We start from the raw sequence: 57,671 nt of genomic DNA, 5'->3' as shown, positions 1-57,671 counted from the left end.
CCGCCGAATATTTGCAAGGCCTGATCCACCACTTCCATGGCCGCTTCGCTGGCGTACATTTTGGCTATGGAAGCCGAGATGCCGGGATCCAACCCCTGGTCCGCCTCCCAGGCGGCTTTCCAGGCAAGCAGCCGGGAGGTTTCCACCTTTTGAAACATTTCCGCAAATTTAAACTGAATGGACTGGAACCCGGCCAGCTTCCCGCCAAAGGCCTTGCGCCTTTTCGCAAAATCGAGCGCATACTCCATGGCGGACCGCGCCGCGCCCACCGCAAAGGCTGCAATGGCCGGGCGAGTGCGGGAAAAAGTCTGCATGGCAAGGACGAATCCCTTGCCCGGAGGCGCCAGCATGTTCTTTTTGGGGACGCGCACATCCTCAAAATGAATCCCTACGGTGTCGGAGCAGCGTTGGCCGATTTTGGGAATGCGGGCGCCTCTGGAGACTCCTTTTTGATCCAGATCCACAAAAAAGGCGCAAACGCCTTTATGAGCGGAATCCGGGTCCGTGGTGGCGAATACGCTCATATAATCGGCGATCCCTCCGTTGGTGATCCAATATTTGGTTCCGTTCAGCACATAGTCGTCTCCGTCCTCCTCGGCCCTGCAGCGCAGGGAGGATACATCAGACCCCATGGTGGGTTCGGACGTTCCAAAACAGACCAGTTTGTTCTCCTCGGTGATTTTAGGGAGAACTTCCTTTTTCAGATTGTCGTTTTCCGACAAGAGCAACGGGGCGAGGCCCAAGGAACTGTCAAAAATGGAGGTCGCGATGCCCGGGCAGGCGGCCGCGATCTCTTCGATGGCCAGGATCCCTTCTAATAAGGATCGTCCTTTCCCGCCGTACTCCGCGGGTATGTCTCCGCCGGATAGCCCCGCTTCCATGGCTTTTTTGATCAAATCGACCGGCGTGTCGTCCTTGGAGTCATACAGCCAGGCGACAGGCGCCACTTCCTTTAAGGCGAATTCACGGGCTTGTTCTCTCACCTGTTCTTGTTCCTGAGACAATGAAAAATTTAACATACCTTCTCCTTGTCCGGCCCTGGAAGACATAAGCAGCCGGGCTTATAAGCAAAGAAAAATGCTTGTTTTTGCATGAAATCCATCATCACCCATCAAGGCTCTTTTAAAAATGCCGCTCCTCCCCATGCTCCCAGGATTGGACGGCCAAATGGTAATAGCCGGCGGGCGCTTCGCTGTGGAGGTATCGCCGCTTTAAAACGCCCAGGGAGCGGTCAGGCTTGTTTTTCAACAAGGAGCGCAACTCCTTGTTATTTCCAAGTCTCAGAACGCTGTATGCAATAATCCCGGCCAACAGGATTAACAGAATCGTATTCATGAACGCCTCCTTGTGATTTTTGTTTTCCTGGTCAGAATATGGGAAGGCCTGCTCTCAAACAATAGGGTCAATCCCCCATCTTCTCCCCGCCTCCCTGGTATTCGGCGCAGGATACGGCGTTTTTTCTCCCCGAATGGGGGGATTGCCCCATGGAGAAGAAAAAACGCCTGATCTACACTCCTCCCAAGACCATTTACAGGCGCCTCTGTTCATGTTTGCGGTTTCTGCAGAGACAGCCGCCCGGCAAAAAATATAAAAATGGAGAAATACAATGATCTACATGCATCCGTTCTTCCAGGCTTTGATGTTCGTCTTGGCCCTCTACGCTTTGTTTCTGGCTGTTCCTCGTTTTCTCGCTTTGCATACGGGCAGGGTGAAAGCCTTTTCGCGCAAACGTCATGCATTGGCAGGGGGGGCGGCTTTCGCCGGCGCCCTTTCCGGGATGTTGGGCGGAGGAGTCATGACGCGGCTTTTGGACCTGGAACCATACGTAGGCGGCAACCATGAAAATCTGGCCGGGATAATGGCGGCGCTCATGATCCTGGGCATGGCTTCCGGGCTGTACCTGTACTTCAAACCCCGAAAGCGAAAAGCGCTGCCGGCCGCGCACGGACTGATTAACCTTTTTATATTATTCCTGTTTTTGTTCCAGGCATACACCGGGTTGGGGATTCTTAACCGGATATCGCAGGGCGGCTGATATGCCGTTTTATTCAAGCCTGATTCTAACAGATACATGCCTGAGAAAGCGGGATTGGGGGTTTGCCCCTATAGCCGGGACTTGGAAAGCAAGATACACTTTGCTGCAAATAACGGAGAGGTAAAGGGCATGCAAACTCTTTTGATTGTAGAAGACAACGCTGCATTTAGACAGATTATTCGGGAGGCCATGGAAGCCGCCATCCCCGAAGCCAGGATTATTGAGGCCCAAGACGGAAAGACGGCCCAAGACGCTTTTGCAAGGGAAAAGCCTAAAGCCGTCTTTGTGGACTTGAACATCCCCTCTCCCTCCGGCTTCATGGTTATAAACTGGATCAAGGCCAAGGACCCAAACTGCCTGGTGGTGGTCCTTTCGAATCACGACGGGGAGGAGTATCGGGAAGCTTCGGAGTCTTATGGAGCCGACCATTTTATATCAAAGGACGACATTGTCCTTAAAGAGTTGAAGGAATTGGTAATTAACCAATTTAAGGAGACGGGAAAATGAATTCAATGACCGCATTGTCCGTGGATGGAGACGACTTCTTCTTTAGCCAGGACGGCAAAATCGACGTCGAGAACGCCATCCTCACCCTGACCGGGCGAGAGGATGTCGGACATTTAATGGATGACATCAAAAGAGACCCGGCAATCATGGACAAGTGTGAGCAGGCGGCTATGGACGGGGGAGCGCGCATCCTTGCCGATTCCTCGGCCTGGGAGGAAATTTTTCACCAGGTTTTTATTAAACTGACTGACGCCGCCTGAAAGGGCTTTGCAATCAAGGATCGCCGGTTTTTGGATCCCCAATGCAAGGAGTTTAAAAAATCTTGCAGGAAATCAAAATCCGGCGGGAAAGGAGTATCTCATGGAAAAAAAAGACGCCTATGTGGTTAAAATGCAGGCAAAATTGGATGAATGGAGCGCGGATATCGATCGGTTGGAGGCCAAGGCTAAAAACGCCAAGGCTGACGCTCAGATCAACTATCGCGAACAAATCGAAGAACTCCAGGCGCGTCGCAAACTAGCTCGTGAGCGGCTTATGAAAATGCGGGAATCAGGAACCGACGCCTGGGCGGATTTGAAAACCGGGTTTGAGCAGGCCGTTGACTCCCTGGGCGACGCCATCAAGGCGGCAAAGTCCCGGTTTTAGCACTGCAAACGCCCCTTGATGATCATGCGCCGCATTTTTTATAAACAGGAGGTTGCTGTGAAAAATTATAGACTCATTACGGCTTTGACGGCGGTAATGCTCCTTTGCTTCGGAGGGCTTATGCAAGCCTCTGCCGAGGACGTCTCCGCCAAAGACGTTAAGCAAGAGACCAAGGAACTGCTTGAAACCTTGAAGGGGTATAGCGCGGAACAAAAGGACGAGGCTGTCAAGAAAACCCAAAAAGCGCTCAAGGCGTTTGACGAACGTATGGAGCGCCTGGAGAACAGGATCGACGAAGAATGGGAATCCATGGACCAGTCCGCCCGTAAAAACGCCAGGGCCGTCCAACGAGAGTTAAGGCGGCAACGCCTCAAGGTTGCGGAGTGGTACGGAAGCCTTAAAAACAGCTCCGTTCTCGCCTGGGATCACATGAAAGAGGGATTTTCCAAATCCTACCAGTCTCTTTCGGACGCCTGGGAGGATGCCTCGAACGAGTTTGATTAGGCTTATTTCAGGCCCGTAAAAATGTAATTGCTAACACGTAAAGGGCGGCCCTTGTGGGCCGCCCTTTGTTTCAGGTTTACATCATCCAAAGACACCGTTCGCCAATCCTTTCGGTTCATGGCGCCATAGGCAATGAACGCCGACCGGATTTTGCTCCGATCAAGCCCTTCCTTTTCAAAAAGATTATAACAATCAAAAAGGTCCCTGGCCTGACGTCGCGCAAATAAGGCCGCCAGTTTGCCAGCGAGTATTTCATGTATGTCCAAAAGCGGAATATCATGGGCGGCCCATGCCCCTATATTTTTGGATTCACTGCTGACCACCGGCCAAAGAGGGACGCAAAACATAAAATTCAGGTCCACTTCAATATTGCCGGGTTGTCCTAATGCCCCCTGGCGCCCCAATATCCACTTGCCCCGGGCATGATCCTCGGGCATTCGTTTAACTGTATAACCAACCCTGGCGAATACTATGGAATGGTATTGCGATGAATTAATTCAATGTGTTGATTTTATGATATATTTGGCGTGAAAATTTTTGGGGCGCCATCTGCTGCGGCGTCCAATCCGCACCCAAGCAGCGCCCTGAAAACACAAAACCCCTGCAAGATGCTGACCTTACAAGGGATTTTGATTTTGTGGCGCCGAAGGGGAGAGACGTTGAATCCCTTATGAAAACGGTATGTTACTAATTTATTTGCGTTTTTTCTTACCCATTTGAAACTTTTTGTACATTTTTGGCCGCACAATCGCAATCTGTTTAAGATTTTAAAATTTTGTTTCGCCTCCGGCTTTGGATAGCGCTGTAGCGATTTCTGCACGATTTTATAGTTTGCAAGGACCGTTGAATGCCGCGCATTGTTTTCTACAAGTTAAGCCCATCATTCTTCTTCGATTTCATAACCGATAGCAAGATAACCACGACGGCGCCTTTCATACATTTTTGCCATCATTGGGACATCCAAATCTGCGTAATCATAAATCACCACCTCCTTTTTCATATCATTGAGCCTATGAAGTCGTCCCGCATATTGAGCCACAGTTCCTCGCCATGAGACAGGGAGCGTGAGAAACAGCGTGTCAAGGCGGGAATCGTCAAAACCCTCGCCCAGGTATTTTCCCGTAGCTATGATAACCCGCTCCCCTTCTTCTCCAATCGAGGCTATTCTATCTGATATGGCAACCCGCTGCTTTTTTCCCATACCGCCTTTTAAAGCAATAACATGCTGTACCTGGTTTTCAATCAGGTCCATAAAAATTTGCAGATGTTCTTTTCGTTCGGTCAAAACAACAGGTGATCTGCCTTCTTTAATTGCGTCCAACAGGTCTTTCAAGATCAGCATATTGCGCTGTTCATCCTTCATCAATGCAGTATAGTAGTCGTGAATGGTCGGGTCTGCATCCCCGTGAAGCGGCGATTTCATTTGGAAGCCGGTTGGGCGCATAACCACCTTGTGTCCAAACGGCCGTTTTTCAGCTTGTTTGCGGTCATCGACACGGTATCGAACTGGACCGCATTGCATAAAAATGATGGGATGATGTCCATCCTTTCGGGTGACAGTCGCTGACAATCCGGTAACAAACTTAGCCTTGGCCTGCTTGGTAACGTTTTCAAAACTTCTGGCTGAAATGTGGTGGCATTCATCAACAATGAGGTGTCCATATTCGCCCACAATATCGTCGACAACATCCTTTTTACTCAGACTTTGTACAAGGGCAACGTCGATTTTACCGGTGGGCTTTCGTTTGCCGCCTCCAATCTGACCTATGTCTCCTGCATCGACATTGAGAAATCCGCCTAAGCGGGCCACCCACTGGTCAAGAATTTGTCGGCGATGAACAAGAATAAGCGTATTCACATTTCTTACGGCAATCATGTAAATTGCAATAACGGTTTTTCCAAATGCGGTTGAGGCTGAAAGGACCCCGGTATCATGCTCCAGCATGGATTGTGCAGCCATTTTCTGCTCCGGACGCAGGACCCCGGAAAACTCTATGTTTAGCGGGCTTCCCTCATTCCGCTCTTCTTTAATCTCAACTTCAATTTTCAAGGATTCCAAAAGACCCATAACGTCTTCTATCGAACCTCTTGGGATGCCTATATGTTTGGAAAAATTCTCAGCGCAACCTATTATTCTTGGTTTGTCAAAGGTTGGAAACCGCATCGCCTGAGCCTTATAAAACTCCGGGTTCTGGAAAGCCGGTATTCTTATCAAGGCGTTTTGCAAGGAAGGGGACAGGTCCTCTTTGGGCACGAAAAGCTGGTTTCCCATCACCAATGTGATTTTTTTAGGAAAGGGGCCTTTTATCTGCGCCTTTTTTCGTTTGCGGGAAGGGGGCGCCGTCCAGGGTTTGTCATCATCTTCATCCGTAAGAACCATTCGCACTCCAACAATTGATCCCTTGCGAACCGCCTCATCAACCACAGCCTCAACTTCGGCTTTGTTCATTCGACGAATTGAAGATAGGTACGCCCATTGATCAATATGCGGAATGAAATTGGCATCAAGAAATACACTATTTCCCATTTCTCGGGGCTTTTTTTGAAGAGGAAGGGCAATCAGGTTCCCAAAACCGCCTTTGGGCATGGTGTCCTGATTAGGAAAGAAACGGTCATAAGAGTCAAAGCCAATTTCAGGCCGATTCTCCATCGTTTCCGTTAGGATAAAAGAGCCCATTTTGCGGGCTATAGTCGCTGGCGTCGGCTCTGAAAAGAAAATCCAAACATGGCCGCCATTGCCTGATCTGGAACGCTCAAGATAGGCTGGAATGCTGTGGGTTTTGCACGTGTCAAGAAAAGCAGCGGCGTCTTCAAGCCAAATGGCTTTATCGAAATCAGCAGCAAGAAAGTAGCATGTTTCATCCTGCAGAAGAGGGTAAATGCCTATTGTAAAATCACGATTCGACCTCGTGTTCGGATTATTTCCCAGGAGATGGTTGCGAATGACCAAGTCTGTAACTGGAAAAAATTCTCGTGCATTGCAGTTGGCGCAGTTGATTTTTGGCTTGCCGCATTTTCCTTTTACCCATTCATTGCCACTGCTGTCCAAAATAATTCAAAAGCCGGGTTAGCAGGGGTGTGATTTCAAAGGGTTAGATCCCGATTTTAGATCTTTCCCTGGCAAGGTTGTCTTTTTCAGCCCTTGCTGCTGTCCAATACCTCAAAACGGAAGTCCATATTGGACAGGCGGAGGCGGAGGAGGCGGCGTGTCAAATGGCTCATCTATCCATGTCCATAAGTCTCTGTAAGTAAAAAGGTTCCAACGCATAAAGGCCACCAGATTCGATAAGGACCAGTTCATACGCGATTTAAATTGCAGGAACTTGATCAAAAGCATAGCTGTCAATGCTGTCCAAATCTGGATTTTCATGGCGTTTTCGCTGGTTCCCACAAAAGTCTTGATCCTGAGGTTCTGTTTCAGGGCCTTGAAAAAAAGTTCGATTTGCCACCGGTCTTTGTAAATTGCGGCAATGGTCGTAGCTCCAAAATCCAGATGGTTGGTCAGAAGCACGATTTCACGGTCATGCTCCGGGTCCCAAACCACCACCCTTCGCAGCAGGCAGTCGCATTGGCTTTGGGCGGAGCCGCCGGTCAGAAAAATGCGCTGGTCCGATAGGATGTTCCTGTTTTTGGGAACCTCAACCTCCCGTAAAACCGAATACTTTGCATTGTTTTTAAGGCGCGTAACAAAAAAGATATCCTGTTCGCTCCAGTGATCGTATAGCTTGTAGTCTGTATAGCCCTTGTCCATCGCAATGATCGATCCGGGGGAGAGAACCAGTCGCCGGGCCACCGTGATGTCCGCGGTTTTACCGTCTGAAATATGCACGAAGCAGGGAAGATACCCGTCGTGGTCCAGAAGCATGTGGATTTTGACCGCTCCTTTGGTCTGCCGGTATTTGGCCCAGGGAAACAGGCTCAAACAAAGAGAGACAGTCGTGGAGTCCAGGCTCAGCAGCTTGTTTTTGAAACGGAATTTATGTTTGCCCAGCCCCATTTGTCGGCACAGGCCAAGAGTTTCATAAAAAATGTCCTGAAACAGCTCCCAACTCCTATGGTTGTTGGCGTAGGAAAGGGTGGATTTGTTCGGGGCGCTTTTCATGCCTAAGTGGCGGAGTTTTCCAAGGCAGCAGGCCAGACCGCCGCTGATCTCCCGGAGGCTTTTCGCTTGGGCCATCTGGCTAAACAACATAGCCACAAAATGATCCCAGGACTTGAAACCCTTGGAGTACTTTTCGGTTCCATGGCGGTTTACCAGAGCTTGAAAACGGGACTTATCAAAGAACGAAGTGAGTTGACTGAATAGGCTTGCGTGGCGTACTGTCATGATGTCCTCCTTGGTTTTTGCGATGTTTTTTTCTTGGTCGTTAAAAACATCAAACCAACCATGGAGGACAATTTCAAGCCTTTCTATTCTATGGGAGCCTCAACTCGTCATTCGCCATTATTCAAAAATCCGATTTTGGACAGATGTGATTCATTGCGACATGCCGGCTGATAACCGCTTTTTCCGGTTCTGGAGCTTTCAAATCTTCGGGGATAGACATCTGTCCTTCCTCTAAAAAGAGATAGAAAAAGAGCAATTTTATCCGCCTCAGGAGAATGTTTGGTGATTTCAAGAACGGCGCTGGCGGGAAATATTTCAGAAGCACTCGGCTTGCATGAATCTTTTAACAAATTTAATTGATTGAGTTTTTCGAGTACTTTATTGCGCTTGGCCTCCAGTTTCGCTAATTCAGATTCTGCTTTAGCGATCGCTTTGTCTATGTCAAAAATTTCCATGTTCAGGGATTTTTCACCCTCCGTCTTATTGGGCATCAAGACCAACTGGTTAAGTCTGACTATTTACAATACTCCCTGTTAGTTCTGCGCTATCACCGCAGGGCTTCACTCCAACTTTTTGTATTTTCGAACATTCAACGCCTTCCATGCCAGCAGGGGATGCTCCTGTATTCTGTACCGGAGGGCTGGGTCATCCGTGATCAAGGCTGGTAGGAGTTCTCCGCTGTCTAATAGTCTGTCCAGAAACTCTTTTTCTGAATCTGAAAATGGAAAAAGAAAGCCCAAGGCTGTTTTGGTTTCTGAGACCAGCCGCTCCCCGAGGTTGTTCGGGTTCCCAACGCCCTGCATAGGATTTGTCCGCAGGGTGGGCGTCAGGTGCTGGGCCAATTCCCTGGCGTCAAAATTTACATCATCCAATGACACAGTTCGCCAATCCTTACGATTCATGGCGCCATAGGCTATAAATGCTGACCGGATTTTGTTCTGATCCAGCCCTTCCTTTTCAAACAGTTCGTAACAGTCAAAAAGGTCCCTGGCCTGGCGTCGTGCAAATAAGGCCGCCAGTTTGCCAGCGGCTATTTCATGTATGTCTAAAAGCGGAATGTCGTGAGCAACCCATGACCCTACGCTTTTGGATTCTCCGTTGACCACGGGCCAAAGAGGGAGGCGAAACATAAAATTCAGGTCCACCTCAAGATTTCCGTGTTGTCCGAAAGCTCCTTGGTACCCCAATATCCACTTGCCCCCGGCATGGTCCTCCGGCATGCGTTTGACCGTAAAACCCTCCCTGGCGAATACTGCGGTTAACGCCTGTTCCACTTTGGGCCTGTCTTTGATCATTTCATCCCGGTTAGCCTGGGCCACGTAATTCAGGTCTATATCAATGGACAACCGCGGTACATCCAGAAAAAACAGATTCAGTGCGGTTCCGCCTTTGAGAGCCAGCTTGCCTTTCAGAAACGGATGATTCTGAAACGACGATAAAAGGTGCAGGAGATGGGCGACCTTTTCAAGGAGATCAGGTCGAAATCCTGTGCGCTCAGACTCGAGCATTAGTTTTTCAGGAGATAGTTTCATATTATTTCATCCCAAACTTGGTGAATGATTTCCTTGGGAACCATTATGTTCCAATTTTTAACGAGGACTCCGTTTTTTCTGTTTTTCCGATCAAGATAATGGGGCTGCACAGGTTGTTCTTTTTTTAAAGATTGGAGATGTTTTTCTTCAACCATCAGAGCGTCGCGGTGTTGCTCCAGAAAGAAGCCAACCTTGGCAGCGGTGGTTGCATTTTTCAACAGAAGAGCATACTCGACTACGGTATCCAAGTTGAAATATTCAACCAGTTCCAAAGACCGCCATATTTCCTCCCAGGAGCCGCCAAGATTGGGGCGATCAAGGATATCCACCAAGGTGCGCTCCAGGCTTGTAACATGCAGGGAGACCCCCATTCGTTCTGCGGTTTCCACCCCGAATGACTCCTGGGCCTTGTCGATTAAAGCCTTCGGCGCAGGTGTACACCTGAACTCGTAACCGCGAAAATGCAGCGGGACGGATTGTTTTTCCGAAAGATACACAAACCGGTTTGTTGCGGAATAAGCGCTTCCATGAAACTCAAGGGCGGTGTGATAAGCCAAAACCGCATCATTGGTCATCTTACCTGCAAGAAGGAAGGGATCAACGGGAGCGGAATCCGGAGTCATCCCAAGGGGGATGACGGCGTGCAATCCCCGGCGAACTGCGATCAGCCGCCCCTGTTTCCGGTAATACGCCAAGATAGCGTTGCGATTTTTGGGGTTGAAAGAACTGGAGGAGGCAAGGTAGTCATCAAATTCCTCAAGGGTGAAAACAGGATGTCTGGCAAAAAAATTATTGTATTTCATGATGCCGCCTCTATTTGACAAAGTATAAATATATCACATATAAATTTATATATATCTATTGATTATGTCAAGTATAAAATTTGTGTAATATGTCATATTTTCGAGATATCAATAAAAAAATAGGATATGTTTCAAATTTTTGTCAAAAATGACTCAAGTTCGAAATATCCGAGGTCTTGCCGTCTTGACGGTTATACTATCCGCGAAACTAATGGGGATGCCTTATGATTTGTTGTGGCTGAGTATTAGCTGTAACGGTCTTTCTATCCACGTGGACTTATCTTCCTCGAACAGCTCGTTGTTGGTTTTTGGAAACCAAATGGTCAGGATGTTTCCCCGAGGGGATGGGCCGTGGACGATTTTTTGAAACTTGGGCTGATACGTGTTTTTTAATACCTTCGGCGTTCATTTCGGTTAGCTCTTCCAAGGATAACTGAAGTTCATCAATTTTTTGGGTATAGCGTATTTCTTGGTTTTTCGCCTCTTTTTGTCCCAATAGAAAGGAGCCAAAATGCCCAATAGCAGTGAGGCAAATTCCAGATATGAGTGTCCATTTGAAATCAGAATCAATATAGCCAAATGCACTGCACCCAAGACCTATAATGACCAGCATCTGGAACGGTAATTGGGAGGGCATAATGTGTCACCTCATTTATTGTATATTGTTCCTTGGAGTTGATGGCATTGAGTAGATTTTGTAAAAATAATATCTTGCTTCAATCTGTCAAGTAGCTATTTTGATGTTTTTACTGGGGGGTGCCAACTGTACCAGGACGGTGTTAATCCAAAAGTTCTATCAGAAACAAAAAAGTGGTTACGACAATAGTCGTAACCACTTGATTTTGTAGTAAAAAGACTTGGTGCCGAAGGGGAGAGACGTTGAATCCCTTATGAAAACGGTATGTTACTAATTTATTTGCGTTTTTTCTTACTCATTTGAAACTTTTTGTACAATTTTGGCCGCACAATCGCAATCAGTTTGCGTCTTTTGAATTTCGTATTTCCTGGCTCTTGCAATAAATTTGGGGTTAATTCCCTGCTGGGACCATAGCCTGATTTGCTGCTTTGGCGTTGCTCCTTCCTGTAATTGCTGGCCTGGGGCCTCGAAATACTCAATCAGTTCGAACTCATCTCGGCGCCTCCTGCACCGTGTGCTTCCTGAAAAGGCGACTTTTCTGCATTTTTATATAAAGCCAAGCAAAAAGGATTAAGGCGATGAGTTGGGAGAAAAAACCTATCGTCTGTGCTTATCGTCTATGTTTTTTTGTCTCAGACAATTCGGTTGTCCGCCGCAAGTTTAACTGCTCCTTAAGTCCAAAAAAAGAATTGACTGCAACGGGCAACGGAGTTAATTTAACCATCATCATCAATACAAATTGAAAGATAATCCTATCTGCATTTATCATCTCTTAAGGAGATTCCTATGCAGTTTTGCCAGCGCCGAAGGCTGCTTTTTAAAGCCATTGCCCTATGTTTGTCTTTTATGCTTCCCGCCATGAGCGTATTGCCTCAGCTCGCCAGGGCGGAATCACAGTTCGTTTACCAAAAAGAATCCCTGTACTTTGTAGCCCAGCCAAAGTATTCCGTGGACTTGGAGCGCCTGCTGGACGCCTGCCCGGACCCCACGGATACGGATGGCGACGGATTGCCCGACCGAGTGGAAAAAATCCTGGGAACCGACCCGGAATTGACCGACTCGGATTTCGACCGTCTGGACGACTATTACGAGGCGGAAATCGGCTTAGACCCATTGTCGCCTGATTCCAACAAGGACGGGTTGTCCGATTATATTGAGGAAAAGGAATGCTCCAACCGCGATTTCGACGGCGACGGGCTTCCCAACGCCTGGGACGGGGATAACGACAACGACGGCGTCTACGATCCGCTGGACCTCTCCCCTTTTGCATGCTCCATCGCCAAGCCGAGTTTCAGGTTCCATGTGCACACCACGGGAAAGCCCATGTATATAAACATCCAGGTGCGCCCCCGGGACCCGAAACACCTGCGCCTGCCTTTCCAGTATTTTGACTGGGTGGACGGGGATGACAAGGGGACCATGCAGGATCGGGACAACTCCAAGAAGGATGTGTGCATCACCCCGGTCCTGGAGGTTTCCGCCAGCAGCCTGCCAAATAGCGACGATCTGGACAAATACGGCATCTATGTGATCGATGGCAAAGCCTATGTCCCCCTATACACCACGGACCATTTCGGGTCCCCTTCGGCTTTCAATGGCCGCATTTACTATCCCGCCGACTGGCAGGACCGGGATATCACCCTTGACGCCAGGCTCATCTGGATGGTCACGGGCAAGACGGACCAGGGATTGGTTGCGCCGGGCGACGACGCCTATTATCAGGGGGAACTGGGCGCCAATGACAGTGACAGTATGGGCGGCGGCATGGCCATGGGCGATATCAACGGCAACGGAAGGCCCGACATGGTGTTCACGGCCGTGGAGGCCGGAGAGACTTCGGATTCCGAGGATTCCCTGTCCTATCTCATCGGATGGGACATCAACAGCGCGGGCCAGCCCACTTCCTGGAGCGAAAAGAAAAGCATCCTAAGCGGCGGGAAGCATATCCAGGGAGCGGACGCGGCCCTGGCCGACCTGGACGGAAATGGCATGCTGGAAATGCTCCTCATGCACGCCGACAATCCGGAAGGCGCCAACACATTCCGATACCATGTGGCCTGGAACCTGGATGCAAACGGCGATCCCGCCGGAGGATGGGGCTTCCTGCAAAACTCCCCGCCCATGGCGAATAATAACGCCGGAGCCGGCGCGGCCATCGGCGACATTGACCGGAACGGCGATCCCGACTATCTGTTCGCCGCCATTGATAAAGACAGTGCTGATAAGGAGTTCAACTATTATATCGGCTGGAACGTGGATTCCGAATACGGCTTGGCGTCTTCCTGGAGCGCCCTGAAAACCGCTCCAGCAATCGTGGACAATCCCGCCGGCGCAGGCGCCGAATTGGCGGACCTGGACGGCAACGGGACGCTGGACCTCATTCTCATGGCCCTGCAGGAGATGGACGGGGCCAACCGAATGTATTTCCGGGTGGGATGGAATCTTGACGCTTCCGGGGAGCCGGAGTCCTGGAGCATGGTCTCCCAAGGGCCGTTTTTCGGCGGCGTGACGACGGGCGGCGGCATCGCGGCCCATGACATCAACTTGGACGGAAAACTGGACCTGGTCATGACGGCCATGGAGGACCGGGGAGAGGACCCGGACGGTTTTGTGGCGCGCATCCAGAATACTTTTCAGGATTCCATGGGCAACGCGCCCATCAACCTGGCCAAATATCGCGAGGACGCCATACTCACCGGATTCACGGTGGAGGAAAATCACGGCTCCCAAGTAGGCGTGTTTTATTCCGACGACGTGGAACAGACCATGCTGGCCAACGTGCAACTGGCCTATGAATTCCTGCGGGGCCGGGAAACCCTTTCCGATGTTCCCGCCCGCCTGTCGGGTCTCGGCATTTCCGTGGCGTCCGACGTCCAGTCTTTCGGCCACCAGGACGAGGCAATGGCGGCACTTACCGGCTCCATGACGCCCGAAGCCCTGGAGGCCCTTTCCCCGGGCGAATCCCTGCCCATAGCCTGCGCCTTTGAAGACAAGGCGGCCACGGTGGAAATGGGTCAGGTCCAGGACCATGTCCGGTACCAGGGCAACACCTTTATCGTGGACATGGCGGACGCTCCTGTGGTCACCTCCAAGCGCATCATCACGCCGTGGTACAACACGGACACAAAAGAGGAGCTGAACGCTTTCGATGTCAGTTCCCAGGCAGGATCATTCGCCTGGGCCGACGGATTGACCGGGGAGGATCAAAGCAATTTCCTGGACCTCGCCATGGCCTGGAACACCGGGGAGTCGGACATTTATCGCATGGAGGAGGTAATCAGCCCCCAGCCCGATGAGTCCAGCAAGGTCATGAGCAAGGTCGAGCTTGGCGGCAAGGGCCTGGCCTCCCTGGGCAGGCTCGCGGTGGGCGTTCATTCCACCTACAAGGCGGCCAAGGTGCTCCGGGCCACGACAACCATCAGTAACTTCAAACTCCAGTACGGATCGGTGTCCCAGGCCAAAGTGGGCAGCGTGAGCAAACTGGACCGATTCATCAAGGGCGTCGGCGCCATGGGATGGGTCTTCACGGCCGGAGTGGCCATGTTCGCCTTTTTCCAGATCGCCTCCTCCCACGGATGGTCCAACCTGGGCATCTATTCCGGGGCCATGTACGCCGCCCTCATGACCGCCTACGCCATAGGGCTCTGGGCCATTTCGTGCATTCCCATCGTGGGCGGCATTATTTCCGGCCTGGTGGCCTTGTCGGACCTGCTCGTGGGTTGGATCACCGGGTCGGGATGGTCCCAAAGAGTGATGGAAGCCCTTGTGGACTTTTTTGTGACCACGGATGAACTGAGCAGGGTGGATTTGAGAGCCCTTGGCAGCGATGTCACCATTACCGACTACGACGGCAACGGCCTGGACGTGGGGGACCGCATTGGAATCACCTCCCGATTCCAGGAATATGTGTACCGGTATGGCCCGGGTTATACCAATTACTGGCAAAGCAGCTACATCAAGCCCTATTATGCACTCTCGCCCGGAATGGAAGAGTGGGGAGGACATTGGGAAGAAATCACGGACGAGGACTGGTGGTATCCCGGCTACTATTTCAAGCGCTGGTGGAATATCGGGGTGTGGATCGAACTGCCCAACGAAAATGCCTGCAACAATTTTCCGTTCACCTTCCGGCTGAAATCGGATTACAAGGTCTATTACGAAGTGTGCTCGACAGGCTGCGACGTGCATAGCACCACGGACACGGCTTATTCGGATTACTCCACCATCTATTTTGACGTGCTGCCAAAGAACCTGGAACAGTTCCTGGGATGGTCTACGGTGATCAAACCCCTGGACACGGACGGCGACGGCCTCATGGACGTGGACCAGGACGGAGATGGCGATCCGGATGCGGAAATGGATTCCGACGGACAGGTTTGCACGGCATGCAGCCCCCTCATGTGGGACACGGACGTGGACGGCCTGTCCGATGCCTACGAGGTGGAAACCACGGGCACCAACCCCAACAACCGCGATTCGGATTTTGATGGCATCCCGGACGGGGTGGAAATCATCATCGGCTCCAATCCCAATAAAATTTACGACCGGGACACGGACAACGATTTTCTCCAGGATTTGTATGAATACTGGGGATGGGGCATCTTCATTCCCCTCGGAGAAACCTCCGTGCCCATGCACGTGTATCCCAGCCTCTCCAAAAGCGACGCGGATGGCGACGGCCTGCTTGATTACATGGAAAGCCTGACCAGGACCAATCCCTGGAACACGGATACGGACGGTAATGGAATTCCGGACTCCCAGGAACCGGCCTTGGCCCGCTGCTGCAGCCCCCCGGTCACGGATTACGGCCGGGACCAGGGAGACCTCAGGCTGCCCGTCCGTCCCCTTTCCAGTAGGCGCGCCGATCCCGGGGAGTATGTCTCGTTCGACGTATGGTGCTATTTTCAAAATAGACTGTTGACCACCGGCACCTGGGAAACGGTCCAGTACGGCGTCACTTCCGGGGCTGGCTCCGGGTCTTTCTGGCCCTCGGGGGTAGTCAACCAGGGGAACAGTGGTTTTTTCAAGAGCTACTGGGGTGGCAACCTGCCCGAGGAACCCGGTGTCTTTTTCATCCGTTTCTATAACTATTGGCAGGACCTTGAAACCATGCCGCCGGACGAGGACCTGCCCATCATCGGGGCCATCAACAGCACGGGCGGGGACGGCTGGCTTTCCACGGGCGAGGACAAGGACGGCGACGGGCTCATCGACCTCAATGAATACCTCGGATGGCCCGTGGCCTACCGCGACAACTGGGGAGAGCAATCCTACATAGCCACCTGCGACCCCACCATGAAGGACACGGACCTGGACGGACTCACTGACGCGGAGGAATACGCGGCGGGCGCCGATCCCAGGGACAAGGACACCGACCACGATTGCCTCACCGACAAGCAGGAGGTGGACCTTGGAAGCAACCCCCTCAGCGCGGACACGGACAGCGACGGATACTGGGACATGGACGAGTTCCTCGCAGGGATGAGCCTTTTCTCTGCGGATTCAGACGGCAACGGTGAGACAGACAACATTACCCTGGGCAAGGGCATTGATCCCCTGGCCAACCTTCCCATGGCACTCCAGAACGACACGGCGAAAACACCGCCCAACCAATCCGTAACCGTGGACGTCCTGGCAAACGACATTTTCTATGGGGACGGCTATCCGGAGGTGACCGAAGTGTCCACTCCAGGCCACGGACAGGCCCAGACCGACGGCGAAAATGTCACCTACACTCCCGATGCCGATTATACGGGCCAGGACTCCTTTGCCTACACCGCGTCCCATGGCGGACAAACAGCCATGGCCACCGTGATCGTCACCGTGGCCGAAATCAATCAGGCTCCCAAGGCATATGCGGACTCCTGCTCCGTGGTCTGGAACGGGTCCGTCTCCCGCCTGGACACCCTATCGGGCACAGTCCTTTCCAATGATACGGACCCCGAGCACGCTCCCCTCACCGCCGTGCTTACGGTCCAGCCCCAGCACGGCTCCGTGACATTGAACAACGACGGAACCTTCACGTACCAGCACGACGGCTCCGCCACAGGCCAGGACGTTTTCAACTACAAGGCCAACGACGGAGAAAACGACAGTAACGAGGCTTCCGTCCTGGTGAAAATTGACCTTACCGGGGATACGGACTCTGATGGACTCCTGGACTGGGAGGAAGCCGAAGCTGGGACCCTGGTTGACAACCCGGATACGGACGGGGACGGAATCCTGGACGGTGACGACCCCTATCCGCTCTATGTGATGGCTGACTTTGACGGGGACGGAAACCTGACTCTGGCTGATTTGGTTATGGGATTGCAGATACTTTCAGGCTGCGCGCCATCAGGCGTCCAGGCCCAATACAATGGCCCGGGGAACGACGTGGACGGCGACGGCCTGATCGGCCAGGAAGACATTATTTTCCTGCTGCAAACCCTGGCTGGCTCCAGGAATTGAAGGCATGAGAAAACATCATGATGTAATTCGTTTTCTTCGTTGCGAGGGCGCTTGAATTTTTCCGGCGCTTTGCCGGTATAAATGGCGGTCCAATCCTGAAAGAGAGACAATGAATATCTCCGGAAAGCTCCTCATTGGAATCATGGCGTTTTGGGTTGCATCAACCTGGCACTCTCTTGCATGGGCGGGTTTTAATGACGAATTCAACAGCGCCGCACTGGATTCGCGGTGGGAAGTGGTTAATCCCAATCCGGCATCCTCCATATCCATGACGGGAGAGGCAGTCCGCATCACCGCTTCAGAGGCCAACGGGGGATCGGACTATTATTATGGATCCAACTACAACGCACCTCGAATTCTTCAGCCGGTTTCCGGCGATTGGATGTTGGAAATCAAGCTGGATTTCAACCCCACCACAGATTACCAGGGCGCCGGCATAATCTTGATCCCCCAAGGGCAAGACGCATCCTCAAGCAACGGCAACCGAATTGCCGAAAAGGCGTTTTCCGGGGGCGCCAAAGTAATCAGATCAGTCGGGACAAATGTTCCTTGGACCGCTAATTTGGCTTATATCAGGCTGTCCAAAAACGGCTGCACCTATACAGGTTGGGTGAGCGCCGACGGAACGGACTGGACGCTCAATGGAACCTGGGAAGACTCCAGCCAAACCGACACAGCCTATGTGGGATTGTTCTCTATCCGGCAGCCCTGGACCGGGTCGGCCACATCCACGCCGGAGTTCGACTATTTTCGATTTGCCGAGAATCTTGAATGCATGGCTCTTCCTGAGGGGGCGGTGTCCTGGTGGGGCGGTGACATGACCGCTGCAGACGGGTTGGCCGATAATAACGGAGTCCTGATCGGAGGAGCCGGTTACGCAGACGGCTATACAGACCAAGCCTTTGCTTTAGACGGCGTGGACGACGCCGTACGCATCACGGCCGCACAGTCCCTGAAACTTCAAAATCTTACCATGGAAGCCTGGATTTTTCCCGAATCGGATGGCTTCGGTCCTGTCCTGGAGTTTAACGAGGAATCCGGAGTACTGCCGTCATATGGCCCCAATATGGGTATTTTGGCTTCTGGTGCGGCGTATGGCAGCGCAACAAGTTACGCCTCTACTTTTCTGGAGTCCGGCGCGGGGGCTGTTACACTATATGCCTGGAACCATTTGGCGTTCACTTATGACATTAGCTCCGGAGTCGAAACACTTTTTATCAACGGGGTCGCGGCGGAGCAAAAAAGCGTTGGGTCGCTGATCATGAAAACAAATTACCCGCTATATATCGGCAGGCGGCCGGCAAGTCACAATGGCCCTGATGACATCGCCAGTTTTCATGGCTTGATCGACGAGGCGACCATCTATAGCCGAGCGCTGAGCGCCTCCGAAATCCAAAGCATCTTTAACAAGGAAAGGCATAACAAATGCTGGCCTGGAGACGCCGACGGGGATCGGATAACTGATCTTGCCGATGCTATTTTGTGCCTACAGATTTTGGCGGCGACTTCACAAGAGAAAGCCAATGCTGGGGCCGCAGTGGACGGAGACGGAGCTTTAGACTTGCGGGAAATCTTGTTCATCCTGCGAAAGTTGGCAGGACTTTCCTAATCTTTATGCCGGGCAGGCTTTGCATGTCACCCGATATGTTTAACTGCGGAAATCAGGTATGATTGGGACTCCAACAAACACTGATAATGGGGATGATATGGGCGATTTACAGTTATTTTTGGAAATCAGTCACAATTCCCCGCCGGGGGCCAGGAGACCCGGCGTCCGCTCTGAAAGTCCAAGATTTTGCGCCGGACTGCTTCCAAGTCCGTAATCATGAAAATCACCGGGCATTCAACCAGGGAGATGTTTGATCGCTACTCAACGGTCGACGAAGACGACACCCGCCAAGCAGTGGAAAAAGTGACTTCCTTTCTGCATTTTCTTGACCAAAACCTTGACCAATCCCAAAAGTGAAAATAAAAAATGGGCTACGACTTTTGTCGTAACCCATTGATTTTGTTGCAAAAATGACATGGTGCCGAAGGGGAGACTCGAACTCCCACTGGAATACTCCAACTAGACCCTGAACCTAGCGCGTCTACCAATTCCGCCACTTCGGCATTTATGTCCTGGCCTTGCCCAAAAATTTTTGCTCTAATGGCCTTCCGGCTTGAGCTTCCGTTTTTCGGTTCGGCCTGTCCGGGAAAATGGTTGATTTCCCCGAACGGATGCACTAATTAAACGGATTCGGTTTGTATGTCAAGCGAAATATGGGAGCTTTTTTAACAAATGCAATTAATCGAGAACCTGGAAGCCATTAAGCAGCCGTTTTCAAAGGCTGTTATTACCATCGGAAATTTTGACGGGGTCCACATCGGACATCAGGCCCTTTTTTCTGAAGTCATCCAAAAAGCGGACTCCATCGGAGGCAGTTCCATGGCCATGACCTTTGAACCGCATCCGGCCCGTTTTCTGAAAAAGGAGAATTTTCCGCCTCTTATCACTCTGTATGAACAAAAAGTAGAGCTTATCAGCCGCACCGGACTGGACGCCCTGGTGGTCGTACCCTTCAACGAGGCCTTCGCCTCCCTGAGCCCTCGGGAATTTGTGGAGGACATCCTTATCAAGCGATTGGGCGTAAAAGTGCTGATTGTCGGACCCGACTATTGCTTTGGCAAGGGCCGGGAGGGCAACGTGGAATATTTGCAGCAAATTGCAGAACCCCTGGACTTCGAACTTATGGTGGTCCCCTGGATCGGCCAGGCTGGCCCCGACGGAGAGCGCATCAGCAGCACCCGCATCCGGGAACTTGTCCAGGACGGAAAAATCGACGAGGCCAAACGCCTTCTGGGCCGGGACTATCAGGTCCGCGGCATGGTGGTCAAAGGCCGCAACCGGGGCGGCAAGCTCTTGGGCTTTCCCACGGCCAACATCCACCTGACCGACGAGTTATGCCCCAAAACCGGCGTATACGCCGTCACCATGCAGGTGGATGACGCCGTGTATCCGGCCGTGGCCAATATCGGCTACAGCCCCACTTTTGACGATTACATTTTTACCGTGGAGGTCCACGCCCTGGATTTTTCCGGGGATCTGTACGACAAAAAAATCAAGGTGAATTTCATTGCCAGGCTGCGGGGCGAGATCAAGTTTCCCAACCTGGACGCCCTGATTGAGCAAATCCAGGAGGACATCAAAATCGCCAGGGAGATAATCCCCTTATGAAGGGAAAAAAATTAGTCCTTTCCCTGCTTGTGGGCCTGATCATTTCCGGGCTGGGCCTGTATTTTTCGTTCCGAAAGGTTCAATTCGAGCCTTTGATGAACTACATAGTCTCCATCAATTACTGGTGGACCCTGCCCGCCTTGGGCATGGCCATGATGAGCTTTTTTCTGCGGGCGTGGCGCTGGCGGGTGATCATGGGCTCGGTGGAGAAACTCGGCTTCTGGGAAGCCTACCACCCCATGATGATCGGGTTTATGATGAACTGCATTCTTCCCGGCAGGGTGGGAGAGCTTGCACGGCCGGCCATCTTGAAAAGGCGGAAAAACGTTCCGTTTTTTGAGACCCTGGCGACTGTGGCTGCGGAGCGGGCCTTTGATCTCATCATACTTTTAAGTCTGTTTGCAGTGGTGGCGGCCTATGTGCAGATCGATCCCAACCTGGAAGTGGAGGTGGATCAGTACACCATTTCCAGCAAGGTGCTGCAAGGGGCTGCATCGGCCATGACCCGGCTTTCCATTGTGCTGATTGCCGGAATCATTCTGGTGAGCTTTGAGTTTTCCCGCGGGCTCATGGAGCGGATTATCCTGGCGTCTCCGTCGATTCTGTTTTTCCTGAGCCTTAACGCCCAGGAAAAGGTGCGGCAAAAAATTTGCCTTCCCGTCGTGGGAATTATGAACGGAATCGCCCGGGGCTTCGCCGCCATCAAGGATTTTGGCAAGGTCCTGTTATGCCTTGGAATTTCCCTGGCGCTCTGGAGCTTGCTGGCCGGAACTTATTTTGTCATGGTTCAGGGATGTCCGGGTATTTCCATGTCGGCCTTGGAATTAACCGCCATGATGGTTATAATATGCTTTGCAATCTCTCTTCCTTCCGCACCGGGCTTTTGGGGCCTGTGGGAGGCTGGGGGGATATTCGCCATGGTGCTTTTTGGCGTGCCCCGGGACGAGGCCGCCGGATTTACCCTGGTCAACCATGTGATCCAGTTGATTGTGCCCATTATTCTGGGCCTGATCAGTGTGGTCATGACCGGAGTCAGCATCAGGCAAATTTCGAGCGCCGGCGAAGAACTGGCTGAAAATAATATTCAAACTACAGAGAGGGGATAGGCTTGTGGCTCTTTTGGACATAGTGACCTATCCGGCGCCCATTTTGGGTAAGCCGTGTAAACTTATTGAAAATATTGACGAAGACCTTGTTTGCCTCGTGGAGGACATGACCGAAACTTTGTACGACGCTCCGGGCCTGGGCCTGGCCGCCGTGCAGGTGGGCGTGGACAAAGCCATGCTGGTTTACGACGTGGCCGAGGATGAAGATTCGGAAGGCACCGGGCTAAAGGTGCTGATCAATCCCAAGATCGTCCACACGGAAGGCAAGGTGACTTCGGAAAACGAGGGCTGCCTGAGCGTGCCTGAGTTTCGCGCCGACGTTCCTAGGTTCGCCTGCGTGACCGTGGAAGGCGTGGACCAGGATGGCAAGCCTGTGAAGATCGATGCGGAAGGGCTGCTTTCCATTGTGCTGCAGCACGAGATCGACCACCTGGACGGCAAGCTGTTCATCGACAGAATCAGCTCCTTAAAGCGCAGCATGTACAAGCGGCGCGTGGCAAAGGCCATGAAGGCGGAAGGGTAGGAGCCTGTGAGAATCGTATTCATGGGCGCCCCGGACTTTGCCGTCCTTCCATTGAAAAAATTGTGCGAGCAAGGCCATGACGTGGCCGCGGTCGTCACTCAGCCGGACCGGCCCAAGGGCCGAGGCAGAAAGCTGGCGCCGCCTCCGGTCAAGGAAGAGGCTTTGCGCCTGGGCCTGCCGGTTTTGCAGCCGGAGAACCCCAAGGCCCCCGAGTTTGTGGAGGAGCTTGCAGGCTTTGAGGCCGACGTCTTTGTGGTCATCGCTTACGGGCACATCCTGACCAAAGATGTCCTGGCCCTGCCGAAAACCATGCCGATCAATATCCACGCCTCCATATTACCGGCGTATCGCGGTCCTGCGCCCATCCAGTGGGCCATCATCAACGGCGACGCCAAGACCGGCGTGACTGCCATGCGCATGGACGTTGGCATGGATACGGGCGACATTTTATCCATCGCCGAGGTGGAGATTTCGGATACGGACACCTCTCAGACTCTGCATGACAAGCTATCCCAGGCCGGAGCGGACTTGCTGATCAATATCCTGGATAATCCGGACTCCATCACTCCATCGCCCCAGGAGCACGACAAAGCCACCTACGCCCGAGCCCTGTCCAAGGCGGACGGGCGGATTCGCTGGGAAGAGCCCGCCTTCGCCATAGAAAGGCTGATTCGCGGCGTGACTCCCTGGCCCGGCGCTTTCACCTTTTTGGACGGCAAGCGCATGCGCATCCTGGAAGCCCGTTTATGGGACGAGCCCACCCAGGCCGCTCCCGGCACGGTAATTTCCAGCACGGGCGGCGTGTTTTTGGTTGCTACGGGCGACGGCGTGCTAAACATCACGCGGGTCCAGGGCGCTTCGGGCAAGCCCTTGAAAGCGGAAGATTATCTGCGCGGCGCCAGGATCGATCCCGGCGCCAAACTGGGATAAGCCGTGAAACCTCCTGCCGGCAAGGACAAATCACGCATTACTGCTGCGCGTATTTTGGATCGGCTGGAATCCGGCGATCAAGTCCTCGACGCAGTTCTGGACCGGGCCCTGGAAGAAGAGCCGGGGCTCACCCGCAAGGACCGGGCTCTTGTCATGGCTTTGGTCTACGGCGTTTTGCGCAATCGCGGCCGCATCGACTGGATAATCAGTTCGTTTTCCAAGACCAAGTTAAATAAAATTCAGCCCGAAATCCTGAATATTCTGCGAATGGGCGTGTTTCAGCTTTTGTTCCTGGATAGGGTGCCTCCGGCCCTGGCCGTGGATTCCTCCGTGGAAATGGCTAAAAAGGCCGCCCCGGTTTTTGTGTCCAAGTTCGTCAACGGCTTGCTGCGCAACGTGGAGCGAAAGGGCAGGGGGCTTCAGCTTCCCGATTTCGCAAAAGACCCGCTTAAGGCCGTTTGCGTGGCTGAGTCCTATCCCGAGTGGATGGTCAAACGCTGGATCAAACGCTTTGGAGCCGAAGAAACCCTGGAGCTTTGCAAGGCCGGCAACAAGATTGCGCCCCTAACCATCCGGGTGAATTCCCTGGTTGCAAACAGGGACGAGGTTGCGGAGGCAATTCGGGATCAGGTGAAAAGTCTTGAGATGCATGATTGGCCGCCCATGGCCATGTCCTTTGCAGCGCCTCAGGTCCCGATATTTGAGTTGCCGGGCTTTACTGCGGGAAAATTTTCCGTGCAGGACGCCGCCTCTCAGATGACGGCCCTTTGCCTGGGCCCTCAACCCGGAGAAGTGGTGCTGGATGCCTGCGCCGGGCTGGGCTCCAAAACCAGCCATATGGCCCAGTTGATGGACAACAAGGGAGAAATCCTGGCCGCCGATCTTGAGCCGGGCAAGCTCAAAAGGCTTGAAGAGGAAATGGCGCGGCTGAAGGTATCCATCGTCAAAACGCGGGCTTTGGATTTTAGCCGTGAGCTTCCACTGGAGCCTCAAAGTTTTGACAAGGTTTTGGTGGACGCGCCTTGCACGGGCTTGGGCGTAATTCGCCGCAATCCGGATTCCAAATGGTCCAAGACCCTGAATTCCATCCATAAGCACGCCAAACTCCAGAGGATGATCCTGTCCCGTGCTTCGGAACTGGTCAGGCCCGGGGGCTTGATCCTATACTCGGTTTGCAGTATGGAACCGGAGGAAACGGACGGCGTTATTAAGGCTTTTTTAAAGAACAATGAGGACTTCACCCTGGAGCCGAGTCCTTTGCCCAAAGAAGGGGATCAAACCATGCTGGACGAGCAGGGCTGCATGCGGACCTTCCCCCACAGGCAGGGTATGGACGGCTTTTTTGCAGCACGCATGAGGCGTCGAGCATGATCAAAAAACTGCCCAGGCTTCTAATATACATAGTGATTTTTTTCGCCGTCATGGGCGGAAGCGCCTATCTTTCCCTGCGTTTTCTGTTCGGCTCCGCCGACACGGTGACGGCCCCGGATCTTGTGGGAAAGGACGTGGTGTACGTTCTGCAAACTCTTTCCGCCATGGGCCTGAACACCAAAGTGGCGGGCATGCGCTATCATCCCGCAATTCCGGAAAACAGCGTGGTTTCCCAGGACCCGGAGCCGGGCAGGGAAATCAAGAAAGACCGGGATGTGCGCATCATTCTGTCTTCCGGGCCGGAAACCATGTCCATGCCCAGCCTGGTGGGATCGGATCTTCGCAGGGCGAGAATTTGGATCGAGGATAACGGCCTGAACCTCGTCTGGATCACCAGGGTGTATGACGACGCATTGCCGGACACGATTCTGGCCCAAGACCCCCTGCCGCCCGACTCCGTGGCGCGCGGCGCGGAAGTCCGCCTGCTGGTAAGTTTGGGCAAGCGCCCCAAGGCCATGATCATGCCGGATTTTTCGGGTTTGAACCCGGAAGACGCCATGCTGCTGGCCGAACGCTGGGGATTCAAGGTGAACGACGTCCGGGCGGTGAACAAGGTGGACCAACCGCCCGGAGTAGTGGTTGACCAGTATCCGGCGATGGGGTATCGCATTCTGGAAGGCCAGGGCATAGAGCTTACGGTGAACCGGCCCAAGCCTAACGACAACCGGAATAAAGGCCGAAGCCAGGGGCCTGGGTTTGTATCATTCCGCGTGCCTCCGGGATTCCTGAAAAGCCACATGGAGCTTAAGGTCAGCGTGGGAGGCGGCCTGCAGGTCCTATACGACGAATATGTTAGTCCGGGAACCCGGTTGTGGTTCCTGCTGCCGGACAAGGACGGGGAGTTTTTCCTGTACCGGGACGGCCGGATAATTAAGCAAAGCCGTGAAATATTTTTTTATGGGAGACTGAAAAAGTGAAGATTATAGCACCCTCGATTTTGTCCGCGGATTTCGCCCGTCTGGGCGAGGAAGTGCAGGCTGTTGAAAAAGCCGGAGCCGACTGGATTCACGTGGACGTCATGGACGGCCGGTTTGTGCCCAACATCACCATTGGCCCCGTGGTCTGCAAGGCGGTCGATCGGGTGACGGACCTTCCCCTTGACGTGCATTTGATGATCAAGCAGCCGGAATTGTACGTGGAGGATTTCGTCAAGGCCGGGGCGGATTACGTCACCATCCAGGTGGAATCCACCACCCATCTCAATCGGACCGTCAACCTCATCAGGGAGCTGGGCGCCAAACCGGGCGTGGTTTTAAATCCCACAACGCCTTTGTCCTCCCTGGAATGGGTGCTGGAATACGTGGACCTGGTCATGCTCATGAGCGTCAACCCGGGGTTCGGCGGTCAGAAGTTCATAGACAACAGCCTGCGGAAAACCGAAGCATTGGCTAATATGATCCAATCCAAAGGCCTGAATGCGCTCATTGAGCTGGACGGGGGCATTAATTCCAAGACCATCAAGTCCGCCTCCGACGCAGGGTGCGACGCCTTTGTGGCCGGTTCGGCCATTTTCGGCAGCGAAGATTATGCGGCGACCATCCAGGAGTTCAGAACCCTTTTGGGCGAAGCGTAAACCTGCGCCAGCAATTTGGCTTGGCGGGTAGGGGCGGGGTTTCTCCGCCCAAATGGGACGCAGGGCTTATCCTTCCAAAATCAGGCGCCCACAGGGGGCGCCGCTACATAGCGATGCCGATGCAATCAGCCATGTAGCTTCAGGGCTTGCCCTGCTTTAAAATAGGCGTCAAACGTCAAACGTAGATTTGACCCCATTCGGTGGAGGGAGTTGTGATGCAAAAAAACAAACCCGTCATACTGGTCCTGAACGGCCCGAACCTGAACATGCTGGGCAAACGGGAGCCCGAGGTCTACGGCTCCACCACCCTGGATGAAATCAACGAGGGCCTTAAAAGGCAGGCGGAGGAGCTGGGCGTGGAGGTTCAATGCTTCCAATCCAATTCCGAAGGCGCCCTGGTGACCAGAATCCAGGAGGCCTTTGAAAACGCGGACGGCATCATCATCAACCCGGCGGCCTACACCCATACCAGCGTGGCCATCCGGGACGCCTTGCTGCTGCATGACGTTCCCATTATCGAGCTTCACCTGTCCAATGTGTACAAGCGGGATGAGTTCCGCCACAAGTCCTTTGTCTCGGGCGTCGCCACGGCCCAAATGGCGGGATTCGGCGCCATGGGGTACAACATGGCCCTGCAGGCTATGGCTGACATGGTGAAGGGCGGCTAAAAATGGCGATCGTCGCTGCTTGACCCTTGCTCAATCTTTAAAAAGGCCTATTATTTGATTTGAGGCTGCGGTCCTCGACTAGTTTTTCCATCGATCCATATTCTTGAGGCGTTTATGATTGAGGATGATGACCATTTGGCGGAGCTGATAAATGCTCTCACCCAGGCGAAAAAACGAAGAATACTGGTCCAGATAGGCCGTCAGGACCTGGATGGAGAGGATTTTCTCTTCCATGGGTTTATATTGGATTTTTCCCGGGAGCACGTGCTCATCCAGTTGATCAGCGACCGGTTCGACCTGGACGGATACGAGGTGCTGCGGACGGAAAACATCACCCTGCTGGATTCGGAATTCGAACACAGGCGATTTTTGGAAAGAGCTCTGGGCATGCGGGGTATGCGGCCTATCCCTCTGGAAGGCATTGATCTAAAAGATACCCGCTCCATGTTCCGGTCCGTTGAAAAGTTATTTCCTTTGTTGGTTATTCACAGGGAATGGGATTCGGACGGAGAGTGCGAGGTCGGGCGCATCAAGATGGCCGCGGACGAGTTTTACACCCTGAAAGCCTTATCCCCCACCGCCGAATGGGTGGACGACGACAATGTGTATCGTTACAGGGACGTCACCAGGGTTTGCTTTGGGGGGGATTATGAAACCACGCTGGCCCTGGTGGCGGGGATTCAGGTTTAATTTTCGTTAGTGTAAAAATACTGAATAAAAATCCTTGACAGCCGCTTGACAGGCTTGTTACAAGGTCGCAGTTTTTGAAGCAGGAACTTTTACTCAAAAGGATTCGCAGAACGCACATGAAGAGCATTATTTCCGTTATCATTATTAGCCTCGGTCTTATTATCGTAGTAGGGGTACTTCCCTGCTACGGACGGGCTGGATAACGGTTAAATATACATAAGTTTTAAAAAAATCCGTTGCCAGCCCGCTGGCAACGGATTTTTTTTTGCCTTAAGGGCGAAAAAAACAAAATTTCGGCAAAAAGCATAAAAAAGGAAACCTAATGAAAAGCGATAATGTTCGAATCGGACTGGAAAGAGCCCCCCACCGCAGCCTTTTTAAGGCGATGGGCTATACGGACGAAGAACTGAACCGGCCCCTGATCGGGGTGGCTAATCCCATGAACGCGGTAATCCCAGGGCATGTTCATTTGAACAATATAGCCGAGGCCGTGCAAAAGGGCATTTATCTGGCCGGCGGCACTCCCGCAATATTCGGCGGCATAGGCGTTTGCGACGGCATCGCCATGAATCACGCAGGCATGAAGTACTCCCTGGCCAGCCGTGAAATTATCGCTGACTCCGTGGAAATCATGGCCACAGCCCATGCATTCGACGGTCTGGTTCTGATCTGCAATTGCGACAAAATCGTCCCCGGCATGCTCATGGCGGCGGCACGGATCGACATCCCGACGGTTATCATAAGCGGCGGCCCCATGCTGGCGGGCAGCCATCCCCAGGTGAAGAACGGTGACAAGATCGACCTGATCACGGTGTTCGAAGGCGTGGGCGCGGTCAAGTCCGGCAAGATGACCGAAGAGGAGCTGAGCCTGATGGAAGACGAGGCATGCCCCACTTGCGGCTCCTGCGCCGGCATGTTCACCGCCAACTCCATGAACTGCCTGACCGAAGTCATTGGCATGGGCCTGCCCGGCAACGGAACCATTCCGGCGGTCATGGCCTCCCGCATTCGCCTGGCCAAACAGGCGGGCATGGCGATCATGGACATGGTGGAAAAAAACATCACCCCCAGCCGGATCATGACGCCTGAGGCTTTCGCCAACGCCCTGGCCGTGGACATGGCCTTGGGCTGCTCCACCAACACGGCCCTGCATCTGCCTGCCATTGCTCATGAAGCGGGCGTGGAGTTCGACCTCAAACAAATCAACGAAATCAGCGCCCGGATTCCCCATCTGTGCCAGTTGAGCCCCGGCGGATATCATCGCATTGAAGACCTGAACAGGGCCGGAGGCATTCAGGCCGTTCTGGGCGAGCTGATCAAGCATAATTTGATTAACACGGATTGCCTCACGGTCACGGGCGGAACAGTGGGCGAAAACGCCGCCAAGGCCCGGATTCTGGATCCCGAAGTAATCCGTTCGGTGGAAACCCCCTACCACAAGGAAGGCGGCCTGGCCGTATTATTCGGCAACGTGGCGCCCGAGGGTTGCGTGGTCAAGCAATCCGCCGTGGTGGATAAAATGCTGGTTCATGAAGGCCCCGCCAGGGTGTTTGACTCGGAAGACGAGGCATCCAAGGCCATCATGGACGGTTTGATCAAGAAAGGAGATGTTGTGGTGGTGCGCTACGAAGGACCCAAAGGCGGTCCGGGCATGCGTGAGATGCTCACCCCCACGTCTGTAATCGCGGGCATGGGCCTGGACGCCGACGTCGCCCTGATTACGGACGGCCGCTTTTCCGGCGGCACCCGGGGCGCCGCCATCGGGCATGTCTCCCCCGAGGCCATGAGCGGCGGACCTATCGCCGCGGTTCGGGAAGGGGACATCATCAAGATAAACATCCCGGAAAAAACCATCGCCCTGGAGGTTCCCGAAGAGGAAATCAAGGCGCGTATGGCTGACTGGACCCCGCCGGAGCCCAAGATAACCAAGGGCTACATGGCTCGCTACGCAAGGAACGTGGAATCAGCCAGCAAAGGCGCGGTGGTTCTGTAATAGGGTTATTTCGTCATTAAGCAAGGAGGTGCACCATTAAACTCTCAGGCTCTGAAATATTATTGAAAATGTTGGAATCCGAAGGGGTGGACAGCATATTCGGCTATCCCGGAGGCGTGCTCATCGGTTTGTACGATGAGATGGCAAAGTCAAACATCCGCCATTACCTGGTAAGGCACGAGCAGGGCGCAGTCCATGCCGCCGACGGGTACGCCAGAATTTCCGGCAAAGTGGGCGTATGCCTGGTTACCAGCGGGCCCGGCGCGACCAACACGGTCACGGGAATCGCTTCGGCCTACTGCGATTCCATTCCCATGGTGGTTCTGACCGGCCAGGTTCCCACAAATCTCATCGGCAACGACGCCTTTCAGGAAGTGGACATCGTGGGCATCACCCGGCCCTGCACCAAGCACAACTACCTGGTCAAGGACGTGAACGAGCTGGCCGACACCATCCGGGAAGCCTTTCATATCGCCCGGAGCGGCAGGCCCGGCCCCGTGTTGATCGACCTGCCCAAGGACGTTTTGGCCGGAACGGCCAATTTCAAGCAGCCCAAGGGACCTGTGACCATGCGGTCGTACAACCCCACGGTCACGCCCAACACCAAGCAGTTGACCAAGGTCATTAAAGAGCTGATGAAGGCCAAAAAGCCCCTGATCATGGCCGGCGGCGGCATCATTTCCTCCAACGCCTCCCAGGCGCTGACGGATTTCGCCCGCAAGCTGCAAATTCCGGTAACCACCACCCTCATGGGATTGGGCGCCTTTCCCGGGTCCGACGACTTGTCCCTGGGCATGATCGGCATGCACGGCACCTACCGGGCCAATATGAGCACCGGCGACTGCGACGTCCTGCTGGGCGTGGGCGTTCGCTTTGACGACCGGGTGACCGGCAAGACCGACACCTTTGCGTCCCAGGCCAAGATCATCCATGTGGACATCGACCCCACGTCCATCCGTAAGAACGTGCCGGTTTCCATCCCCGTGGTGGGCGACTGCAAAGCCACCCTGGACAAGTTGAACGAACTCCTGACCGGGGAAAATTTGACGGAAATCCCGGAAAAACGGGCGCCCTGGCTGAAATGCATCGCCGAATGGAAGGCCGCCCAGCGTCTGGCTTACGAGCAAACCGACGTCATCAAGCCCCAATACGTGGTGGAAAGGCTGTGCAAGATTACGGAAGGCAAGGCCATCATCAGCACGGAAGTGGGCCAAAACCAGATGTGGGCCGCCCAGTTCTACGATTTTGATCAACCCAACCGGTTCGTCACCTCCGGCGGCCTGGGCGTTATGGGCTTCGGCCTGCCCGCGGCTATCGGCGCTCAGGTGGCGGCTCCCAACGATCTGGTTGTGGACGTTGCCGGAGACGGCAGCATCCAGATGAACATCCAGGAGCTGGGCACGGCCATGCAGCACAAACTGCCGGTTAAGGTGGTCATCCTGAACAACGGATACCTGGGCATGGTCCGGCAATGGCAGGAATTGTTTTTCGGCAAGCGGTATTGCGCCACTCAAATGGACGTACAGCCTGACTTCGTCAAGCTGGCTGAGGCTTACGGCGCAACGGGCCTGCGGGCGACCAAGCCCGAAGAGGTGGACGAAGTCCTGAAAAAGGGGCTTGCCGCCGAGGGGCCCGTGATCATGGACTTTGTGGTGGAGCGGGAGGAATGCGTGTATCCCATGGTGCCTGCAGGCGCGCCCATCACTGAAATGCTGCTGGTTTAAACCGGGTTTTATCCCGAAACAGATAAAGGAATAAACCATGTCCGAAGAACAACATGTCTTGTCCATTCTGGTGGAAGACCGTCCCGGGGTGCTTTCCCGCATAGCCGGGCTCTTTTCCGGCCGGGGATTTAATATCGCAAGTTTGTGCGTGGCCAACGCCGCTTCCGAAGGGTTGTCCCGTATTACGCTGGTTACCCAGGCCGACCCTTTGGTCATTGAACAGATCATCAAGCAACTGCGCAAGCTCATCAACGTGGTCAAGGTGACCGATTTGGCGGAAGGCCCGGCGGTCTACCGCGAAATGGCCCTGGTCAAGGTGAGCGCCAAGCCCGAGTTCCGGGCTGAGATTCTGCGCATTGTGGATATTTTCCGGTGCAAGGTCATTGACGTAAGCGCCGAGCATTACACCGTGGAAGTTACGGGCGACCAGGGCAAGATCACTGCTCTGCTGGATTTGTTGAAGCCCATGGGCGTCAAGGAAATCGCCCGGACCGGCGTAACCGCCCTGTCCCGGGAGCAAAGAAACGGAAACTAAAGCCAGGCGGCGATGAGAGCCGCTTGAAACAAGAAACCTTTTATTCAATTCAAAGGGAGCAAGTTCGTTCTGGGTAAAACCTGGATTAACAAATGATTTTACTTGGATTTCACACTCCCCACCCATCCTGCAGCCTAACCACGGCTTTTGCAGGGGCAGGAATTGACAGCCTGACCATGGCTCTTGCCGGGGCGAAATCCAATTGCCTAACCAAGGCGTCCAAAGGGACAGTCTCCCGCAACCTAACCAAGGCTTCTGCGGGGGCGATCCAATGCCTAACCAAGGCGCTTACAGGGAATAACTCTTATCGCCGCCTAACCATGGCGCAATCAAGAGCTACCCATACAGCCTAACCATGGCGCCCGTAAGGGCGGGCCATCAAGCCCGCCCTTACACCAAGTCCCTGGACGGTCCTGCGCTGAATCTGTGCAGGTTAAAAATATTTGCTATCCGGGTTCTTGAAAAATCGTACACGAAAAAACAGGAACGCACGGATTCACGCAAAGCAAAGAAACAGACGAATCCCGAGAATTGAAACTTTTACATAAAAAAACAAAACACCAAACAAGGAGAACAACGGATGGCAAAGATTGATTTTGGAGGCATTATTGAGGAAGTGGTCACCAGGCAGGAATTCACCCTGGACAAGGCCCGTGAAGTCTTGAAAGACGAAGTAATCGCCGTGATCGGATACGGCGTTCAGGGGCCGGCCCAGGCGTTGAACCTGCGGGATAATGGCTTCAAGGTCATCATCGGCCAGAGGGAAGGCGGCAAGTCCTGGGACAAGGCCGTCGCCGACGGCTTCGTGCCCGGCGAAACCCTGTTTCCCATCGCCGAAGCGGCCGCCAAGGGCACCATGATCAAGTATCTCTTGTCCGACGCCGCCCAGATGATGCTGTGGCCCGTGATCAAGGAAAACCTGAACGAAGGCGACTGCCTGTACTTTTCCCACGGCTTCTCCATTGTGTACAAGGAGCAGACCAAGATCGTTCCGCCGGAAAACGTGGACGTAATCCTGGTGGCGCCCAAGGGATCCGGCGCCAACGTGCGCAGGAACTTCCTGGACGGCAGCGGCATCAACTCCAGCTTTGCGGTTTTCCAGGACGCCACCGGCCGCGCCATGGATCGCTGCCTGGCCATGGGCATGGCCATCGGCTCCGGGTACCTCTTCCCCACCACCTTTCAGAACGAGGTGTACTCCGACCTCACGGGCGAACGCGGCGTTTTGATGGGATGCCTGGCCGGCGTGATGGAAGCCCAGTACAACCTCTTGAGGAAAAACGGCCATTCTCCCAGCGAAGCCTTTAACGAAACCGTGGAAGAGCTGACCCAGTCCCTCATCCGTCTGGTTGCGGAAAACGGCATGGACTGGATGTTCGGCAACTGCTCCACTACGGCCCAGCGCGGCGCTCTGGACTGGGCCCCCCGCTTCCGCGACGCGGTGGTCCCTGTGTTCGATCAATTGTACGAAAGCGTCAAGACCGGCGAAGAGACCAGGATCTCCCTGGAATCCAACAGCCAGCCTGATTACGCGGAAAAACTTCAAGTGGAGCTGGACGCCATCAAGAATTCCGAAATGTGGCGTGCAGGCGCTGCGGTACGCAGCCTTCGCCCTGAAAATCAGGGCAAATAACTTTTTTTATAGAGGAGACTTGGATATGGAACCTGTATGGCTTTACGACACCACCCTGAGAGATGGAACCCAAGGCGAAGACATCAACTTCACGGCGGAAGAGAAGATACGAATTGCCATGAGGCTGGATGACATTGGGATCCATTATATTGAGGGCGGTTGGCCGGGTTCCAATCCAAGGGACGACGCTTTTTTCGACCTGGCCTCTCGGGTCAAGTTTAAAAAAGCCAGGCTGGTGGCTTTCGGCTCCACCCGCAGGGCGGGAGTAAGGCCTTCGGCCGACGCCAATCTGAACGCTTTGGTCAAGGCGAACACCCCGGCCGTGGCCATGTTCGGCAAAACCTGGGATCTGCATGTAGAGCAGGTCATGGACAACACCCTGGCCGAAAATCTGGCTATGATTCGCGAGTCCGTGGAGTACGTCAAGTCCCAGGGCCGGGAAGTCCTGTACGACGCCGAGCATTTTTTCGACGGCTACAAGGGCAATCGGGAATACGCGGAAAAGACCATAGCCGCAGCCCTGGACGGCGGCGCGGACTCCATTGTGTTGTGCGACACCAACGGAGGCTCTTTACCGACGGAAATCACGGCCATCGTAACGGAAATATGGGCGTTCATCCAAAAGCACAGGAAAAAGAACGGCGGCCAGCCCGTTACCCTGGGCATCCATACCCATAATGACAGCAATCTGGCCGTGGCCAACACCATCACGGCCGTGGATTGCGGCGCAACCGTAGTGCAGGGCACCGTCAACGGGTATGGAGAGCGCTGCGGCAACGCGGATCTGACCTCCATCATCCCGGTGTTGCAGCTGAAGATGAATCGGCCCTGCCTGACGGACGAAAACCTGGCGCGGCTGCGGGAGCTCTCCCGGTACGTGAGCGAGGCGGCCAATATGACGCCGGTGAGCAATCGTCCCTTTGTGGGCGAAAGCGCCTTCGCCCATAAGGGCGGCATTCATGTCAGCGCCATTATGAAGTGCCCCGCGGCCTATGAGCACATGAACCCGGAACTGGTGGGCAACCGCCGCCGGGTGCTGGTTTCGGACTTGGCCGGCAAAAGCAACGTGGCGTACAAGGCCAGGGAATTGGGCATCGAGATCGAAGGCAACGGCACGGACACGGCGGCCCTGGTTTCGGAAGTCAAGAAGATGGAAAACCAGGGATACCAGTTCGACGCCGCCGAAGGCTCTTTTGAAATCTGGCTGAAAAAGAAGCTGGGGCAATACGAGCCCGCCTTTGAACTGCTGTCCTTTCTGGTGACCATCCGCAAGGAGAAGGACCGCCAGTGCTACGCCGAAGCCACCATCAAGCTGCTGGTGGACGGCCAGGAGCGGTTCACCGCGGCCGAAGGCGACGGCCCCGTGGGCGCGCTGGACAACGCCCTGCGCCGGGCCTTGCACAAGTTCTATCCCGAAGAGTGCGACAACATGCGCCTGGTGGACTTCAAGGTGCGGGTTATTGACGGAAGGGAAGGCACTGCTGCAAGGGTTAAAGTCTTCATCGAATCCCGGGATAAAAAGGAGATTTGGAGAACCATAGGCGTCTCCGAAGATATTATTGAGGCCAGTTGGCAAGCCCTGGCGGACAGCTTTCAGTACCGGCTGAACAAGGCCAGGGAAGAACATAACCATTCATAAGGAATTCAATATGAATAACGACCCGGATGTAAATGTACATGCGAGGTGCGCCGCAGGGTGTATGAAACACACCGCCCTGCGGCGGGTCCTTGGCGGTTTTGCTTACGGTTTCTAAAAGAAAATCCGGCGCAAGCCGGGAACAAGACACACATGATGAAACATAAAGGAGCAAAACCATGAGCGATAGAGTATACATTTTCGATACCACCCTGCGTGACGGAGAACAATCCCCCGGCGCCACCATGAACGCCAAGGAAAAGGTGCGCATAGCCAGCCGCCTGGAAGCCCTTGGCGTGGATATTATGGAAGCGGGCTTTCCCGCCGCATCCGAAGGCGATTTCGCCGCCGTTCAGGACGTGGCGGCTGTGTGCCAAAAGTCCAGCGTGGCCGGCCTGGCCAGGACCTCCAAGAGCGATATCGATAAAGCCTGGGGCGCGGTGCAGCATGCCAAGCATCCCAGAATTCACACTTTTATCGCCACCTCGGACATTCACCTGGAACATAAGTTGAAAATGGACCGGGATCAGGTGGTGGAAGCGGCGGTCAACGCCGTCAAATACGCCAAGTCCTTCACGGACGACGTGGAGTTTTCGGCGGAAGACGGGTCCCGGAGCGACCGGGATTACTTGTGCCGGGTGTTCGAGGCCGCCATTGCGGCCGGCGCCACCACGGTCAACCTGCCCGACACCGTGGGATACGCCATCCCCCACGAGTTCGCCGAGTTGGTCAAGTACGTCATGGAGCATACGCCCAACATCCACCAGGCGATCCTGTCGGTCCATTGCCACAACGACCTGGGTCTGGCCACGTCCAACACGTTGGCCGCCATCCAGGCCGGCGCTCGTCAGGCGGAGGTGACGGTCAACGGCATCGGCGAACGGGCAGGGAACACCTCCCTGGAAGAAGTCGTCATGGCCATGCACACCCGGCCGAATTACCTGGACTTTCATACCAATATCGTGACGGAGCAAATACACCCGGCCTCCAGGCTGGTTCGCATGATCACGGGAATTATGGTCCAGCCAAACAAGGCCATTGTAGGCGCCAACGCCTTCGCCCACGAAGCCGGCATCCATCAGGACGGCGTGCTGAAAAATCCCATGACCTACGAGATCATGCGCCCCGAAACCGTGGGCCTGTCCAAGAACAACATGGTTCTGGGCAAGCATTCCGGCCGTCACGCCCTGCGGTCTCATCTGGCGGACATGGGCTACGTGCTGTCTGACGAGGAACTGCAGGATCTGTTCATCAAGTTCAAGGATTTGGCGGACAAGAAAAAGCACGTGGTGGACGAGGATTTGGAAGCCCTGGTCTCCATCGGCATCCTGAGAACTTCGGATAAATACAGCCTGGACTACCTGCACGTTTCCGCAGGCACCGGCGTCAAGCCCACCGCCACCGTGGGCCTGAAAACCAACGGCGACGTGCTCATGGGCGCCGAGTTCGGCAACGGTCCCATCGACGCGGCGTTCAACACCATCGCCAAGATGACGGGCACAACGTCCGAGATGCTGCGTTTTACGGTCAGCGCTTTGACCGGCGGCACCGACGCCCAGGGCGAGGTGACCGTGCGGCTGCAAGAGGGCAAGAACATCGCTCTGGGCCGCGGCGTGGATCCGGACATCATCACGGCCAGCGCCAAGGCCTACGTGAACGGCATCAATCGCCTGGAATACCTGCGGGATAACCCGGTGATTTCCGACAAGGACGTCGTGGAAAACGAATAAAGGGTCGTTTGGCAGCCTTTTATAAGCAGTAAATCAAATCAGCCGCCTGTGCGAGACACGCAGGCGGCTGTTTTTGCATCATGCCATATTTTTAAGAGTGAAAAAATGACTGGCGCTCCTCCAATACCAACATCTTTAAAAGGGTGTGGGAGCATATTGCTGGGTTTCGCGACAAAAAATGCAGCTGTCAAAAACGTTTTGGGAATACGCTGCATTCTCGGCGTTCAATACGCCTGTACACGCTCTAACCAACCTACTTTTTTCAAATAAAGATAGTAGGTTGGATAGAGTTGTATGTTCTATCCAACAGCAGCGAAATACATGGCGCTGCGAGGCTGCATGACGCTGGCTCTTGCTCTCACGAAACCCAACAATTGAATCCGTTTCCATGCTTTGGGATGGGATGCATATTGAAATCAATTCCATTACAATCTAATTTTTTAGGTTGGATTACACTCCGGCATGAATTTCCACAGGAATCGTGGGAACTAGCAAGAGGTGCATGCCGCCATAATTACGGAATTGCCGAAGCATTGTAGCCGCGCCCCCCTGTGGGCGCCGTTTTAGGCATGGCCGGGGTTGCGGGAACCCTGCGTCTCTTTTTTTGCGCTGCAGGCGGCGGAAGGAGTTATTGAGTTTTTGAGAGACGTCCCGCAAATCTTGAGTTTTTGAGAGACGTCCCGCAAATCGTGATGGAAAATGCGCTCATTGACTCTTGCCGAGTTTCCATGGTAGCCCTCACGTTAATTTTGTCCTTATTTTACCGGAAGGCCTTAGCAATCCATGAAAAAATTGAACTTGCAGGTTTACAGGCCAAAGGCGCAGGAGCCTGCCTGGCTGTGCGTATTGGAAATTTTTGTGGTCTTGTGCATTGTGCTGTTTCCCGCCGTGCAGCGGTCTTTGCTTGTTTTTCTATTTCCTGAAAAGTTTACGGCCCAGTCTTTTATCTGGTTTGCGGGGAACACCCTGGCCGGACTTATATGGGCTACGATTCCGGTGCTTTATATTATGTGGCGCAGCCCTTACTCCTTGAAGGATTTCGGTCTGGACAAATTCCGGTTTCCCCGCGACGTGGGGGAGGGGATCTTGTCCGTCATAGCCATGTGGGGCTCAATATTTATCGTCCTGTTCGTTGTCATGATGTTTGTGATGGCTTTGGGGTTTCAGCCGCCTAACGCAGAGGGCTCTCCCATCATGAAGCTGATTACAGGGCCTTCGGGCTGGCCGGAATACGTCCTGATGGTCGTGCTTGCCCTGGGAGTGGGTTTTTCCGAGGAACTGGTCATGCGGGGATATTTGATGACCAAGCTGCAAATGATCAAGGATAACGCCTGGTTTTGCATTCTCGTCAGTTCGTTGATTTTCGGATCGGCCCATATTTATCAAGGGTTATGGGCGGTTTTCGGAACCGGCTTGATCGGCGCCGCCTTTGGAACCATATTTTGGTTTAGAAGAAGAATCTGGCCCCTGGCCATCGCCCACGCCATCCACGACATGATGGCCCTTTCCGTGACCAGTTATTTGCAGCATCACTGATCAATAGCGGTGGCGTCGGTTATGCGATAGTTTCCGGAAGAGCAACCCGGACTCTGGCCCATTGTCCATACTGACTTTCCATGCGGATTCGTCCCCCATGCAGGTGGATTATTTGCCGGACGATGGAAAGCCCCAAGCCGGCCCCTCCATACTTGATGGACCGGGATTTTTCCACCCGATGGAACTGCTCAAACACCTTGTTCAGTTCGTCCGTTGGAATTCCCGGACCTGTGTTGAAGACGGAGAGGTTAACAAATCCGTTTTTCCTTTCGCATAAAACATGAATTTCGCCGTTTTCGTTATTGTATTTGACGGCGTTATCCAGCAGATTGATCAGCATTCTTCTAATCATGCCTTTATCTCCCGCCAGAGAAAGGCCTTCAGGGACCTCAACCTGCACCTGGATGCCCTTTTTCCTGAAAACGACGGAGAAATTCTCTAAAAGGTCTTGGATGATCTCTGAAATGGAAATGATTTCTTTTCCAATCGAAGGAGCGAGTTCCAGCGCCGAGAGTTCCAATAGCGTCTTGGACAGCCTTTCCATTCGCAGGGCGTTTTTTCCCTGTTGCAATAACTGAGGCCGGAAAGACTCAGGCAAATCCTCCCGCCGGGCGGCTTCCTCGAAAAAAAGCCTAAGCATGGAAGTAGGGCTTTTCAACTCGTGGGAAGCGTTGGCCAAAAACTCCTTTTGTCTTCTGAAGGAAAGATTGAGTCGGTCGAACATCCCGTTGAGGGATTCGGAAAGCTCGAATATTTCATCCCGGCTTTTTCCTAAAGGGATTCTTCGCTCCAGGGTTTTTTCATTAATCTCCTTTGTCAGACGGTTGATGTTTGAAATTGGCTGGACGATTTTTCCCGCCACATAATATGAGACAAGGCCAAGCAGGAAAAAGGAAACCGCCAGACCTGTGCACAAAGCAGTCACGAGTTCAGACATTTCCTCATCCAGCAATCCGACAGGCCGGGCGATCTGCACCAGATAATCGCCGCCGTGGATGCGCACGGGGACGGCCCGGACCCGGAAAGATGTTTCTCCATTGCCATTTCTGCTATTGGAAGGGGGTTTTTCTAATTCATCCATCCGGACTGTGTATCCGTCATCCCCTTTGTCATATAAAGGAAGGTCCGCCTTTTCCGAAAGACCGGACCAGAAGACGGGTTTCAGGTTTTTGTCCAGAATCCGCACCCAGTAACGGCTTTCGATTATGCCGGAATTCTTCTGCGCCGCGCCTGCTGTTGCATCATGCTCAGCAATTTGTACAGCTAAGGTTTTGGCTTCGGTTCCAAGTTCCTGGTCCAACAATTCATAGGGCTGCTCCCTCATTTCCAGAAACACGACCATTGTCAGCGCCAGGCTGATGAGCATCCCGGCCCCCGCCACCCAAAAGGTTATTCTATTGCGTATAGTCAAGAGTCCACGTCCTTTATGATGTACCCGACGCCTCGCAGGGTTTTAACGAGTTCTCCATGTCCATCCCCGATCTTTTTTCTCAGATTCTTGACGTGGACGTCGATGTAATTGGACATGGTAAAAGGATCAAAGTCTTCGCCCCACACGTGCTCCGCAAGGCTGAAACGGGAAACCGCCCTGTTCTTGTTGTACAACAGGAATTCCAAAATGGAAAATTCCTTGGGAGTGAGGCCGACAGTTGCTTCGTCGACTTTAACCTCCCTGGTGACTGTGTTGAGGCTGATTTCTCCGGCTTCCAGATTCGGCACGGCGTTTTCCGTGGACCGGCGAAGGAGCGCCCGTATGCGGGCCAGCAGTTCCGCAACGGAAAAGGGCTTGGCCAGATAGTCGTCCGCTCCCCGGTCAAGCCCCTTGATCCGATCTTCCACTTTTCCCTTAGCTGTGAGCATGAGAACCGGCGTTTTTATTCCGGCTTGGCGAATTTCACGCAAAACAGACATACCGTCGATTTTGGGGAGCATTATATCCAGAAGAATCAGGTCATAAGGAATTTCGAATATGCGGTCCAGGGCATCTTCTCCATCCGGCGCCGTATCTGACTCATATTTTTGTTCTTGCAGGACCTGCGAGATTTGCTCCAGCAGGTCCGGCTCGTCGTCAACGATCAGAATCCGCATGAGTCACTCCCATTAACAATACGTCCAATATAAAAGGCTTTTTAAGCTTTTCCTGCTGAAAAAGCACAGAAGCCGGCATGCCGTTTGCCGACTCTCCCTGAATCCTTAGGATAGCATACCCGATCCCGGCAAGAAAATCCTTGCCGGGACTCTTTGTACTATCCGCGCTTCATGCGCAATGCTCAATCATCCTGTTCGTCATCCATTTCATCTTCTTCGTCCCTGCCAAACAACAGGCCTTCTTGTTTTCCTTCGTTGTTTCCAGGTTCCACGAGTAAAACCTTTCCCGAGCCTGCGTCCACTTCGACGCTGGAGACAGAGCCGTCCGCTGATGCGACTTCAATCCCGTAGACCAGATACCCGTCTTCATTTTCCAACTCCAGTTCAATGACCTTTCCTGGCACAGCCTCCAAGGCGCTGCTGATGGCCTGTTGCCCCGTGACTTTCACAAGGGTTGAAAGATGCGCTTTGTCCTGGCGTTCTATCAGGATCGTCCCTTCTATGATGGCTTGGTCTCCCGTTCCCGAGTAGACTACTCCCGCCATTGTTAGACATGACAGTATGACAACTGTTCCAATGAAAGCGGTCCACTTGATGTTCATAATTCCTCCTTTTGGCGTCTGCCGATTTTTTTGGGCAATACAGTCTCCGAAAAATGATTTCGGCGGTTTCATTGTAAAGTATTCGATTTCAGATGGTGAGCATCATGCCTCGATATTTTGCGCTGCCGGCTCTCCGGCTGTTTTTTTTGTGTGGAAGATAACGGCGCGTGGTCTGTTATCGGATCACTATCCACATTTTCCCGCCGGTATGCTTTCGGCGTGAGGTCTATGGGTGCATCTAAAACAGCGGTCTTTTTTTTCAAAGTTCGGAGGGTCAGGTAGACTATTGCTCCCGTGGAAAATATGATCAGCCACATAGGATCGATTTCAGGCCTGCCCATGGTTTTCCAGTCGCAAAGCAGCTCCATGGTCGTAAAGGCGGAGATAACGGCGAAAAAGGCTGAGTAATCCCTCCTGAGCACGCGCCTGAGAGAAAACGTTTGGGTGGGCGGCGTCCAGTTTTTAAAGCACGGGATAAAAACGGGGGTCCTTTCAGCCCATTCAAGGAATTCGCCGCCGAATTTCTTTCTCAGGAATTCTTCTTCCGCAAAAATAATTCGTTCATAGTAAACCCGAAATATTGTTAAAAACAAGAGCGTTACCCACCATTGGCGAAGGAGCATGGAAACCCCCAGCCAAGTCAGGGCGTTGCCCAGATAAAGCGGATTACGAACAATGGAATACATGCCTTTGGTATTGAGAGCCGAGGCGGAAATGTTGGATGTGCTTCTTCCCGAGGTGCCTGTGGGAATGTATCCGATGGTGCCTGTCCGAACGGCCAGCCCAAGAAAGGCGACAATGAGGCACAAAATTTCCCACGCCTGATCCCAGGCGTGGCTAACGGCTGGTCTGTAATGGGCAAGGCCCATGAATACGATGATGAGAAGCAATAGGGGCAAATGCCCCCTTCTGTGAAAAAGCCATTTTCCTTCTCGCGCCATTTCCTCTCTTAAAGCCATTTTTGTCTCCATTATGTTTTGGGCGTCAAGTACAGCCGGCATAAACAGGGCTTGGATGCCTTCCGTTAGCTTTTGTCCCGAACCGGGAGCATGGAATTGGCCGGGCCTGTTATACGGAAAGAAGTATAAACCTGCTAAATGAAGGAAACATGAAGAGCCGGGAAGGCGGAATGCAGCGGGACAAAAAAAGGGGAGCTGAACGCTCCCCTTTAAGATGAAGTAATGTAATCATTTATTGACCCATAAGGTCACAAAACCCTTTTATTTAAACTCCTTAAGCGCCTTGGCGAAGCCGGGCAGGGAGTTTTTGATGGTGTTGTTGTCCATGCAGAAGGCGATGCGGAAGTATCCGGGGGTCCCGAAGCCGCGTCCGGGGACGACCAGGATTCTTTCCTTTTGCAGGGCGCGGACAAAGGCCACGTCGTCTTCCGTAGGGGTTTTGGGGAACAGGTAAAATGCGCCCGCCGGTTTGGTGAAGGTGTATCCCGCTTCTTCCAGGCCGTTGCAGATAAGCTCCCTTTTTTCCGCGTATTGGGATACATCCACGGTGGCGCCGATGGATTCGGCCACGGCCCTTTGCATGATTCCGGGTGCGTTGACGAATCCCAGAATGCGGTTGGTCATGGTCATGGCGCCGATCAATTGATCCTTGTACGTCGCCTCCGGGTTGACGCAGGCCCATCCGATCCTCTCTCCGGGGATGGAAAGATCCTTGGAGTAGGAAGTGGCCACAATGGTTTCCTTGTAGCATTTGAAAATGCTGGGAACCTCGATGCCGTCAAAGGCGATTTTCCGGTAAGGCTCGTCGGAAAGCAGGTAGATGACTTTGCCGTACTGCTTGCTTTTGTCTTCCAGGAGTTTGCCCAGGGCGTTGAGGCTTTCCGCGGAATACACCTGGCCCGTGGGGTTGTTGGGGGAGTTGACCAGCACAGCCTTGGTCTTCTCCGTGACGGCGTCGGCCATGGCGTCAATATCCAGGGTGAAATCGTCCTTGACCGGCGCGGTTTTCAGCACGCCGCCGTGGTTCTGGGCGTAAAAGCCGTATTCCACGAAGTAGGGGGCGGGGCAAAGCACTTCGTCGCCCGGATCCAGGAGGGCCTTGAGGGTGATGTTCAGGGCGCCCGCGGCGCCGCAGGTCATGATCACCTCGTTTTCCGTGGCGTTGATGCCCTGTTCTTCATTGATATAGTCAGCCACGGCCTTGCGGACGAAAGGATAGCCCGAATTGGGGGTGTATCCGTGACCGAACTCCACGGAATCGGCTGCGACTTTGGCCAGGGCCTTGTGAAATTCCCCGGGAGGCTGGAGGTTGGGGTTGCCCAGGGAAAAATCATAGACGTTTTCCGCTCCGTATTGGGCTTTCAGCTTGGGGCCTTCTTCGAACATTTTGCGAATCCATGAGGATTTTTCAACGCTTTCCTGGATCAATTTGGATATGGACATGACAGCCTCCACGGGTAATTGGGGTTGACAAATTATGGTTGGGAGCGTTTATGCAAGCGTCTTGAAATCAGCCTGAAAATATTGGCGATCGATGCTTATCATTCCGATGGAATGCACGCTCTCCTTTAATGAAATTCAATTATTTTCCGTCTGAAGCCCGGGCGGAAAAACCCGGGACAAATTCAGTGACACCTTTCAGTCAATATGCTATGGCTGTCCTTACACTTTTTTTCGGGCGCGTCAAGAAAAGGAATGGTTTTACTTTCCCGCTTGAGGCGGCCGGCAACTTTCCGGGCCGGAGCATATACATACATGGACGCAAAAACAGGGAGGGCGCCTGTCATAATCGGGACGGGTTCTGCATGGCCTGAACGGGCTGTCAGCAACCTGGATTTACAAAACATCGTGGATACTTCCGACGAGTGGATCACCCGAAGGACCGGAATTCGCCAGCGCTTTATCGCCAGAGCCGACCAAAACGAGGAAACCTCGGACCTGGCCGCCTCCGCCTCCCTGGCCGCCTTGGAAATGGCGGGAAAAACCCCGGCCGACCTGGATATGATCATCCTGGGAACCGTCACCGGAGACAAACCCTTCCCCGCCTGCGCCTGCCTGGTTCAGGATAAAATCAAAGCCAAAAAAGCCGCAGCCTTCGACATTTCCGCCGGATGCTCAGGATTCATCTACTCCCTGTCCATGGCCCAGAACCTCATTAAAGCAGGCCAGTGCAACACCGTGCTGGTAATCGGCGTGGATCGGATTTCCGTCATGCTGGACTGGAAGGACCGGGCCAACTGCGTGCTGTTCGGCGACGGCGCAGGCGCCGTGGTGGTCGCGGCCGGGGAGGGGCCGGAGAAGATACTCTCCACCCACATCCGCTCAGACGGCGCATGCTGGGACATGCTTTACGGCGAGTACGGCGCCCCCTATGTGCATCCTAGCCTGGAGCCTTTACAGCCTAAGCCTTTTCATGTGGTCATGGAAGGCAATCGGGTGTTTAAAAAGGCGGTTTCCAGCATGGCCTCCCTGTCTCATGAGGCCTTGAAAGCCAACAACCTGACCGGCGAGGACATCGCTCTGCTCATCCCCCATCAGGCCAACATGCGCATCATCACGGCTCTGGCCGAAAGGGTGAACGTGGACATGGACCGGGTGTACACCAATATCGACCGGTTCGGAAACACGTCCTCCGGCTCCATTCCCATCGCCCTGGACGAAGCCCACCGCAAAGGCGTCATCCAAAAAGGAGACCACGTTCTTCTGGTCACCTTCGGGGCCGGCCCCACCTGGGGGGCTTCCGTTATTTCCTGGGGAATTTAAGTAAAACAGTATTGCGGTAAGGGCGATTTAAGGGCAGGAAGGCCCTGCCCGTAATCGTCTATTCAGAAAATCCTGCAGCTTTTCAAGACCAGTTAGTCCACGCCTTCCACGGATTTAACGCCGGGGATGTTCTTTTTCATGTACTTTTCAATCCCGTTTTTCAGGGTCTGCTGGCTCATGGGGCAGCCCTTGCAAGCGCCTACCAGACGCACCTTCACGACCCCGTCGTCCCCAACTTCCACAAGTTCCACGTCTCCTCCGTCCCTTTGCAGGGTGGGGCGGATTTCATCAATCGCTGCTTTAACTTGTTCTTTCATAATATGTCTCCTTTAACCTGCGGGCCGACGCCCTAAGTTATGGTTTGATTTTGGATCAATAGCATTTTGTATTACGATAATGAGCAATCGCGGAATAAATATAATCCCTTTAGGCTCCGGTTTCAATCTTTTGGAAAAAATCCTTGTAAAAAGCCTCATAGCTGTTGGCCAGCACCGCTTCCCGCGCTTTTTCCATCAGGGAGATGAAAAAGGCGATGTTGTGGATGGTGTTCAGCCGGTAGGACAGCAATTCCCGCGACATGTATAAATGCCTTAAATAAGCCCGGGAGTAGTTCCTGCATGTATAACATTGGCATTCTTCGTCCACGGGCAGAGAACTGGTCCGGTGCTGGGCGTTGCATATGTTCAAAGGCCCCCTGGAGGTGAACAACTGGCCGTTCCGGGCGTTTCGCGTGGGAAGCACGCAGTCGAACATGTCGGCGCCCAGGTTGACCATGTCCACCAGGTCCTGGGGCTTGCCCACGCCCATGATGTACCGGGGCCTGTCCTGAGGCAGATAGGGCAGGGAGATCCCGGCCATTTCCAGCATCAAATCCCGGGGCTCGCCCACGGAAAGCCCGCCCAAGGCGTAGCCGTCAAAGCCGATTTCCCGCAGTTCCTCGGCCGACTGCTTCCTTAAATCGCCGTACATGCCGCCCTGGACGATTCCGAACAGGGCGTGGCCGGGCCTTTTCGTCTGCTCCCAGGCTTCCTTGCTTCGTTTGCCCCAGCGGGTGGTCAGGCCAAGGGATTCCAAAGCCTGTTCATGGGAGGCGGGGTAGGGGATGCACTCGTCCAGGGCCATGGCAATGTCGGAGCCTAAACATACCTGGATTTCCATGGCCTTTTCCGGCGTCAGCAAATGACGCGATCCGTCAATGTGGGATTGAAAATGCGCCCCTTCCTCCGTCATTTTTTGCAGCTTGGCCAAGGAAAATATCTGGAACCCGCCGCTGTCCGTCAGCAGGGGCCTGTCCCAGTTCATGAACTGATGCAGGCCGCCGAACTCGTCGATGACGTCGCAGCCGGGGCGCAGATACAAATGGTAGGTGTTGCCGAGGATAATCTGGGCGTTCAGGCCCGCAAGATCCTCCGGCGCAAGGGACTTGACCGTCCCCAGCGTGCCCACGGGCATGAAGACCGGAGTCTTGATTATTCCGTGAGGCGTTGTCAGGGTTCCGGCCCTGGCGCCCGTCTTTTCGCACACGGCGTCCAATGTAAAATGAAATGGCTCCACGTATCTTTCTTCAACCTCCTCAAATTTTATCTGAAAAGGGCATAGCATTTTTTGGCCTGCCAGGAAAAGGGGGGAAATCGCGAGAGCGGAGAATTCGCCGATATATTAACAAAATCTATAGATGTATTGGAAAAGCGTTAGATATAGCAATTTGACATGCCGCCCCATGAAATGAGAAATGAGAAACATTACCAGTTTCTAAAATTTTGGCAATAACAGCAATATTTACGGACAGAAAGGAGCAGGGAATGAAGAAGCCGATTCTGTGGCATGGATTGCTCGCAGCGGTATTGGTGATGGCTTGCGCCTCCTGGGGCTTGGCGGGCGACCTGGACGCTTTTAAAGGCCGGAAAGGGGAAATCCGGATTGCCGGCGGCACGGCTCATATTCCGGTAATGAAGGAAGCGGCCAAACGGATTATGACTTTGAATCCGGACATCAACATCAGCGTGGCCGGGGGCGGTTCCGGCCTGGGCATCAAGCAGGTGGGCGAAGGTTTGGTGGATATCGGCAACTCGGGCCGCAAGCCTACGGACGACGAAGCCGGCAAGTACGGCCTTGGCATGTACAAGTGGGCCATCGACGGCGTGGGCGTGGTTGTTAACCCCAAGAATTCCGTAAAGTCCCTCACCAAGGCGCAATTGAAGGACGTCTACGCCGGAAAGATTGTCAATTGGAAGGAGCTGGGCGGCGAAGACAAGGGAATCAACCTGTACACCAGGGATGAGTCCAGCGGCACCCGCGAGGTCTTTTGGAAAAAGGCCTTAGGCAAGGGCGAAATTTCCAGCAAGGCGCTCTTTGTGCAGTCCAACGGCGCCATGAAAACCGCCATAGCCAATGATCCCTACAGCATCGGATACGTTTCCGTGGGGCATATGGACTCCTCCGTGGCCGGCGTGGCCCTTGACGGCAAAGCGCCTACTCTGGAAAACGTGAAATCCGGCGAATACGGAGTGGCTCGGGGCTTGTACAGCAACACCAAAGGCGAGCCCACGGGGCTGACCCAGCTTTTCATCAATTACCTGATGAGCGATGAAGGGCAGGCCCTTGCAGCTGCAAAAGGATTTGTTCCCGTCAAATGATGATCAACCGGGACAAGACCTTTAAAACCGCGCTGTTTATTTGCGCGGCCGCCAGCGCTCTGGCGACCCTTCTTATTTTTGGGTTTTTGCTGGTTTTCGGCCTCCCTTTATTCAAGGGAGGCCAATTTTTTCTCCTGTTGGGGAGGCCATGGGCGCCGGGGCAGGGGATGTACGGCTTTTTGCCCATGATTGCCGGGACCGCGGCCATCTCTTTGCTGAGCCTGGTTGTAGCCTTTCCCATCAGCCTGGGGGTTTCCTTTTTTCTTCACTCTCTGGCCCCGGCTGCTTTGGGAAAGATCCTCAAGAGACTGGTGCAGTTTATGACCGGCGTGCCCACCGTGATTTACGGGTTTATCGGCGTATTCCTGCTGGTTCCCCTGATTCGTGAAATGTTTGAAAACGGCTCGGGCATGTGCGTGTTGTCCGCCTCGTTGATGTTGGGCCTGCTCATCAGCCCCACCATGATATTGTTTTTTTCGGACGGGTTCGCGGCCGTGGACAAGAAATACATCCAGGCGGCCAGGGCATTGGGCGCCACCCGGGTGCAGACCCTGCTGTTCGTCGTGCTTCCCAACGCCTGGCGAGGCTTGATGACCGGCCTGATCATGGCTTTAGGCCGCGCCATGGGAGACACTCTCATTGCATTGATGATTGCGGGAAACGCCGTAAACGTTCCGTCTTCCCTGTTGGATCCGGCGCGCACCCTGACGTCCCACATCGCCCTGGTTTCGGCGGCGGATTATCACAGCATGGAGTTCAAGTCTATTTTCGCCTGCGGCGTTACGCTGTATTTGTTGAACGCAGCCGCTGTCATCGCCATCCGGCGATTCGGAGCCGTTGGAAAGGACAAAGCCCATGTCTGAGAAAGCCTTGAAGTGGACGGACAGGGCGGTTGTGGTCTTCGCCTGGAGCAGCGCGATCATATTGATTTGCGCCTTGTTCCTTTTAATAGGCTCTTTGCTGAAAAACGGCTGGCAAACCCTGGGGCTGGATTTGATTTTCGGCAATGCGCCGCCCCTGGACGCCATTCTCTTGAAAAGGCGGGTGTTCGGCGGCCTTTTTCCCGCTATAGCAGGTACTCTGTTGCTGGTGGTTTTGTCGGTAAGCCTGGCCGTGCCTATCGGGGTTTGCGCGGGAGTTTACATGAGCGAATACGCCTCGGCCGGTCTGCGGCGCATTTTGGGGCTGTGTTTTGACATCCTGGCCGGCGTGCCTTCCATTGTGGTCGGTTTGTTCGGGTTTTCCGGGGCGATTATATTGCACAGGATCTTTGACGGTTTCAGGCCTTGCCTGGCTGTTTCCGCCGCGTCCCTGGCCATCCTGGTGCTGCCCTATCTGGTGCGGACCACCCAAACCTCCATGCAAGGGATTTCCCCGGGGTTGCGTATCACCGCCCTTGCGTTGGGCGCTTCCAAAATGCAGAATATCGTCTATGTCCTCCTGCCCCGGTCCATGTCCGGCATACTATCCGGCATCGTGCTGGCCATCGGGCGTTGCGCGGAAGACACGGCCGTAATCATGCTGACGGGGGTTGTGGCCACGGCGGGCGTTCCCGGCTCCCTTTTCGGGCAGTACGAGGCGCTTCCGTTTTACATCTATTATATATCCTCCCAATACACGGACCAAGCCGAGCTTATGACCGGCTACGGGGCTTCCATCATTCTGTTGTGCGTGTGCCTGGCTTTGTTTCTGATCGCATTGGGAGTGAGAAAAGGGCTTTCGCATCAGGTTTTTTACAGGATTTAGGCGGCGGCCTTTTATTGTAAAAAAATATGGATAATTCGATAATCAAAATCACGGATTTACACTTTTCCTATAACGGCCTCAAGGTGTTAAAGGGCGTCACCCACAGCTTTGAGAAAAACACCCTGACGGCTATCACGGGGCCTTCAGGCAAGGGAAAATCCACCTTTCTGACCACCCTGAACCGGCTTTGGGAGGACGTTCCCGGTGCGGCGTTGCAGGGATGCGTTGAGTTGAAAATTGCCGAAAAATGGCGGGACGTCTACGCGTCTTCCATGGATATTGCCGCTTTGCGCAGGATGGTGGGTATGGTTTTTCAGATTCCAAACCCCCTCCCCATGAGCATTTTTAGGAACATGGCCTTTCCCTTAAAACTGGCCGGAGTGAAGGAAAAAGATCAAGTGCAGGCTAAGGTCCAAGAAGCCCTGGAACGGGCTTTTCTGTGGGATGAGGTCAAGGATCGCCTTCATTCCAGCGCTCTGGAACTGTCAGGAGGACAGCAGCAAAGGCTGTGCATCGCCCGAGCTCTGATATTGGAGCCCATGGTGCTGCTTTTTGATGAGCCCACGTCTTCCCTGGACTATCAAGCCGCAGGCATGATTGAGGATTTGCTGGTATCCCTGAAAGAAAGCTGCACGGTGCTTATGGTTTCCCATTATTTGGACCAGGTTTCCAGGATTGCGGACTCCCGCCTGGAGCTGGCGGACGGAAAATTGCTTTTATCTAATATAAGCCGCTGATTTGTTGTTTATTTTTTTTGCGCCGCTCTTTTTTGCGCCGGTCCTCAGCAAATGCCCCCCTCCGCCTCCCCCTGGCTTTTGTAAAAGGAAATTCGCCCAGGCTGTGATTGTTCGAAAGCGATTGGGAACGGATGCTTTACCAAAAGGTTGATCTTCCGGCATTGATTTTGCACCCTGTAAAGACGTTTTTACCGTGAAAAATTGCAGAACCGCCGCTTGGACTAGACGCGTGGAGAATATCATTTAATATTAGATGGATAGTAATTTCCGGATAAGTCAGGGATGTTTTAATGGGTGGTGAGCCAGACAAAAATCGTCAAAAAATTGCCTCGGGGCCCGAGTTTTTTAGAAAAACGACCGGCGATTTTTCCCCCAATGTTTTGTCCAATTATTGGACTATGCAGGCGCCCGGCAGGAAGCGGGGACGGCGCTATTTAGCTGTAGTTCTGCTATTGCTCCTGATCTCTCTGTATTGGTTAAGCCAACAAAATTTTCTGTTATTTCACGTTCTGGTCGAATTCGTTTCCATTGTCGTTGCGTGGGGGCTTTTCGTCTTGGTGTGGAACTCCCGAAGCATGATGGAGGAAAACGCCCTCTTGCTGGTGGGCGCGGCCTATTTCTTTGTGGGCTGTGTGGATTTGCTGCACACGCTGTCTTATAAAGGCATGGGGGTGTTTTCCAATGAATGGGGCCCCAATCTGCCTACTCAGCTTTGGATTCTCGCCCGCTGCCTGGAAAGCTCCGCTCTTTTTCTCTTCTCAATCATGGCAGGCAAAAAGGTTAAAGCAGAGCCGATTATGGCCGCATACGGGGCTGTAACCCTTTTTGCATTGGTAAGCATATTCTGGTGGAAAATATTTCCTGACTGTTTTGTGGAGGGAAGGGGGCTTACGCCTTTCAAGGTGATCAGCGAGTACGTCATTTGCGCAACCTTGCTGGCCTCGTTGGCGGTATTGCGAAAAAATCGCCGTTTCCTAAATCCCTACATATACAGAATGATGTCGCTCTCCATGGCCGCCACCATCGCCTCGGAGCTGTCATTCACTTTTTATATCAGCGTTTACGGCATATCCAACGTCATCGGGCACCTTTTTAAAATCATTTCCTTTTATCTGATCTATCGCAGCCTGATTTATTCCGGTTTGCGGAGGCCCTTCGAGACCCTGTTCAATTCCCTGAAAGTCAGCCAGACAAGCTACAGGCATCTGTTTGACACCATGTCGCAGGGGGTGTTGGTGATTGACGCTTCTGGGAATTTGACTGAGGCGAACCCCTCCGCCTGCGAAATATTGGGATTGTCCCGGGAGGAGCTGGTCGGGCAAAACCTGTATAAAGACGATTGGAACGTCATTCTGGAGACCGGGGAAGCCATGCCTCCGGACCAATCGCCCGCCAAAAGGGCTTTTGAAACCGGCGAGCCTGTTCGAGACTGCGTGCGAGGAGTCTATAACCCCAAATTGAAGGAATACCGCTGGATTCAACTCAGCATTGTTCCGCGATTCTCCCATGGGGGAGAACATCCCGACCAGGTGCAGGCGGTAATGTCGGACATTACGGAGATGAGGCGCGCGGAAGAATTCCTGCGCAAAAGGGTCAGCGAACTCCAGTGCCTGTATGGGCTGGGACGCCTGGTGGAAACGCCTGGGATTACCCTGGAGGAAATTATCCGCGGGTGCGTGGAGCTTATCCCCCATGGACTCCGGCATTCATCCATGGCCTGGGCCGGCATTTCCTTTGAGGGGCAAACCTACGCCACGGAAAACTACAAGGACACGGCGCTCAAGGTTTCCACTCCCATTGAAGTGGAAGGCGAAAGGCTCGGCGTCATCGAAGCCGGATATTTGAAAGCGCCTCCGCTCCATGACGGCGAGGCGTTTTTGAGAGAAGAGGCGGACCTTCTGCACGCACTGGCCGAAAGGCTCGGCAGGGTCGCTGCAAGAATCCGCATGCAGGAAACCATGGAAGAAAACCAGGCCAGGCAAAGAGCGCTGTTGGAAGGCCTGCCGGATTTACTGTTCCGCATGGACAGGAAGGGGCGGTACCTTTTTATTTCCGATAAAGCCGCAGAGGTCATGGGCCTGGCTCCCGGGCAGGGAATTGGAAAAACCCATAGGGAGCTTGGCTATCCCGAGTATCAGGCGGCATTTCTCGATAAGGGTTTGAACCGGGTTTTCACTACAAACGCCGGCTGCGAGTCCGAACTTGTTGTTACAGGGAAGCATCCCGCCAAAATGTATAATGTGCGTTTCGTCCCCGTGCGGGACGCCAAAAAACAACTGACCTCGGTTTTGGGGATTTGCCGGGACATCACCGAACATAGGAAGGTGGAAAGGGACTTCAAGTCCTTGTTTGAAGAGATGATGGACGGGTTTGCGCTCCATGAGATTATTTGCGATGACGATGGAAAGCCCGTGGATTATCGTTTTCTGGCGATTAACCCCGCCTTTGAAAGAATGACCGGATTAAAAGGGGAAGACATCCTGGGCAAGCGGGTGCTGGAGGTCTTGCCGCTCACAGAAAAAAGCTGGATTGAAGCCTATGGAAAAGTGGCTTTAACGGGCGAGCCCATTTCGTTTGAAAATTACTCCATGGCATTGGACCGGCATTTTTACGTGACCGCATACAGACCCGCCCCCGGGCAGTTTGCCTGCATTTTTGCGGATGTTTCGGAAAGCAGGAAAACCGAGGCTGACCGGGAGCGTTTGATTCAGGCCGTGGAGCAAAGCGGAGAAACCATCGTCATTACCGATGCGGATGGAAACATCCAATACGTCAATCCCTCATTTGAAAGGGTATCCGGGTACTCCAGGGAGGAAGTGATCGGCCGCAACCCCAATATACTAAAAAGCGGAGAGCAGGATGAGGCCTTTTACGCTCAGATGTGGCAAACCATAAGCAGCGGCCGCACCTGGGAAGGCCGCATGGTTAATAAAACCAAGGACGGCGGCTTTTTCACCGAAAAGGCCTCCATTTCTCCGGTAATGGATAAGAACGGCGAAATCACCAATTACATTGGCGTGAAACGGGATATCACCGAGGAAATCCAACTGGAAGAGCGCCTGGCCCAGTCCCAGAAGATGGAGGCCATCGGGACTCTGGCAGGAGGGATCGCCCATGATTTCAATAATATATTAACGCCCATTTTTGGGTTTACCGAAATGCTTAAAGAAGACATCCCCCCTGACAGTTCCATGCAGAACTATGTGGAGGAGGTTTTTCACGCCGCTTTAAGAGCCAGGGAACTGGTCAAGCAGATTTTAACCTTCAGCCGCCAGGACAATCAGGAAATCAGGCCTCTCCGGCTTCAGCCGATTATCAAGGAAGCCATGAAGCTGCTCCGCGGCGCCATTCCGACCACCATCGATTTTCAACTGGACATTGCTGCGGAGTGCGGCATCGTGATGGCCGATCCCACGCAGATTCATCAAATAGTCATGAATTTGGCGACGAATGCCTATCATGCCATGGAAATGACGGGAGGCGCCCTCACGGTGAAACTTAAGGAGACCGCCATACCTTCCAATGACCCGTCTTTTCCTGAACTGTCAGGGGGGAAATATGCCGTGCTCATTGTGTCTGACACGGGCGTAGGGCTTGAAGACAAGGTTCTTGAACGGATTTTCGACCCCTATTACACCACCAAGCCAAGAGGCAAAGGCACGGGCCTGGGGCTTTCGGTGGTGCACGGTATAGTGACTTCGGCCCAAGGCGCCGTAAGGGTCTTTAGCGAATCCGGGCGAGGGACGAAGTTCAGCGTCTACCTGCCCATTAAGGAGCGGGGTTTCGAGGGCGGGGAAAAAACGGAAGAAACGCCCGTTCCTGGGGGATCGGAGAAAATTTTGCTGGTGGACGACGAGGCGCCCGTGGAAAGACTGGAAAAAAGAATTCTTGAAAGGCTTGGGTATGACGTCTTTTCCTGCTCCTCAAGCCTGCTGGCTCTGGAATCATTTACAAAAGAGCCCCACGCCTTTGATCTATTGGTGACAGACATGACCATGCCGAACATGACGGGCGACCAACTGGCCATGGAGATGCGTAAAATCAGGCCAGAACTGCCTGTCATAATTTGTACGGGATTCAGCAATTTTATTGACGAAGAAAAGGCCGCTTCCATGGGAATCCAGGGATACGTCATGAAACCCGTTGTAAAAAGGGAATTGGCCCAGGTCGTCCGGACCGCGCTGGACCAAGCGTGAACTTCCCGCCGGCCTTTCAATCCTGACGCATATGATTGCCCTGAATTTTGCGAATTTTATCGTCCTTTGTTGCAATTCAACCATGCCGCGTTTTAATTATCCGCACTTGTTACTTTTCGCCGCGTTGACGGCGTCCCCGCTATTTTGCATGACCTCTCCTTGCTGGCACGAAATTTGAATGAATTTCATGCCGGAAATCCAATTAGAATTTTTTTTAAAAAATATCAATATCGCAAGGGGAGTTTAATTTTAAAGACATGCAGCGGAAAATGGATTCATCCCGTATTAATATTCTTTATTATAAAGTAGATAGCCTCAAATGGCATGTCCCATACCATAGGCGCTTATTGATAATTACTATCATTTTTTCAATATTGGGCGCCGCACCCGCCCCTTGCGCCGCCATGGGGGTGTACGATTGGGCCTATGTAGCTCTGGATTACGCCAGGGAAGAAAAGGTAGCCGCCCTGCACCGGTTTTGCGACCGGATTCACGGCTTGGCGCGTCAGGTCGCCAAGGATCCTTTTATGTCGGGCTGTTTTGACATTCATCAGCAGTACAGCCAGGCCAAAAGCCAGAATCATTCCTCCCGTGAACTGGAAAAAACGATCGACGAACTGGAAAGGTCGCTTTCAGTCTACTTCGCCGAAAATTATTTCGCTTTTTACGACGTCCTGTTCGTGACTCTTAACGGAGATATCATCCATTCCATGCGCAAGGATTATATTCCCGGCGCAAACCTTATTACCGGGGAGGCTGGCGGAAGCCGCTTGTCTCAATGCCTGGAGGCAAAGCCGCAAGAAGAATGCTTTGTGGATTTTTTCCATTACGCCCCATCCGCCGAACCCGCCGCCTTTTTTGTGGAGCCGGTGCTTATTAAAAATGAGCATCAGGGGTGGTTGGTGCTTCAACTGGCAGTCAACAAAGTGAACACCATATTCGCCTGGATAGAAAGTCTTGGGCAAACCGGAGAGACTTTTTTGGTCAATGCAGATGGCCTTATGCTGACGGAATCTAATTTTACTGGTGATTCCAGTATTTTGAATAGAAAGCTGGACGACAGGAACATCCAGGCCAAGTTCAAGGAGGGCCGGGGCCGGCGCATGGTTACGGATTACCGGGGATGCCAGGCCTTGTCATCCTTTGAAGTGGTTTCCTTCATGGGCGTCCATTGGCTTGTGGTCGCAAAAATGGATAAGGACGAAATCATTACGCAGCACTACGCCGACCACCGGAAGTACTATGCAAACAGGTTGATGGATCAACTCCAAAATCAGCCGGCCCCCCCCGCCCGTGACCTTGACGTCCCGCAGTCCTCAAAAACCCTTCGCATTGATATGGACGAGTTTTTGTGGGCCAAAAAGGGAGAGCGGCTGCATACCTTCGGCGTATCCACCTGCACCGGATTTCTTGCTGCCCGCCCCGGACGGTTCGGGTACATGGCGCACGTAAGCCCCCATGACAAAATTTACGGCGGAGGCGGCGTGAATCTTGTAGGACGCATGGTCAAGCGCATTGAGAGTTTCGACATTTTACCCAGTGAAAAAAGGTCCTTGATATTTATGGTGATTGCGCCCGGTTCCGAGACGCTGCCCGCCATCATCGACAAACTCATTGAAGAGGGCTACCTGTTGTCGCAAATCCTTGTTTTGAATAATCCCCAGGCGGAGTCCGCCGCCATAATCTATGACTACGACCCTTCGCGCCTGCATGTCCTGTGGCGGTCTCGAGGCCAAACAAGCAGCGCGGTGCATACCCTGGATGACGCCAAAAATGTGGGGATTATGGTTAAGGAGATCATGCAGGCCGAAGAGACCGGGTAAGGCAACTATCCGGGGAAATAAGCAAAACCGGAAAAATAATCAAAAACGGAAAAATAATAGGCTGTATTTTTACAAGAATCTCTATGCGTGGAAAAAGGAGACATTATGGGAAAGCAAATGACCGTTGGGCAGCGAATTATATTGGGATTCACGATAGTCATTCTGATCGCCATGGGGTTGGGCGGCATGGCTATCTACAACATGAAAAGCGTGGAGGCGGACTCGAATAAGCTCGCCCATGAATACGTGCCTGAGGTGGCGGTGACGTCAGCATTGCGCGGCGCCGCCAACCGCCTGATGTACCAGATGCGCGGCTATGGCATGAGTGAAGAGGACAAATACCTGCAGGCCGCGAACGAGGAACTGGCGGCGGTGAAGCGGCACTTGGACGAGGCCGCAGAGCTTGCGGATAAATCCATCCACCTGAAAGCCTTGAAAGGGCAGGTGGACGATGCTCACAAGGCGACCAACGATTATGAAGCTCTGATCAAACAGACCAAAAGCACCATTGCGGAAATGGACGATCAAAGGGCCAAACTGGACGCCAACGCGGCCGCCTTTATGACAAACTGCGCCGCTTTTCTGGAAGACCAGAAAACCGCCTTTCAAACTAATTTGGAGGACAGACAGAAGAAAGTCGCCATTGTTTCAGAGATCGTGGACTTAGGCACTCAGGTTAGGGTGACGAACTTCAAAGCCCAGGCCAGCGGAGACGCTGACATGATGGAGAAGGCCATTCTGATGCTGGTGGACTTGAAAGACCACACCAACGCCTTAAGGGCCGTCACCCGCAATCAGGCTAACATCAAGCAAATTGACGAAACCGAGGCCGCCGCAGCCGCTTACGGGTCCGCCATGAACGGGTTCCTGGAGGAATTCAAAAAGGGCGACTATGCAGACCGCAATGTCTTGGAAAGGCAACGCGGAAATATGGACGACGCCGCCGGAAAATACGTGTCCAATTGCGAGTCCTTTTTGAAGTCCCAGCAGAATCAACTTCGCAGTGAAATGTTGGAGCGCAACGAGAAAATATTCCTGGTCAATGATATCATTGACCTGGGCAACGACACCCGGGTCAAAGCCTTCAAATCCATGGCGACCAGAGATCCCAAGCTCATTCAAAGCGCCTTGGAAAACTTTCCCAAAATGGACGTCAAATATGCCGCCTTGAGAAAAATAACCAGGAACCAGGCCAACATAGGGCAGATTGATAATACTGAGGCGGCGGGAAACCAATACGCAGCCGCTTTGGCGGCGTTCCTGGATAACTGGAAAAAGCTCCAAAATATCGGCTCGCAAAGGGAGCAAGCCGGCAATAAATTAATCGAGGTGTGTAAAAACACGGCGGACGCGGGATTGCAAAGTACGGATGAAATCGCCGTTGAAGCCGCCTCTTCGCTGGGCGCCGCCTCCGTGGTTATGATCATCGGTTTGAGCATCGGCCTGTTGGCCGCCATTGGCGCGGCTATTTTTATCACCCGCAGCCTGACCAGGGTTTTGGGGAAAATCAGCGCCGATCTGGATGAAGGCGCCGAGCAGGTGGCTTCCGCCTCCGGCCAGGTATCCTCCTCCAGCCAGTCCCTGGCCGAAGGGGCTTCGGAGCAGGCGGCCTCCTTGGAGGAAACTTCCTCCTCCCTGGAGGAAATGTCCTCCATGACCAAGCAGAACGCCGAGAATGCGGATCAGGCCGACAAGCTCATGAGGGACGCCAATCAGGTGGTGGCCGTGGCCAATCAGTCCATGGAGGATTTGACCG

At 53.5% G+C, this 57,671-nt stretch carries 47 protein-coding genes and 1 tRNA gene (2 of these 48 cut by a window edge); 31 read left to right on the top strand and 17 right to left on the bottom strand.

Annotated elements, in window-relative coordinates; all coding sequences use genetic code 11:
- Both BUE18_RS14540 and BUE18_RS14535 read right to left on the bottom strand, forming a co-directional pair.
- Positions 1-1,019: the 5' portion of an acyl-CoA dehydrogenase family protein gene (locus BUE18_RS14540; protein ID WP_073476837.1), read on the bottom strand. Its footprint begins 307 nt before the window's first position; only the first 1,019 of its 1,326 coding nucleotides appear in the window; the start codon lies at positions 1,017-1,019; the stop codon falls past the left edge of the window.
- A 103-nt stretch (positions 1,020-1,122) separates the two neighbouring features.
- The gene (locus BUE18_RS14535) at positions 1,123-1,335 is read right to left on the bottom strand and encodes a hypothetical protein (protein WP_073476836.1); all 213 of its coding nucleotides are present in this window, start codon (positions 1,333-1,335) and stop codon (positions 1,123-1,125) included.
- Between the two features lie 271 nt (positions 1,336-1,606).
- Between BUE18_RS14535 and BUE18_RS14530 the strand changes: the two genes are divergently transcribed.
- From BUE18_RS14530 to BUE18_RS14510, 5 genes are all read left to right on the top strand, one after another.
- On the top strand, positions 1,607-2,035 hold the full coding sequence (locus BUE18_RS14530) for a DUF4079 family protein (protein ID WP_073476835.1): 429 nt from the start codon (positions 1,607-1,609) through the stop codon (positions 2,033-2,035).
- A 129-nt stretch (positions 2,036-2,164) separates the two neighbouring features.
- On the top strand, positions 2,165-2,542 hold the full coding sequence (locus BUE18_RS14525; protein ID WP_073476834.1) for a response regulator transcription factor: 378 nt from the start codon (positions 2,165-2,167) through the stop codon (positions 2,540-2,542).
- The gene (locus BUE18_RS14520) at positions 2,539-2,802 is read left to right on the top strand and encodes a hypothetical protein (RefSeq protein WP_073476833.1); all 264 of its coding nucleotides are present in this window, start codon (positions 2,539-2,541) and stop codon (positions 2,800-2,802) included. Before BUE18_RS14525 ends, BUE18_RS14520 begins: the two co-directional genes overlap by 4 nt.
- A gap of 100 nt (positions 2,803-2,902) precedes the next feature.
- Complete coding sequence (locus BUE18_RS14515; RefSeq protein ID WP_073476832.1) at positions 2,903-3,187, top strand: sll1863 family stress response protein; 285 nt, start codon at positions 2,903-2,905, stop codon at positions 3,185-3,187.
- Positions 3,188-3,244: 57 nt separating this feature from the next.
- Entirely contained in the window at positions 3,245-3,691 is a 447-nt protein-coding gene (locus BUE18_RS14510) for a hypothetical protein (RefSeq protein WP_139264751.1), read from the top strand.
- Between the two features lie 2 nt (positions 3,692-3,693).
- On the opposite strand, the gene BUE18_RS28780 is transcribed toward BUE18_RS14510, so the two are convergent.
- The 7 genes from BUE18_RS28780 to BUE18_RS14470 all read right to left on the bottom strand — a co-directional run bounded on the left by BUE18_RS28780 (position 3,694) and on the right by BUE18_RS14470 (position 10,990).
- On the bottom strand, positions 3,694-4,128 hold the full coding sequence (locus tag BUE18_RS28780; RefSeq protein ID WP_073476831.1) for a nucleotidyl transferase AbiEii/AbiGii toxin family protein: 435 nt from the start codon (positions 4,126-4,128) through the stop codon (positions 3,694-3,696).
- 443 nt (positions 4,129-4,571) lie between these two features.
- Positions 4,572-6,740: a TOTE conflict system archaeo-eukaryotic primase domain-containing protein gene (locus tag BUE18_RS14500; RefSeq protein ID WP_211482813.1), complete on the bottom strand. Its 2,169-nt coding sequence runs from the start codon at positions 6,738-6,740 to the stop codon at positions 4,572-4,574.
- Positions 6,741-6,851: 111 nt separating this feature from the next.
- A complete protein-coding gene (locus BUE18_RS14490) occupies positions 6,852-8,018 on the bottom strand; it encodes an IS4 family transposase (protein ID WP_073476828.1) in 1,167 nt (388 codons plus the stop codon).
- Between the two features lie 107 nt (positions 8,019-8,125).
- Positions 8,126-8,473: a TOTE conflict system archaeo-eukaryotic primase domain-containing protein gene (locus BUE18_RS14485; protein ID WP_139264750.1), complete on the bottom strand. Its 348-nt coding sequence runs from the start codon at positions 8,471-8,473 to the stop codon at positions 8,126-8,128.
- Positions 8,474-8,578: 105 nt separating this feature from the next.
- Entirely contained in the window at positions 8,579-9,550 is a 972-nt protein-coding gene (locus BUE18_RS14480) for a nucleotidyl transferase AbiEii/AbiGii toxin family protein (RefSeq protein ID WP_073476826.1), read from the bottom strand.
- Positions 9,547-10,197 (bottom strand): type IV toxin-antitoxin system AbiEi family antitoxin domain-containing protein, encoded by a 651-nt coding sequence (locus BUE18_RS14475; RefSeq protein ID WP_211482812.1) that lies wholly within the window; start codon positions 10,195-10,197, stop codon positions 9,547-9,549. Before BUE18_RS14475 ends, BUE18_RS14480 begins: the two co-directional genes overlap by 4 nt.
- Before the next feature lie 433 nt (positions 10,198-10,630).
- Positions 10,631-10,990, bottom strand: a complete 360-nt coding sequence (locus tag BUE18_RS14470; RefSeq protein ID WP_073476824.1) for a hypothetical protein — start codon at positions 10,988-10,990, stop codon at positions 10,631-10,633.
- Between the two features lie 786 nt (positions 10,991-11,776).
- Between BUE18_RS14470 and BUE18_RS14465 the strand changes: the two genes are divergently transcribed.
- Both BUE18_RS14465 and BUE18_RS14460 read left to right on the top strand, forming a co-directional pair.
- A complete protein-coding gene (locus BUE18_RS14465; RefSeq protein WP_073476823.1) occupies positions 11,777-17,440 on the top strand; it encodes an Ig-like domain-containing protein in 5,664 nt (1,887 codons plus the stop codon).
- Positions 17,441-17,822: 382 nt separating this feature from the next.
- Positions 17,823-19,049: a LamG-like jellyroll fold domain-containing protein gene (locus BUE18_RS14460; RefSeq protein ID WP_170868373.1), complete on the top strand. Its 1,227-nt coding sequence runs from the start codon at positions 17,823-17,825 to the stop codon at positions 19,047-19,049.
- 416 nt (positions 19,050-19,465) lie between these two features.
- Here BUE18_RS14460 and BUE18_RS14455 read toward each other — a convergent pair.
- Positions 19,466-19,552, bottom strand: a tRNA-Leu gene (locus BUE18_RS14455).
- Between the two features lie 169 nt (positions 19,553-19,721).
- On the opposite strand from BUE18_RS14455, the gene BUE18_RS14450 reads away from it, so the two are divergent.
- The 16 genes from BUE18_RS14450 to BUE18_RS14375 all read left to right on the top strand — a co-directional run bounded on the left by BUE18_RS14450 (position 19,722) and on the right by BUE18_RS14375 (position 38,365).
- On the top strand, positions 19,722-20,657 hold the full coding sequence (locus BUE18_RS14450; protein ID WP_073476821.1) for a bifunctional riboflavin kinase/FAD synthetase: 936 nt from the start codon (positions 19,722-19,724) through the stop codon (positions 20,655-20,657).
- Positions 20,654-21,763 carry a lysylphosphatidylglycerol synthase transmembrane domain-containing protein gene (locus tag BUE18_RS14445; protein WP_073476820.1) on the top strand — a complete coding sequence of 370 codons (1,110 nt, stop codon included), beginning with the start codon at positions 20,654-20,656 and terminating at the stop codon, positions 21,761-21,763. Before BUE18_RS14450 ends, BUE18_RS14445 begins: the two co-directional genes overlap by 4 nt.
- Before the next feature lie 4 nt (positions 21,764-21,767).
- Positions 21,768-22,286 carry a peptide deformylase gene (def, locus tag BUE18_RS14440; protein WP_073476819.1) on the top strand — a complete coding sequence of 173 codons (519 nt, stop codon included), beginning with the start codon at positions 21,768-21,770 and terminating at the stop codon, positions 22,284-22,286.
- A 6-nt stretch (positions 22,287-22,292) separates the two neighbouring features.
- Positions 22,293-23,216 (top strand): methionyl-tRNA formyltransferase, encoded by a 924-nt coding sequence (fmt, locus tag BUE18_RS14435; protein WP_073476818.1) that lies wholly within the window; start codon positions 22,293-22,295, stop codon positions 23,214-23,216.
- Between the two features lie 3 nt (positions 23,217-23,219).
- Positions 23,220-24,587: a 16S rRNA (cytosine(967)-C(5))-methyltransferase RsmB gene (gene rsmB, locus BUE18_RS14430; protein WP_073476817.1), complete on the top strand. Its 1,368-nt coding sequence runs from the start codon at positions 23,220-23,222 to the stop codon at positions 24,585-24,587.
- On the top strand, positions 24,584-25,564 hold the full coding sequence (locus BUE18_RS14425) for a PASTA domain-containing protein (RefSeq protein ID WP_073476816.1): 981 nt from the start codon (positions 24,584-24,586) through the stop codon (positions 25,562-25,564). Before rsmB ends, BUE18_RS14425 begins: the two co-directional genes overlap by 4 nt.
- Positions 25,561-26,220, top strand: coding sequence for a ribulose-phosphate 3-epimerase (gene rpe / locus BUE18_RS14420; protein ID WP_073476815.1), 660 nt, complete (start codon positions 25,561-25,563; stop codon positions 26,218-26,220). The genes BUE18_RS14425 and rpe overlap by 4 nt, the downstream gene beginning before the upstream one ends.
- Positions 26,221-26,435: 215 nt before the next feature.
- Positions 26,436-26,888 (top strand): type II 3-dehydroquinate dehydratase, encoded by a 453-nt coding sequence (gene aroQ, locus BUE18_RS14415; protein WP_073476814.1) that lies wholly within the window; start codon positions 26,436-26,438, stop codon positions 26,886-26,888.
- 114 nt (positions 26,889-27,002) lie between these two features.
- Complete coding sequence (locus BUE18_RS14410; RefSeq protein ID WP_139264749.1) at positions 27,003-27,578, top strand: hypothetical protein; 576 nt, start codon at positions 27,003-27,005, stop codon at positions 27,576-27,578.
- A gap of 322 nt (positions 27,579-27,900) precedes the next feature.
- A complete protein-coding gene (gene ilvD / locus BUE18_RS14405; protein ID WP_073476812.1) occupies positions 27,901-29,571 on the top strand; it encodes a dihydroxy-acid dehydratase in 1,671 nt (556 codons plus the stop codon).
- Between the two features lie 35 nt (positions 29,572-29,606).
- The gene (gene ilvB / locus BUE18_RS14400) at positions 29,607-31,295 is read left to right on the top strand and encodes a biosynthetic-type acetolactate synthase large subunit (RefSeq protein ID WP_073476811.1); all 1,689 of its coding nucleotides are present in this window, start codon (positions 29,607-29,609) and stop codon (positions 31,293-31,295) included.
- 37 nt (positions 31,296-31,332) lie between these two features.
- Complete coding sequence (ilvN, locus tag BUE18_RS14395) at positions 31,333-31,830, top strand: acetolactate synthase small subunit (RefSeq protein ID WP_028314079.1); 498 nt, start codon at positions 31,333-31,335, stop codon at positions 31,828-31,830.
- A 580-nt stretch (positions 31,831-32,410) separates the two neighbouring features.
- Positions 32,411-33,463, top strand: a complete 1,053-nt coding sequence (gene ilvC, locus BUE18_RS14390) for a ketol-acid reductoisomerase (RefSeq protein WP_073476810.1) — start codon at positions 32,411-32,413, stop codon at positions 33,461-33,463.
- Positions 33,464-33,488: 25 nt separating this feature from the next.
- The gene (cimA, locus tag BUE18_RS14385; RefSeq protein ID WP_073476809.1) at positions 33,489-35,102 is read left to right on the top strand and encodes a citramalate synthase; all 1,614 of its coding nucleotides are present in this window, start codon (positions 33,489-33,491) and stop codon (positions 35,100-35,102) included.
- Positions 35,103-35,278: 176 nt separating this feature from the next.
- Positions 35,279-36,829 (top strand): 2-isopropylmalate synthase, encoded by a 1,551-nt coding sequence (locus BUE18_RS14380; RefSeq protein WP_073476808.1) that lies wholly within the window; start codon positions 35,279-35,281, stop codon positions 36,827-36,829.
- Positions 36,830-37,612: 783 nt separating this feature from the next.
- The gene (locus BUE18_RS14375; protein WP_073476807.1) at positions 37,613-38,365 is read left to right on the top strand and encodes a CPBP family intramembrane glutamic endopeptidase; all 753 of its coding nucleotides are present in this window, start codon (positions 37,613-37,615) and stop codon (positions 38,363-38,365) included.
- Between the two features lie 19 nt (positions 38,366-38,384).
- On the opposite strand, the gene BUE18_RS14370 is transcribed toward BUE18_RS14375, so the two are convergent.
- The 5 genes from BUE18_RS14370 to BUE18_RS14350 form a co-directional block, all read right to left on the bottom strand.
- Entirely contained in the window at positions 38,385-39,776 is a 1,392-nt protein-coding gene (locus BUE18_RS14370) for a sensor histidine kinase (RefSeq protein ID WP_139264748.1), read from the bottom strand.
- Positions 39,773-40,453, bottom strand: coding sequence for a response regulator transcription factor (locus tag BUE18_RS14365; protein ID WP_073476805.1), 681 nt, complete (start codon positions 40,451-40,453; stop codon positions 39,773-39,775). The genes BUE18_RS14370 and BUE18_RS14365 overlap by 4 nt, the downstream gene beginning before the upstream one ends.
- A 182-nt stretch (positions 40,454-40,635) precedes the next feature.
- Positions 40,636-41,055 carry a PepSY domain-containing protein gene (locus BUE18_RS14360; protein ID WP_073476804.1) on the bottom strand — a complete coding sequence of 140 codons (420 nt, stop codon included), beginning with the start codon at positions 41,053-41,055 and terminating at the stop codon, positions 40,636-40,638.
- A 68-nt stretch (positions 41,056-41,123) separates the two neighbouring features.
- Entirely contained in the window at positions 41,124-42,014 is an 891-nt protein-coding gene (locus BUE18_RS14355; RefSeq protein WP_073476803.1) for a methyltransferase family protein, read from the bottom strand.
- Positions 42,015-42,275: 261 nt separating this feature from the next.
- Positions 42,276-43,457 (bottom strand): pyridoxal phosphate-dependent aminotransferase, encoded by a 1,182-nt coding sequence (locus tag BUE18_RS14350; RefSeq protein WP_073476802.1) that lies wholly within the window; start codon positions 43,455-43,457, stop codon positions 42,276-42,278.
- A 312-nt stretch (positions 43,458-43,769) separates the two neighbouring features.
- Here BUE18_RS14350 and BUE18_RS14345 point away from each other — a divergent pair, with 312 nt between their 5' ends.
- Positions 43,770-44,777: a beta-ketoacyl-ACP synthase III gene (locus BUE18_RS14345; RefSeq protein WP_073476801.1), complete on the top strand. Its 1,008-nt coding sequence runs from the start codon at positions 43,770-43,772 to the stop codon at positions 44,775-44,777.
- 92 nt (positions 44,778-44,869) lie between these two features.
- On the opposite strand, the gene BUE18_RS14340 is transcribed toward BUE18_RS14345, so the two are convergent.
- Positions 44,870-45,094, bottom strand: coding sequence for a NifU family protein (locus BUE18_RS14340; protein WP_012609715.1), 225 nt, complete (start codon positions 45,092-45,094; stop codon positions 44,870-44,872).
- 109 nt (positions 45,095-45,203) lie between these two features.
- Entirely contained in the window at positions 45,204-46,379 is a 1,176-nt protein-coding gene (gene tgt, locus BUE18_RS14335; protein ID WP_073476800.1) for a tRNA guanosine(34) transglycosylase Tgt, read from the bottom strand.
- Positions 46,380-46,579: 200 nt separating this feature from the next.
- Here tgt and BUE18_RS14330 point away from each other — a divergent pair, with 200 nt between their 5' ends.
- The 7 genes from BUE18_RS14330 to BUE18_RS14300 all read left to right on the top strand — a co-directional run.
- Positions 46,580-47,413, top strand: a complete 834-nt coding sequence (locus tag BUE18_RS14330) for a phosphate ABC transporter substrate-binding protein (RefSeq protein ID WP_073476799.1) — start codon at positions 46,580-46,582, stop codon at positions 47,411-47,413.
- On the top strand, positions 47,410-48,276 hold the full coding sequence (gene pstC, locus BUE18_RS14325) for a phosphate ABC transporter permease subunit PstC (RefSeq protein WP_073476798.1): 867 nt from the start codon (positions 47,410-47,412) through the stop codon (positions 48,274-48,276). Before BUE18_RS14330 ends, pstC begins: the two co-directional genes overlap by 4 nt.
- The gene (locus BUE18_RS14320; RefSeq protein WP_073476797.1) at positions 48,269-49,159 is read left to right on the top strand and encodes a PstA family ABC transporter permease; all 891 of its coding nucleotides are present in this window, start codon (positions 48,269-48,271) and stop codon (positions 49,157-49,159) included. Before pstC ends, BUE18_RS14320 begins: the two co-directional genes overlap by 8 nt.
- A 26-nt stretch (positions 49,160-49,185) precedes the next feature.
- Positions 49,186-49,896, top strand: a complete 711-nt coding sequence (locus BUE18_RS14315; protein ID WP_073476796.1) for a phosphate ABC transporter ATP-binding protein — start codon at positions 49,186-49,188, stop codon at positions 49,894-49,896.
- A 290-nt stretch (positions 49,897-50,186) separates the two neighbouring features.
- Positions 50,187-54,092 carry a hybrid sensor histidine kinase/response regulator gene (locus BUE18_RS14310; protein ID WP_083611028.1) on the top strand — a complete coding sequence of 1,302 codons (3,906 nt, stop codon included), beginning with the start codon at positions 50,187-50,189 and terminating at the stop codon, positions 54,090-54,092.
- 347 nt (positions 54,093-54,439) lie between these two features.
- The gene (locus tag BUE18_RS14305) at positions 54,440-55,915 is read left to right on the top strand and encodes a cache domain-containing protein (protein ID WP_073476794.1); all 1,476 of its coding nucleotides are present in this window, start codon (positions 54,440-54,442) and stop codon (positions 55,913-55,915) included.
- A gap of 105 nt (positions 55,916-56,020) precedes the next feature.
- A protein-coding gene (locus BUE18_RS14300) for a methyl-accepting chemotaxis protein (RefSeq protein WP_073476793.1) crosses the window boundary here: on the top strand, positions 56,021-57,671 show its 5' portion. Its footprint extends 707 nt past the window's final position; 1,651 of the gene's 2,358 nt are visible here — the first part of the coding sequence; the start codon lies at positions 56,021-56,023; the stop codon falls past the right edge of the window.

Source organism: Desulfatibacillum alkenivorans DSM 16219 (genome assembly GCF_900142135.1).
Classification (GTDB): domain Bacteria; phylum Desulfobacterota; class Desulfobacteria; order Desulfobacterales; family Desulfatibacillaceae; genus Desulfatibacillum; species Desulfatibacillum alkenivorans.
Note: the sequence above shows the minus strand (reverse complement) of the source record. Positions and strands in the feature narration are given on the sequence as shown.

What these genes read in the sequence shown, in the direction of transcription:
- BUE18_RS14350 (WP_073476802.1), bottom strand. Translation starts at nt 43,457, where the DNA reads ATGTCCATATCCAAATTGATCCAGGAAAGCGTTGAAAAATCCTCATGG.
- BUE18_RS14520 (WP_073476833.1), top strand. Translation starts at nt 2,539, where the DNA reads ATGAATTCAATGACCGCATTGTCCGTGGATGGAGACGACTTCTTCTTT.
- BUE18_RS14450 (WP_073476821.1), top strand. Translation starts at nt 19,722, where the DNA reads ATGCAATTAATCGAGAACCTGGAAGCCATTAAGCAGCCGTTTTCAAAG.
- ilvD (WP_073476812.1), top strand. Translation starts at nt 27,901, where the DNA reads ATGAAAAGCGATAATGTTCGAATCGGACTGGAAAGAGCCCCCCACCGC.
- BUE18_RS14465 (WP_073476823.1), top strand. Translation starts at nt 11,777, where the DNA reads ATGCAGTTTTGCCAGCGCCGAAGGCTGCTTTTTAAAGCCATTGCCCTA.
- BUE18_RS14485 (WP_139264750.1), bottom strand. Translation starts at nt 8,473, where the DNA reads ATGGAAATTTTTGACATAGACAAAGCGATCGCTAAAGCAGAATCTGAA.
- BUE18_RS14360 (WP_073476804.1), bottom strand. Translation starts at nt 41,055, where the DNA reads ATGAACATCAAGTGGACCGCTTTCATTGGAACAGTTGTCATACTGTCA.
- BUE18_RS14340 (WP_012609715.1), bottom strand. Translation starts at nt 45,094, where the DNA reads ATGAAAGAACAAGTTAAAGCAGCGATTGATGAAATCCGCCCCACCCTG.
- ilvC (WP_073476810.1), top strand. Translation starts at nt 32,411, where the DNA reads ATGGCAAAGATTGATTTTGGAGGCATTATTGAGGAAGTGGTCACCAGG.
- BUE18_RS14380 (WP_073476808.1), top strand. Translation starts at nt 35,279, where the DNA reads ATGAGCGATAGAGTATACATTTTCGATACCACCCTGCGTGACGGAGAA.
- BUE18_RS14535 (WP_073476836.1), bottom strand. Translation starts at nt 1,335, where the DNA reads ATGAATACGATTCTGTTAATCCTGTTGGCCGGGATTATTGCATACAGC.
- BUE18_RS14410 (WP_139264749.1), top strand. Translation starts at nt 27,003, where the DNA reads ATGATTGAGGATGATGACCATTTGGCGGAGCTGATAAATGCTCTCACC.
- ilvN (WP_028314079.1), top strand. Translation starts at nt 31,333, where the DNA reads ATGTCCGAAGAACAACATGTCTTGTCCATTCTGGTGGAAGACCGTCCC.
- BUE18_RS14460 (WP_170868373.1), top strand. Translation starts at nt 17,823, where the DNA reads ATGTTGGAAATCAAGCTGGATTTCAACCCCACCACAGATTACCAGGGC.
- BUE18_RS14315 (WP_073476796.1), top strand. Translation starts at nt 49,186, where the DNA reads ATGGATAATTCGATAATCAAAATCACGGATTTACACTTTTCCTATAAC.
- cimA (WP_073476809.1), top strand. Translation starts at nt 33,489, where the DNA reads ATGGAACCTGTATGGCTTTACGACACCACCCTGAGAGATGGAACCCAA.
- BUE18_RS14480 (WP_073476826.1), bottom strand. Translation starts at nt 9,550, where the DNA reads ATGAAACTATCTCCTGAAAAACTAATGCTCGAGTCTGAGCGCACAGGA.
- BUE18_RS14445 (WP_073476820.1), top strand. Translation starts at nt 20,654, where the DNA reads ATGAAGGGAAAAAAATTAGTCCTTTCCCTGCTTGTGGGCCTGATCATT.
- BUE18_RS14330 (WP_073476799.1), top strand. Translation starts at nt 46,580, where the DNA reads ATGAAGAAGCCGATTCTGTGGCATGGATTGCTCGCAGCGGTATTGGTG.
- BUE18_RS14490 (WP_073476828.1), bottom strand. Translation starts at nt 8,018, where the DNA reads ATGACAGTACGCCACGCAAGCCTATTCAGTCAACTCACTTCGTTCTTT.
- BUE18_RS14470 (WP_073476824.1), bottom strand. Translation starts at nt 10,990, where the DNA reads ATGCCCTCCCAATTACCGTTCCAGATGCTGGTCATTATAGGTCTTGGG.
- BUE18_RS14310 (WP_083611028.1), top strand. Translation starts at nt 50,187, where the DNA reads ATGGGTGGTGAGCCAGACAAAAATCGTCAAAAAATTGCCTCGGGGCCC.
- BUE18_RS14375 (WP_073476807.1), top strand. Translation starts at nt 37,613, where the DNA reads ATGAAAAAATTGAACTTGCAGGTTTACAGGCCAAAGGCGCAGGAGCCT.
- pstC (WP_073476798.1), top strand. Translation starts at nt 47,410, where the DNA reads ATGATGATCAACCGGGACAAGACCTTTAAAACCGCGCTGTTTATTTGC.
- BUE18_RS14345 (WP_073476801.1), top strand. Translation starts at nt 43,770, where the DNA reads ATGGACGCAAAAACAGGGAGGGCGCCTGTCATAATCGGGACGGGTTCT.
- BUE18_RS14365 (WP_073476805.1), bottom strand. Translation starts at nt 40,453, where the DNA reads ATGCGGATTCTGATCGTTGACGACGAGCCGGACCTGCTGGAGCAAATC.
- BUE18_RS14355 (WP_073476803.1), bottom strand. Translation starts at nt 42,014, where the DNA reads ATGGCTTTAAGAGAGGAAATGGCGCGAGAAGGAAAATGGCTTTTTCAC.
- BUE18_RS14320 (WP_073476797.1), top strand. Translation starts at nt 48,269, where the DNA reads ATGTCTGAGAAAGCCTTGAAGTGGACGGACAGGGCGGTTGTGGTCTTC.
- BUE18_RS14515 (WP_073476832.1), top strand. Translation starts at nt 2,903, where the DNA reads ATGGAAAAAAAAGACGCCTATGTGGTTAAAATGCAGGCAAAATTGGAT.
- BUE18_RS14525 (WP_073476834.1), top strand. Translation starts at nt 2,165, where the DNA reads ATGCAAACTCTTTTGATTGTAGAAGACAACGCTGCATTTAGACAGATT.
- BUE18_RS14425 (WP_073476816.1), top strand. Translation starts at nt 24,584, where the DNA reads ATGATCAAAAAACTGCCCAGGCTTCTAATATACATAGTGATTTTTTTC.
- BUE18_RS14530 (WP_073476835.1), top strand. Translation starts at nt 1,607, where the DNA reads ATGATCTACATGCATCCGTTCTTCCAGGCTTTGATGTTCGTCTTGGCC.
- BUE18_RS28780 (WP_073476831.1), bottom strand. Translation starts at nt 4,128, where the DNA reads ATGCCCGAGGATCATGCCCGGGGCAAGTGGATATTGGGGCGCCAGGGG.
- tgt (WP_073476800.1), bottom strand. Translation starts at nt 46,379, where the DNA reads ATGCTATGCCCTTTTCAGATAAAATTTGAGGAGGTTGAAGAAAGATAC.
- aroQ (WP_073476814.1), top strand. Translation starts at nt 26,436, where the DNA reads ATGCAAAAAAACAAACCCGTCATACTGGTCCTGAACGGCCCGAACCTG.